Origin of the sequence: Enterobacter cloacae complex sp. IR5418 (assembly GCF_049238105.1) — a bacterium.
GTDB lineage: Bacteria > Pseudomonadota > Gammaproteobacteria > Enterobacterales > Enterobacteriaceae > Enterobacter > Enterobacter hormaechei.
This window is the reverse complement of the sequence record NZ_JBMKHS010000010.1, coordinates 57,057-112,511: the sequence shown is the minus strand read 5'-3', so window position 1 is coordinate 112,511 and position 55,455 is coordinate 57,057. Positions and strand designations below refer to the sequence as shown.

The 55,455-nt window shown below is 55.9% G+C and carries 58 protein-coding genes and 1 pseudogene (2 of these 59 running past the window's edge); 24 read left to right on the top strand and 35 right to left on the bottom strand.

Going from position 1 to position 55,455, the window contains the following annotated elements; genetic code table 11:
- The 5 genes in view from ACOTX7_RS10630 to ACOTX7_RS10610 are tightly spaced (at most 22 nt apart) and all read right to left on the bottom strand, a layout consistent with a single transcriptional unit that may run on beyond the window.
- A protein-coding gene (locus tag ACOTX7_RS10630; RefSeq protein WP_003856081.1) for a DUF4310 family protein crosses the window boundary here: on the bottom strand, window positions 1-73 show its beginning. The gene continues 569 nt to the left of window position 1, outside the view; the window shows 73 of its 642 coding nt (coding positions 1-73); it begins with the start codon at window positions 71-73; its stop codon lies beyond the left edge, outside the window.
- Between the two features lie 13 nt (window positions 74-86).
- Entirely contained in the window at window positions 87-863 is a 777-nt protein-coding gene (locus tag ACOTX7_RS10625) for a DUF4311 domain-containing protein (RefSeq protein WP_006810337.1), read from the bottom strand.
- A 22-nt stretch (window positions 864-885) separates the two neighbouring features.
- On the bottom strand, window positions 886-1,185 hold the full coding sequence (locus ACOTX7_RS10620; RefSeq protein ID WP_006810338.1) for a DUF4312 family protein: 300 nt from the start codon (window positions 1,183-1,185) through the stop codon (window positions 886-888).
- Between the two features lie 2 nt (window positions 1,186-1,187).
- Window positions 1,188-1,550 (bottom strand): SFCGS family glycine-rich protein, encoded by a 363-nt coding sequence (locus ACOTX7_RS10615; RefSeq protein ID WP_006810339.1) that lies wholly within the window; start codon window positions 1,548-1,550, stop codon window positions 1,188-1,190.
- A gap of 10 nt (window positions 1,551-1,560) precedes the next feature.
- Window positions 1,561-1,899: a glycine dehydrogenase gene (locus ACOTX7_RS10610; RefSeq protein ID WP_421626077.1), complete on the bottom strand. Its 339-nt coding sequence runs from the start codon at window positions 1,897-1,899 to the stop codon at window positions 1,561-1,563.
- A 416-nt stretch (window positions 1,900-2,315) separates the two neighbouring features.
- Here ACOTX7_RS10610 and ACOTX7_RS10605 point away from each other — a divergent pair, with 416 nt between their 5' ends.
- Window positions 2,316-2,471: a Hok/Gef family protein gene (locus ACOTX7_RS10605; protein ID WP_045908049.1), complete on the top strand. Its 156-nt coding sequence runs from the start codon at window positions 2,316-2,318 to the stop codon at window positions 2,469-2,471.
- Between the two features lie 70 nt (window positions 2,472-2,541).
- Here ACOTX7_RS10605 and cybC read toward each other — a convergent pair whose 3' ends face one another.
- Entirely contained in the window at window positions 2,542-2,928 is a 387-nt protein-coding gene (gene cybC, locus ACOTX7_RS10600) for a cytochrome b562 (RefSeq protein ID WP_221256830.1), read from the bottom strand.
- Window positions 2,929-2,970: 42 nt separating this feature from the next.
- A complete protein-coding gene (pmbA, locus tag ACOTX7_RS10595; protein WP_221256829.1) occupies window positions 2,971-4,323 on the bottom strand; it encodes a metalloprotease PmbA in 1,353 nt (450 codons plus the stop codon).
- Between the two features lie 95 nt (window positions 4,324-4,418).
- Between pmbA and yjgA the strand changes: the two genes are divergently transcribed.
- On the top strand, window positions 4,419-4,970 hold the full coding sequence (yjgA, locus tag ACOTX7_RS10590; RefSeq protein WP_003856072.1) for a ribosome biogenesis factor YjgA: 552 nt from the start codon (window positions 4,419-4,421) through the stop codon (window positions 4,968-4,970).
- An 86-nt stretch (window positions 4,971-5,056) separates the two neighbouring features.
- Here the strand turns inward: yjgA and mpl are convergent, their stop codons facing one another.
- Window positions 5,057-6,430: a UDP-N-acetylmuramate:L-alanyl-gamma-D-glutamyl-meso-diaminopimelate ligase gene (mpl, locus tag ACOTX7_RS10585; RefSeq protein WP_221256828.1), complete on the bottom strand. Its 1,374-nt coding sequence runs from the start codon at window positions 6,428-6,430 to the stop codon at window positions 5,057-5,059.
- Window positions 6,431-6,609: 179 nt separating this feature from the next.
- Between mpl and fbp the strand changes: the two genes are divergently transcribed.
- Window positions 6,610-7,608 carry a class 1 fructose-bisphosphatase gene (fbp, locus tag ACOTX7_RS10580; protein WP_003856070.1) on the top strand — a complete coding sequence of 333 codons (999 nt, stop codon included), beginning with the start codon at window positions 6,610-6,612 and terminating at the stop codon, window positions 7,606-7,608.
- A gap of 39 nt (window positions 7,609-7,647) precedes the next feature.
- Here fbp and ACOTX7_RS10575 read toward each other — a convergent pair whose 3' ends face one another.
- From ACOTX7_RS10575 to ytfQ, 5 genes are all read right to left on the bottom strand, one after another.
- On the bottom strand, window positions 7,648-9,216 hold the full coding sequence (locus ACOTX7_RS10575; RefSeq protein WP_221256827.1) for a methyl-accepting chemotaxis protein: 1,569 nt from the start codon (window positions 9,214-9,216) through the stop codon (window positions 7,648-7,650).
- Window positions 9,217-9,309: 93 nt separating this feature from the next.
- A complete protein-coding gene (gene yjfF, locus ACOTX7_RS10570; RefSeq protein WP_205924711.1) occupies window positions 9,310-10,311 on the bottom strand; it encodes a galactofuranose ABC transporter, permease protein YjfF in 1,002 nt (333 codons plus the stop codon).
- Window positions 10,298-11,323, bottom strand: coding sequence for a galactofuranose ABC transporter, ATP-binding protein YtfT (gene ytfT, locus ACOTX7_RS10565; RefSeq protein WP_221256826.1), 1,026 nt, complete (start codon window positions 11,321-11,323; stop codon window positions 10,298-10,300). The genes yjfF and ytfT overlap by 14 nt, the downstream gene beginning before the upstream one ends.
- 10 nt (window positions 11,324-11,333) lie before the next feature.
- The gene (gene ytfR / locus ACOTX7_RS10560; RefSeq protein WP_006810345.1) at window positions 11,334-12,836 is read right to left on the bottom strand and encodes a galactofuranose ABC transporter, ATP-binding protein YtfR; all 1,503 of its coding nucleotides are present in this window, start codon (window positions 12,834-12,836) and stop codon (window positions 11,334-11,336) included.
- Window positions 12,837-12,939: 103 nt separating this feature from the next.
- Window positions 12,940-13,896, bottom strand: coding sequence for a galactofuranose ABC transporter substrate-binding protein YtfQ (ytfQ, locus tag ACOTX7_RS10555; protein WP_039272999.1), 957 nt, complete (start codon window positions 13,894-13,896; stop codon window positions 12,940-12,942).
- A gap of 309 nt (window positions 13,897-14,205) precedes the next feature.
- Here ytfQ and ppa point away from each other — a divergent pair, with 309 nt between their 5' ends.
- Window positions 14,206-14,736: an inorganic diphosphatase gene (gene ppa / locus ACOTX7_RS10550; protein WP_006810347.1), complete on the top strand. Its 531-nt coding sequence runs from the start codon at window positions 14,206-14,208 to the stop codon at window positions 14,734-14,736.
- A gap of 60 nt (window positions 14,737-14,796) precedes the next feature.
- Here the strand turns inward: ppa and ACOTX7_RS10545 are convergent, their stop codons facing one another.
- Genes ACOTX7_RS10545 through tamA form a run of 3 tightly spaced genes read right to left on the bottom strand, consistent with a single transcriptional unit; the run spans window position 14,797 to window position 20,650 of the window.
- On the bottom strand, window positions 14,797-15,141 hold the full coding sequence (locus ACOTX7_RS10545) for a gamma-glutamylcyclotransferase family protein (protein ID WP_045307822.1): 345 nt from the start codon (window positions 15,139-15,141) through the stop codon (window positions 14,797-14,799).
- A gap of 2 nt (window positions 15,142-15,143) precedes the next feature.
- A complete protein-coding gene (tamB, locus tag ACOTX7_RS10540) occupies window positions 15,144-18,920 on the bottom strand; it encodes an autotransporter assembly complex protein TamB (RefSeq protein ID WP_221256824.1) in 3,777 nt (1,258 codons plus the stop codon).
- Window positions 18,917-20,650 (bottom strand): autotransporter assembly complex protein TamA, encoded by a 1,734-nt coding sequence (gene tamA / locus ACOTX7_RS10535; protein ID WP_006810350.1) that lies wholly within the window; start codon window positions 20,648-20,650, stop codon window positions 18,917-18,919. Before tamA ends, tamB begins: the two co-directional genes overlap by 4 nt.
- A 224-nt stretch (window positions 20,651-20,874) precedes the next feature.
- Between tamA and msrA the strand changes: the two genes are divergently transcribed.
- Window positions 20,875-21,516: a peptide-methionine (S)-S-oxide reductase MsrA gene (msrA, locus tag ACOTX7_RS10530; protein WP_006810351.1), complete on the top strand. Its 642-nt coding sequence runs from the start codon at window positions 20,875-20,877 to the stop codon at window positions 21,514-21,516.
- Here the strand turns inward: msrA and ACOTX7_RS10525 are convergent, their stop codons facing one another.
- Window positions 21,517-22,575, bottom strand: coding sequence for a LacI family DNA-binding transcriptional regulator (locus tag ACOTX7_RS10525; RefSeq protein ID WP_001117848.1), 1,059 nt, complete (start codon window positions 22,573-22,575; stop codon window positions 21,517-21,519).
- 192 nt (window positions 22,576-22,767) lie between these two features.
- On the opposite strand from ACOTX7_RS10525, the gene ACOTX7_RS10520 reads away from it, so the two are divergent.
- The 6 genes from ACOTX7_RS10520 to ACOTX7_RS10495 all read left to right on the top strand — a co-directional run bounded on the left by ACOTX7_RS10520 (window position 22,768) and on the right by ACOTX7_RS10495 (window position 30,361).
- Entirely contained in the window at window positions 22,768-23,919 is a 1,152-nt protein-coding gene (locus ACOTX7_RS10520; RefSeq protein WP_047354573.1) for a Gfo/Idh/MocA family protein, read from the top strand.
- A gap of 15 nt (window positions 23,920-23,934) precedes the next feature.
- Complete coding sequence (locus ACOTX7_RS10515; RefSeq protein WP_221256823.1) at window positions 23,935-25,113, top strand: Gfo/Idh/MocA family protein; 1,179 nt, start codon at window positions 23,935-23,937, stop codon at window positions 25,111-25,113.
- Between the two features lie 2 nt (window positions 25,114-25,115).
- Window positions 25,116-26,183, top strand: a complete 1,068-nt coding sequence (locus ACOTX7_RS10510) for a Gfo/Idh/MocA family protein (RefSeq protein ID WP_221256822.1) — start codon at window positions 25,116-25,118, stop codon at window positions 26,181-26,183.
- 9 nt (window positions 26,184-26,192) lie between these two features.
- Window positions 26,193-27,215, top strand: a complete 1,023-nt coding sequence (locus ACOTX7_RS10505; RefSeq protein WP_221256821.1) for a Gfo/Idh/MocA family protein — start codon at window positions 26,193-26,195, stop codon at window positions 27,213-27,215.
- Window positions 27,216-27,284: 69 nt separating this feature from the next.
- Window positions 27,285-28,829 (top strand): MFS transporter, encoded by a 1,545-nt coding sequence (locus ACOTX7_RS10500; RefSeq protein ID WP_221256820.1) that lies wholly within the window; start codon window positions 27,285-27,287, stop codon window positions 28,827-28,829.
- Between the two features lie 194 nt (window positions 28,830-29,023).
- On the top strand, window positions 29,024-30,361 hold the full coding sequence (locus ACOTX7_RS10495; RefSeq protein ID WP_006810357.1) for a hemolysin family protein: 1,338 nt from the start codon (window positions 29,024-29,026) through the stop codon (window positions 30,359-30,361).
- 76 nt (window positions 30,362-30,437) lie between these two features.
- Here ACOTX7_RS10495 and ACOTX7_RS10490 read toward each other — a convergent pair whose 3' ends face one another.
- Window positions 30,438-30,644 (bottom strand): DUF1107 domain-containing protein, encoded by a 207-nt coding sequence (locus tag ACOTX7_RS10490; protein WP_003856054.1) that lies wholly within the window; start codon window positions 30,642-30,644, stop codon window positions 30,438-30,440.
- A 324-nt stretch (window positions 30,645-30,968) separates the two neighbouring features.
- Between ACOTX7_RS10490 and ACOTX7_RS10485 the strand changes: the two genes are divergently transcribed.
- The gene (locus tag ACOTX7_RS10485) at window positions 30,969-31,526 is read left to right on the top strand and encodes a YtfJ family protein (RefSeq protein WP_221256819.1); all 558 of its coding nucleotides are present in this window, start codon (window positions 30,969-30,971) and stop codon (window positions 31,524-31,526) included.
- Here the strand turns inward: ACOTX7_RS10485 and cysQ are convergent.
- Window positions 31,520-32,260, bottom strand: coding sequence for a 3'(2'),5'-bisphosphate nucleotidase CysQ (cysQ, locus tag ACOTX7_RS10480; RefSeq protein WP_032673688.1), 741 nt, complete (start codon window positions 32,258-32,260; stop codon window positions 31,520-31,522). The genes ACOTX7_RS10485 and cysQ overlap by 7 nt on opposite strands.
- A 190-nt stretch (window positions 32,261-32,450) precedes the next feature.
- On the opposite strand from cysQ, the gene ACOTX7_RS10475 reads away from it, so the two are divergent.
- Entirely contained in the window at window positions 32,451-34,394 is a 1,944-nt protein-coding gene (locus tag ACOTX7_RS10475; RefSeq protein ID WP_221256818.1) for a bifunctional 2',3'-cyclic-nucleotide 2'-phosphodiesterase/3'-nucleotidase, read from the top strand.
- Between the two features lie 37 nt (window positions 34,395-34,431).
- Here the strand turns inward: ACOTX7_RS10475 and ACOTX7_RS10470 are convergent, their stop codons facing one another.
- Complete coding sequence (locus ACOTX7_RS10470; RefSeq protein ID WP_205922750.1) at window positions 34,432-34,818, bottom strand: winged helix-turn-helix transcriptional regulator; 387 nt, start codon at window positions 34,816-34,818, stop codon at window positions 34,432-34,434.
- 84 nt (window positions 34,819-34,902) lie between these two features.
- Here ACOTX7_RS10470 and ACOTX7_RS10465 point away from each other — a divergent pair, with 84 nt between their 5' ends.
- The 3 genes from ACOTX7_RS10465 (at window position 34,903) to ACOTX7_RS10455 (ending at window position 37,698) form a co-directional block, all read left to right on the top strand.
- A complete protein-coding gene (locus ACOTX7_RS10465; RefSeq protein ID WP_221256817.1) occupies window positions 34,903-35,751 on the top strand; it encodes an SDR family oxidoreductase in 849 nt (282 codons plus the stop codon).
- Window positions 35,752-35,832: 81 nt separating this feature from the next.
- On the top strand, window positions 35,833-36,657 hold the full coding sequence (locus ACOTX7_RS10460) for an AraC family transcriptional regulator (RefSeq protein ID WP_221256816.1): 825 nt from the start codon (window positions 35,833-35,835) through the stop codon (window positions 36,655-36,657).
- A 75-nt stretch (window positions 36,658-36,732) separates the two neighbouring features.
- Window positions 36,733-37,698, top strand: coding sequence for a DMT family transporter (locus ACOTX7_RS10455; RefSeq protein WP_221256815.1), 966 nt, complete (start codon window positions 36,733-36,735; stop codon window positions 37,696-37,698).
- A 79-nt stretch (window positions 37,699-37,777) separates the two neighbouring features.
- Here ACOTX7_RS10455 and ACOTX7_RS10450 read toward each other — a convergent pair.
- A pseudogene (locus tag ACOTX7_RS10450) lies at window positions 37,778-39,426 on the bottom strand (methyl-accepting chemotaxis protein).
- Window positions 39,427-39,671: 245 nt separating this feature from the next.
- Here ACOTX7_RS10450 and ytfE point away from each other — a divergent pair.
- On the top strand, window positions 39,672-40,334 hold the full coding sequence (gene ytfE, locus ACOTX7_RS10445; protein WP_205922745.1) for an iron-sulfur cluster repair protein YtfE: 663 nt from the start codon (window positions 39,672-39,674) through the stop codon (window positions 40,332-40,334).
- Between the two features lie 86 nt (window positions 40,335-40,420).
- Here the strand turns inward: ytfE and cycA are convergent, their stop codons facing one another.
- Window positions 40,421-41,830, bottom strand: a complete 1,410-nt coding sequence (cycA, locus tag ACOTX7_RS10440) for a D-serine/D-alanine/glycine transporter (protein ID WP_006810368.1) — start codon at window positions 41,828-41,830, stop codon at window positions 40,421-40,423.
- 315 nt (window positions 41,831-42,145) lie between these two features.
- Window positions 42,146-42,766: an FKBP-type peptidyl-prolyl cis-trans isomerase gene (gene fklB / locus ACOTX7_RS10435; protein WP_008502892.1), complete on the bottom strand. Its 621-nt coding sequence runs from the start codon at window positions 42,764-42,766 to the stop codon at window positions 42,146-42,148.
- Window positions 42,767-42,997: 231 nt separating this feature from the next.
- On the opposite strand from fklB, the gene ACOTX7_RS10430 reads away from it, so the two are divergent.
- A complete protein-coding gene (locus ACOTX7_RS10430; RefSeq protein WP_032673691.1) occupies window positions 42,998-43,636 on the top strand; it encodes an OapA family protein in 639 nt (212 codons plus the stop codon).
- 46 nt (window positions 43,637-43,682) lie between these two features.
- On the opposite strand, the gene ACOTX7_RS10425 is transcribed toward ACOTX7_RS10430, so the two are convergent.
- The 5 genes from ACOTX7_RS10425 to rpsF all read right to left on the bottom strand — a co-directional run bounded on the left by ACOTX7_RS10425 (window position 43,683) and on the right by rpsF (window position 46,204).
- Window positions 43,683-44,612: a DMT family transporter gene (locus ACOTX7_RS10425; RefSeq protein ID WP_221256814.1), complete on the bottom strand. Its 930-nt coding sequence runs from the start codon at window positions 44,610-44,612 to the stop codon at window positions 43,683-43,685.
- Window positions 44,613-44,764: 152 nt separating this feature from the next.
- Window positions 44,765-45,214, bottom strand: coding sequence for a 50S ribosomal protein L9 (gene rplI / locus ACOTX7_RS10420; RefSeq protein WP_006810372.1), 450 nt, complete (start codon window positions 45,212-45,214; stop codon window positions 44,765-44,767).
- A 41-nt stretch (window positions 45,215-45,255) separates the two neighbouring features.
- On the bottom strand, window positions 45,256-45,483 hold the full coding sequence (rpsR, locus tag ACOTX7_RS10415) for a 30S ribosomal protein S18 (RefSeq protein ID WP_000135199.1): 228 nt from the start codon (window positions 45,481-45,483) through the stop codon (window positions 45,256-45,258).
- 4 nt (window positions 45,484-45,487) lie between these two features.
- A complete protein-coding gene (gene priB / locus ACOTX7_RS10410; protein WP_003856035.1) occupies window positions 45,488-45,802 on the bottom strand; it encodes a primosomal replication protein N in 315 nt (104 codons plus the stop codon).
- 6 nt (window positions 45,803-45,808) lie between these two features.
- A complete protein-coding gene (rpsF, locus tag ACOTX7_RS10405) occupies window positions 45,809-46,204 on the bottom strand; it encodes a 30S ribosomal protein S6 (RefSeq protein ID WP_003856034.1) in 396 nt (131 codons plus the stop codon).
- Between the two features lie 342 nt (window positions 46,205-46,546).
- On the opposite strand from rpsF, the gene yjfY reads away from it, so the two are divergent.
- Window positions 46,547-46,822: a DUF1471 domain-containing protein gene (gene yjfY / locus ACOTX7_RS10400; protein WP_221256813.1), complete on the top strand. Its 276-nt coding sequence runs from the start codon at window positions 46,547-46,549 to the stop codon at window positions 46,820-46,822.
- Window positions 46,823-46,956: 134 nt separating this feature from the next.
- Here yjfY and ACOTX7_RS10395 read toward each other — a convergent pair whose 3' ends face one another.
- From ACOTX7_RS10395 to ulaA, 6 genes are read right to left on the bottom strand one after another with little or no spacing between them, the layout of a single operon-like run.
- The gene (locus ACOTX7_RS10395) at window positions 46,957-47,643 is read right to left on the bottom strand and encodes an L-ribulose-5-phosphate 4-epimerase (RefSeq protein ID WP_213826024.1); all 687 of its coding nucleotides are present in this window, start codon (window positions 47,641-47,643) and stop codon (window positions 46,957-46,959) included.
- Entirely contained in the window at window positions 47,636-48,496 is an 861-nt protein-coding gene (locus tag ACOTX7_RS10390; protein WP_047354556.1) for an L-ribulose-5-phosphate 3-epimerase, read from the bottom strand. The genes ACOTX7_RS10395 and ACOTX7_RS10390 overlap by 8 nt, the downstream gene beginning before the upstream one ends.
- Before the next feature lie 9 nt (window positions 48,497-48,505).
- Window positions 48,506-49,156: a 3-keto-L-gulonate-6-phosphate decarboxylase UlaD gene (gene ulaD, locus ACOTX7_RS10385; protein WP_006810376.1), complete on the bottom strand. Its 651-nt coding sequence runs from the start codon at window positions 49,154-49,156 to the stop codon at window positions 48,506-48,508.
- A 12-nt stretch (window positions 49,157-49,168) separates the two neighbouring features.
- Window positions 49,169-49,636, bottom strand: coding sequence for a PTS ascorbate transporter subunit IIA (gene ulaC / locus ACOTX7_RS10380; protein ID WP_047354554.1), 468 nt, complete (start codon window positions 49,634-49,636; stop codon window positions 49,169-49,171).
- Between the two features lie 9 nt (window positions 49,637-49,645).
- Window positions 49,646-49,951, bottom strand: coding sequence for a PTS ascorbate transporter subunit IIB (ulaB, locus tag ACOTX7_RS10375; protein WP_003856022.1), 306 nt, complete (start codon window positions 49,949-49,951; stop codon window positions 49,646-49,648).
- Window positions 49,952-49,963: 12 nt separating this feature from the next.
- A complete protein-coding gene (ulaA, locus tag ACOTX7_RS10370; protein ID WP_006810378.1) occupies window positions 49,964-51,364 on the bottom strand; it encodes a PTS ascorbate transporter subunit IIC in 1,401 nt (466 codons plus the stop codon).
- A 349-nt stretch (window positions 51,365-51,713) separates the two neighbouring features.
- On the opposite strand from ulaA, the gene ulaG reads away from it, so the two are divergent.
- Both ulaG and ulaR read left to right on the top strand, forming a co-directional pair.
- On the top strand, window positions 51,714-52,778 hold the full coding sequence (gene ulaG, locus ACOTX7_RS10365; RefSeq protein WP_006810379.1) for an L-ascorbate 6-phosphate lactonase: 1,065 nt from the start codon (window positions 51,714-51,716) through the stop codon (window positions 52,776-52,778).
- Window positions 52,779-52,888: 110 nt separating this feature from the next.
- Entirely contained in the window at window positions 52,889-53,644 is a 756-nt protein-coding gene (gene ulaR / locus ACOTX7_RS10360; RefSeq protein ID WP_003856014.1) for an HTH-type transcriptional regulator UlaR, read from the top strand.
- On the opposite strand, the gene yjfP is transcribed toward ulaR, so the two are convergent.
- The gene (gene yjfP, locus ACOTX7_RS10355; protein ID WP_214592198.1) at window positions 53,641-54,363 is read right to left on the bottom strand and encodes an esterase; all 723 of its coding nucleotides are present in this window, start codon (window positions 54,361-54,363) and stop codon (window positions 53,641-53,643) included. The two genes, ulaR and yjfP, sit on opposite strands and share 4 nt — an antisense overlap.
- Before the next feature lie 137 nt (window positions 54,364-54,500).
- Between yjfP and bsmA the strand changes: the two genes are divergently transcribed.
- The 3 genes from bsmA to ACOTX7_RS10340 form a co-directional block, all read left to right on the top strand.
- The gene (gene bsmA / locus ACOTX7_RS10350) at window positions 54,501-54,830 is read left to right on the top strand and encodes a biofilm peroxide resistance protein BsmA (protein ID WP_003856011.1); all 330 of its coding nucleotides are present in this window, start codon (window positions 54,501-54,503) and stop codon (window positions 54,828-54,830) included.
- Between the two features lie 148 nt (window positions 54,831-54,978).
- Complete coding sequence (gene yjfN, locus ACOTX7_RS10345) at window positions 54,979-55,254, top strand: DUF1471 family protease activator YjfN (RefSeq protein WP_006810381.1); 276 nt, start codon at window positions 54,979-54,981, stop codon at window positions 55,252-55,254.
- A gap of 170 nt (window positions 55,255-55,424) precedes the next feature.
- Window positions 55,425-55,455, top strand: partial view of a methyl-accepting chemotaxis protein gene (locus ACOTX7_RS10340; protein ID WP_221813432.1) — the start only. It continues 1,901 nt past the right edge of the window; 31 of the gene's 1,932 nt are visible here — the first part of the coding sequence; it begins with the start codon at window positions 55,425-55,427; its stop codon lies beyond the right edge, outside the window.

Sequence of the window (55,455 nt, the reverse complement as noted above, 5' to 3'; positions counted from 1 at the left end):
CGCCGGAGGAGAGCAGGCCAACGAAGATCGGGAACGACCAGTCGGCATACCAAAAACCTTTATTCTGTTCCATGTAGAGGCTCCTGTTATTTACCGCTGAGCGAGTTGTGGATCATGTCGAGCCAGTTCGGCACGGTCAGATGGAAGGATTCGATCATCTTCATGTCGAAGCCGCGGAAGAAGCCGCTCAGCACGAACAGCAGGACGATGGCCGCCATCATCACTTTGGTGACGTGGTTCCAGCCGCTCTCTTCCACGCCTTTGCCGATCAGGATCCCCAGCACCAGGCCCGGTACGGCGTTACCCATAATCAGCTGTGCCGCGCCGCCAAAGATGGTGGCCCAGAAGCCTGATTTTTTACCCGCGTCGATAGCGGCCAGCCAGAAGATCACCGGCATCACGGTGTTGACCAGCAGGTTCGCGGCAGGCACCAGCACCTTCACGGCGGTGACCTGTAGCGCTGCCGGAACGGAGGAGGCGGTCAGGTTAAGGAAGGTCACGACAATCATGCCGATGATGCCGCAGGCAATCGCCATTTTGCGCGGGTCATGCAGCGTTTCGCCGACGTTACGGTTTTTGATCATCAGTGCAGCTGCACCCCAGTTCGGGATGATGCGGTGGTCAACGTCCTGTGTGAAGGCACCTGCGGCCACGGAAGAGGCCCAGGCGTTAAAGAAGAAACCTAACCCAAAGGAGAAGTGGGACGCCGGATCCCCTTCACAGGAGTTCAGTTCCCCCAACGTACGAAACGCGCCCATACCCTGAGTGGTAGGCGCATGAAACATGCGTGCAGCCCCGGCGCCAACACCGACGCCAACCAGGCCGCCAATGATGAGCGATTTTATTAATATAATTAAGAACATCAGTCTGCCCTTTTATGAATAATCAGCGTTGCGTGACGAAATCCACCTGGTCAAGATTGATGGCGGTCACGTTGACGGTCACATCCAGCTCCACGCTGTAGGTGCGTCTTTCCCGGCGCAGAAAGAAGAACAGAAACGCTTCTTTTCGCACCGCTTCTTGCGCCTGAACAACCTGCACATCCTGTGGCTCAATACGCAGTAAGATATGCGGTGAGGCTTTCATCACCGCGGCCTGAACGTGGTTGAGGGCGTCGGCAAAGGCGCGCGCTTTGGCGTCGCCCTTCCCCTTCACTCTCACCGTGGTTGTGAACTGTTCTTTCATGCTTATGCGCCGTACTTCTTCTGCCACGCCTGTACCAGACGCTCGCCCAACTCTTCTTTATCCATAAAGCCGAAGCCCAGCACGTTGCAGCCTTCATTGATGGCGGTCACGCCCTCATCCACGGAGCGCATGCCGTATTTGGCCTTGTAGCCATATTTGGTTTGGGCGGTGATGGCACCCGCGCCGCCGCTGCCGCAGAAGGAGATGCCGAAGGTGGCGTTTTCTGCTTTCATCACGTCACCGAGCTTCATATCCGCTGCCATACCCGGTACGACAACCGCACGTCCGCCAGCCTTTTCCACACCGGCAGCCACTTTCTGACCTTTGCCCAGGCGATCGCCAATTACGACTGTAATCTGTTCCATGTATTGCTCCTTAAAGGTTGTCTTTCGCGACTTCGAAGTGAACGGAGAGCAGCCAGGCTTCTTCATCAGGAAGGTTGCCAAACTGCACTACCACTTCACGGGCAAGCTGCATTGAATCTGGTGAAATTTCGTCGAACAGTTCTGCTTCAACCTCCGGCAGCGGCTCGCCGGTCACGGACCGGTGCGCCATTGCGCGAACGTGGGAGGTCAGCATCTGCTCCTGTACCGCGTTGGGGATGATGTTGTGCCGGGCCAGCAGGGCGTAGACCTGCTGAAGCATGGTGTTCGCGAGCTGTTCTGTTTGCACCGCCTGTTCCCCAACGTCGTTCATTACCGCTCCGTTAATCACTCGTCTTACCCCGTTAATGGCTCTGGAATAAAACTAACGGCGGGGGGGAAATGTTTGTAGCGAGTTGTTTTCCACTTCAAAGTGGAAAGGCGAGCAGCGGCAGTGATCTGTGCCACATAAATGCGGTGAATCTGGATTAATTGCGACATTTGCGTGATGAATATCACGCTATTACGCGGCACTAAACAGGAAAGCAGAGTGGAAAAGATTACGAGCAGGCTCGTAGAAATGTGACGTGGATAAGGTTTTCTTATGGGGATCCGTTAGAGTGGCGGCGGGTGCTTGAGACTGACCGTCTCAGGCATGGGACGGAAAGTGGAAAGCCCCGCCTGATAAAAAATCAGGGCGGGGGCTCGAAACGACACGTCGGACCGTGGAGTTCGCTACCTCGCCCGCTTAAAAGCAAGGAGGCATCCATGAAACGCCAATCCCCAATTATCCGGGTTTTGATGATTGTTGCTTTGACAATAATCATTTTAACGCTGGTGACGAGGAAAACACTGTGCGAGATCCGTTTTCGTAACGGCTCGCTTGAAGTGACAGCGCGGATGGATTGTCGCTCCGGCCAGTAGGGAGCAACGATGCGGGGGCGCATAATGCGCCTCCGCATACGGGGAGAGGACGTACAGCTCAGGCACCCAATTAACGATACTTTTTGTGATACGTGTTGCGGGTCGTCACAAACTGATCGGCTGCCGCCTGGGCTTCCTTCACTTTGCCTTCGTTGGCCAGCTTCAGCGCACCGTCGATCTGGCCGACCAGCACGTCAAAACCGTGACGGTAGTCTTTCATTTCGGCGCTGTCCGCCGCTTTGCTTTCCAGCTTCGGTGGGGTCGCTTTTTGCGCGTCCAGCGCGGCTTCACGCATCTTCGTGAGTGCGTCTTTCATCTCCGCCGCATTGTCGGTTTTCTGCACCACCTTCAGGTTTTGACTGAGGATGTCCATGTTGTCTTCGAGATCGGCAGCAAACGCAGATGAACCAAGAACCAGCGTTGAAGCCACGACGATCGCTAACAGGTGTTTACGCATTGCTCACTTCCTTTTTTATTATTAATCACGCTTTTACGGGTATTATTGCCCGGCGATTTTCATCTCCGGCAGTAATACAGAACCACACTGAATATTGCTGCGTGTTTCAATATCGTTACCGACCGTAACAATATTGCGCCACATGTCCTTGAGGTTGCCGGCGATGGTGATTTCGCTCACCGGATACTGAATTTCGCCGTTTTCGACCCAGAAGCCCGCCGCACCGCGAGAGTAATCGCCGGTGATACCGCTCACGCCCTGCCCCATCAGCTCGGTGACCACCAGGCCGGTGCCCATCTCTTTCAGCATCTGCTCAAAGTTGAGACCCTGTCCGGCAATGCGCCAGTTGTGGATCCCGCCCGCGTGCCCGGTGCTTTTCAGCCCCAGCTTGCGCGCAGAGTAGTTGGTCAGCAGCCACTGGGTCAGCACGCCATCTTTCACGATATCACGGCGTTTCGTGCGCACGCCTTCGCTGTCGAACGGCGTCGAGGCCAGCCCTTTCAGCAGGTGCGGATGTTCTTCGATGGTCAGCCATTCCGGCAGGATCTGCTTGCCCAGCGAGTCGAGCAGGAAGGTCGATTTACGGTACACCGAACCGCCCGCAATCGCCCCCACCAGATGACCAAACAGGCCCGTCGCCACTTCATTGGCAAAAATGACCGGGGCTTTCATCGTGGAGAGTTTACGCGGCGAAAGGCGTGACAGCGTGCGTTCGGCGCACTCCTTACCCACCCACTCCGGAGACTGCAAATCCCCCAGCGCGCGGCCAATGGTATACGCGTAATCACGCTCCATGTCGCCGTTCTCTTCGGCGATGACGCAGCTGGAAAGCGAGTGACGGGTTGAGCAGTACCCCTGCAACATGCCGTGGGAATTACCGAACACTTTGATGCCGTAGTGGCTGTTAAAGCTGCCGCCTTCGGTATTGGTGATGCGTTTGTCAGCCTGTAAAGAGGCCTGCTCGGCACGCGCGGCCAGCTCAATGGCTTCATCCGGCGTCACTTCCGCCGGGTGGAACAGATCGAGATCCGGCGCGTCAAACGCCAGCAGCTCTTTATCGGCCACGCCAGCGTAAGGATCCGGGGAGGTGTAACGGGCGATATCCAGCGCCGCCTGCACCGTACGGGCGATGGCATCCGGGCTGAGATCGGTAGACGACGCGCTGCCTTTGCGATTCTGGTGATACACCGTGATCCCCAGCGCGCCATCGCTGTTAAATTCTACATTCTCCACTTCGCCATAGCGGGTACTCACGCTAATGCCGGTGGTTTTGCTGACCGCCACTTCGGCGCCATCTGATTTACCTGAAGCGAGCGTCAGCGCGGTGGAGACGGCTTCTTCCAGGATCTTACGCTGCGCTTCAACTTGTGAGGTTACTTTCATCGCAAATGCCATACTGTAAGAGAGAGTTAAGTGAAGTCTAACAGAGAACCGTTTTTCAGTGCGCGTCTTAACTGGTAACATTAGCCTCTTTTTTTAAGGAGCCTGACATGACTAAGCAGCCCGAAGACTGGCTCGACGACGTTCCCGGTGATGACATCGAAGACGAAGATGATGAGATCATCTGGGTCAGTAAAAGTGAAATTAAACGTGACGCCGAAGAGTTAAAACAGCTTGGCGCAGAAATGGTAGAACTGGGTAAAAACGCGCTGGATAAGATCCCGCTTGACCAGGATCTGCGTGATGCCATTGAACTGGCACAGAAAATCAAGAAAGAAGGGCGTCGCCGCCAGCTTCAGCTTATCGGGAAACTGCTGCGTCAGCGCGACGTTGAGCCGATCCGTCAGGCACTGGATAAGCTGAAAAACCGCCACAACCAGCAGGTTGCGTTGTTCCATAAGCTGGAGCAGATCCGCGATCGTTTGATCGAGCAAGGTGATGACGCGGTACCTGAAGTGCTGAACCTGTGGCCGAATGCCGACCGCCAGCAGCTGCGATCGCTTATCCGTAACGCGAAGAAAGAGAAAGAAGGGAATAAGCCGCCGAAGTCTGCGCGTCTGATTTTCCAGTATCTGCGCGAGCTGTCTGAGAACGAAGAGTAATATCTTCCCCTCACCCCGCCCTCTCCCCGGAGGGGCGAGGGAGAAAAAATGTAGGCCCGGTAAGCGCTAGCGCCACCGGGCTTTTTTTACTCTGCGGTCGCGGCTTTCTTCGCCAGACCGTCCAGCAGCTTCTGATGGATCCCACCAAACCCGCCGTTGCTCATCACCAGAATGTGATCGCCTGGCTGTGCGGCTTTCACCACCATATCCGCTAAGACATCTACGTCCGCACTCCAGTGCGCTGGCTGAATGCAGGCATCGGCCACTTCCGCCACCTGCCACGGAATGTGCTGCGGTTGCAGGAGGAAGACTTCGTCGGCACGGCCTAAGGATGGCGCAAGATCGTCTTTGCAGATGCCCATTTTCATGGTGTTCGAACGCGGTTCCAGCACGGCCAGAATACGCGCGGTGCCGCCAACTTTGCCACGCAATGCGGCGAGCGTCGCCAGAATGGCGGTTGGGTGGTGCGCGAAATCATCGTACACCGTCACGCCATTCGCTTCACCGCGCAGCTCCAGACGGCGACGGGCGTTGATAAACGTGCCCAGCGCATTGGCCGCATCCGCAGGCAGTACGCCCACGTGACGCGCCGCGGCGATCGCCATCAGGCCGTTGTGCATGTTGTGCTCGCCCACCAGGCCCCACTTCACCTCGCCCACTTTCTCACCGTCGAGCAGCACTTCCCATTCGGACGCATCCGCGTTGCGCTTTTTCGCCTGCCAGTGCCCCTGCTCGCCCACCAGCTCCTGCTCGCTCCAGCACCCCATCGCCAGAGTCTGTTTCAGGTTGATGTCGTTCTCCGGCAGGATAATGCGCCCCTGACCCGGAACAATGCGCACCAGATGGTGGAACTGTTTCTGAATCGCTTTGAGGTCGTCAAAGATATCCGCGTGATCGAACTCAAGGTTGTTGAGGATCAGCGTGCGTGGGCAGTAATGCACGAACTTGGAGCGCTTGTCGAAGAATGCGCAGTCGTATTCATCCGCTTCAATCACAAAGAACGGGCTGTCGCCCAGACGCGCGGAGACGTCGAAATTCCCCGGCACACCGCCGATCACGAAGCCCGGCTTGTAGCCGCAGGCTTCAAGGATCCAGGTCGCCATACCGGCAGTGGTGGTTTTGCCGTGCGTCCCGGCAACGGCGACAACCCAGCGGTCGCGCAGGACAAAATCATGCAGCCACTGCGGGCCAGACATGTACGGGATATTGCGTTCCAGCACCGCTTCAACGCATGGATTCCCACGGGTCATGGCATTACCAATGATCACCAGATCCGGCTGCGGCTCCAGCTGACTGGCGTCATATCCCTGAATCAGAGAAATTCCCTGCTTCTCCAGCAGCGTGCTCATCGGCGGATACACATTGGCGTCCGAACCTGTCACTTCATGGCCCAGCGAGCGCGCCAGCATTGCCAGTCCGCCCATGAAAGTGCCACAAATCCCCAATATATGAATGCGCATACGTCACTATCCTTCTTCAATGTGGCGCACATTTTACTCACATGTCAGCGGCTGTGAAACGCATTTCAGGTAAATCCGTATTTTGCTGGCGCGATTCACCTCTGCGCTAATATTTGAATGTTTGTTAAGATTGTTGGACATCAACCGCTTTACTCAACATAAGATGCAGGGAAAGTGTTATGAAAACGTTAGGTGAATTTATTGTCGAAAAGCAGCACGAGTTTTCTCATGCTACGGGTGAGCTCACTGCTTTGCTGTCGGCAATAAAGCTGGGCGCTAAGATCATCCACCGCGATATCAACAAGGCCGGTCTGGTCGATATCCTGGGTGCCAGCGGTGCCGAGAACGTTCAGGGTGAGGTTCAGCAGAAACTCGACCTGTTCGCCAATGAAAAACTGAAAGCAGCACTGCGCGCGCGCGACATCGTTGCGGGTATCGCCTCTGAAGAAGAAGATGAGATCGTCGTATTCGAAGGGTGTGAACACGCGAAATACGTTGTTCTGATGGATCCGCTGGACGGCTCCTCCAACATCGACGTTAACGTTTCTGTCGGTACCATTTTCTCCATCTACCGCCGCGTCACGCCGGTCGGCACACCGGTGACGGAAGAGGACTTCCTGCAACCGGGCAGTAAACAGGTTGCCGCCGGTTACGTGGTGTATGGCTCGTCCACCATGCTGGTGTACACCACCGGCTGCGGCGTACACGCCTTTACCTACGATCCGTCCCTGGGCGTATTCTGCCTGTGTCAGGAGCGTATGCGCTTCCCGGAGAAGGGCAACACCTACTCCATCAACGAAGGCAACTACATCAAATTCCCGAACGGCGTGAAGAAGTACATCAAGTTCTGCCAGGAAGAGGATAAAGCCACGCAGCGCCCGTACACCTCGCGCTATATCGGCTCGCTGGTGGCGGATTTCCACCGCAACCTGCTGAAAGGCGGTATTTACCTCTACCCAAGCACCGCCAGCCACCCGGACGGGAAGCTGCGTCTGCTGTATGAGTGCAACCCAATGGCGTTCCTGGCCGAACAGGCTGGCGGCAAGGCGAGCGACGGTAAAGAGCGCATTCTGGATATCGTGCCGGAAAGCCTGCACCAGCGCCGTTCGTTCTTCGTTGGCAACCGCCATATGGTGGATGACGTTGAGCGCATGATCCGCGAATTCCCGGACGCGTAACGGACAAACAGGGGAGCCATCAGGCTCCCCTTTTTTTGGTCATGCCGTTTGCGCCGTCAGTTTGAAGGAGGCCATGGCTTCCATCAGCTCGCGCGACTGCTCCTCCAGGGAACGTGTTGCCGCAGAGGATTGCTGCACCAGCGCCGCGTTTTGCTGCGCGGTTTCATCCATCTGATTGACGGCGATATTCACCTGCTCAATACCGCGGCTCTGCTCCTGAGACGCCGTCGCAATTTCACGCATCAGTTTGGTCATCCGCAGCACTTCGGTGGCGATCTCGTCCATCGTCTCACCGGCCTGCTGTGCCAGCTCGCTACCCTCGTTGACGTGAGTTTGTGAATCGCTGATAAGCGAGCGGATCTCTTTCGCCGCGTCGGCACTGCGGCTGGCGAGATTACGCACCTCACCCGCCACGACCGCAAAACCCCGCCCCTGCTCACCCGCCCGCGCCGCTTCAACGGAGGCGTTCAGCGCCAGAATATTGGTCTGGAACGCAATGCCGTCGATGACGCTCAGGATGTCGGCGATGCGCGCCGAACTGCCGGAAATGTCGCGCATCTTCTCGATGACGTAGCAGACCATTTCGCTGCCGTGATCGGCGGTATCAGAGACCGACTTCGCCAGCTGGTGCGCCTGCTCGGCGTTATCGGCGTTAAGTTTCACCGTGGCGGTGATCTCTTCCATGCTGGCGGCCGTCTGCTCAAGCGACGTGGCGGTGGATTCCGTGCGCTGGGCCAGGTTCATATTCCCGGCTGTCAGTTCGCGGCTGCCGGTATCAATCTGCGAGCTGGCGTCACGCACCCGCAGAACCGAGTCCATCAGCGACTGGCGCATCCCTTCGATGGCCGCGTTCAGGCGATTAAATTCCTGGCTCGCTGGCGCGTTCAGGGTGTGGGTTAAATCGCCAGCCGCCACGTGCTCCAGCTGGGCGATCGAGGCTGAAAGCGGCTTGAGCAGCATATGGCGCAGCACCAGCCAGGCCAGCACGATAATGCCAGCCGTCAGCAGCGCCGCGACGATAATCAGGATCAGCACGCGGATTTTACTCGCCTGCACGGCGCTCACCTCCGCTTTGCCGCGCGCCTCGCTCCATGCCTGGAACGCCTGCATCGCGTTATCAAACTGCTTCGCCACCGGGACCAGCTTGTTTTCCAGCAAATCGTAATAGCTGTCCGCGCTTTGCTCGTTCAGGGCTTTCAGCATCGGGCTGATACCCTGCTGGTTGTACACCGCCAGGCTCGCGGCGACGTTATCCAGCAGCTTTTGTCCCTGCTCATCCGCCACGCCACTGCCGATCACGCCCTTCAGCGTTTTCTGTGCCAGCGCCATTTCCTGATTAATGGTTTTGACCGCCCTGGCCGCATCGTCCAGAAGGCCGACCTCCATCATGCGGACGGCCTGACCCGCTTCGTTACGCGCGCGCAGGATCAGCGTATAGCCGGAATTCAGCTGCACCATCTGTTCACCCTGAAGGTGATTGATGCGCTGGAGAGAAGCGGAACTTTGTGTAAGGGCATAAATGCCGATGCCGCTGACAATCAGCAGCAGAAGGGTCATAACGGCCAGTAAAGAGAGCAAGCAGGTACGAATCGATAGCGTTTTCAGCATGATGTTATTTCCGGTAGCGAGATATTTCTGGGCATAAAAAAAGAGTATCGGCCGCTACCGGAAAATGTTTAGAGTTTAAGCAATTTCAGCATGTTATCGCTCTGTTACAGATGTATTCACACGGGTAACAGGCGAGCTTTGACGGTTCTCCCAGAGCACCGTCAGGCCGCGCTGGAGGGCGATAAAAATAAACAGCAGAATGCCGATGGCGATTTTGGTCCACCAGGAGCTGAGCGTGCCGTCGAAGTTGATATAGGTCTGAATCAGCCCCTGGATCGCCACGCCAAACAGCGTGCCGAGCACCGTCCCCACCCCGCCGCTGAGCAACGTACCGCCAATCACCACCGAGGCAATGGCGTCCAGCTCAACGCCCACTCCCGCCAGGGCATAGCCTGCCTGGGTGTAAACCGAGAACACAATCCCCGCGAGCGTGGCCAGCCCGGTCGAAAGCATATAGATGCGGATGGTCGTGCTGCGCGTGGAAATTCCCATCAGGTTCGCGGACGTGGCGCTGCCGCCAATGGCATAAACCTGATTACCAAACCGGGTACGGTGGGCGAGGAAGATCCCAATCACCACCACGCCCAGCATCAGCAGCCCCATTGCGCTCAGGCGTCCCCCGCCGGGGATTTTCCACGCCAGGCTGGAGAGCGTGTCGTAGATCGGATGGTTAATCGGAATCGACTCCTCCGACACCAGATAGCTCACGCCGCGCAGGAAAAACATTCCCGCGAGGGTAATGATAAACGCCGGTATTTTCAGCGCGTCGATCAAAAGCCCCATAAAGGCGCCGAACGCACAGCCCATCGCCAGCACCAGCGGGAACGCCAGCAGCGGCGAAATACCCCAGTAGCCAATCGCTTTGGCAAGGAACACGCCGGTAAAGGCGATCACCGAGCCAACGGAGAGATCGATCCCGCCGGAGAGGATCACAAACGTCATACCGACGGCGATAATCCCGAGAAACGCGTTGTCGGTCAGAATATTGCAAATCACTCGCGTGGAGGCGAAGCCCGGGAACTGGGTCAGACAGTAGAGGTAACCCAGCACGAACACGCCCAGCGTGATCATTAACGGCAAATTACGTTTTATCATGACCGCGGAACCCCTTAATGAGAGTGATAAAGCGCGGCGACTGCACGATAAGTACGATAAGCACCACGACCGCTTTGACGACCTGATTAAGCTCCGGCTGGAACCCGGAGAGCAAAATACCGGTATTCATACCCTGAATAATCAACGCCCCCACCACCGAGAGCAGCAGATTAAAACGTCCGCCCATCAGCGACCCACCGCCGATAACCACCGCGAGGATCGCATCCAGCTCCAGCCAGAGTCCGGCATTGTTGGCATCCGCCCCGCGAATATCGGCGGCCACGATCACCCCGGCAATTGCGGCACAGACGCCGCTCAGCACGTAAGTCAGCATCACCATCAGCCGCGTATTCACCCCGGCGTTTTTCGCGGCCCGAATGTTAATCCCCACCGCTTCGATGAACATCCCGAGCGCCGTTTTGCGGGTGAAAAGCCAGAACATCACCAGCGTCACCAGCGCGACGATCACCGGCGTCGGGAAGAACAGAAAATTACCGCTGCCGATCCACGCCAGGCTCGGGGAGGTAAAGGTGACGATTTGACCGGAGGTAATAAGCTGCGCCACACCGCGCCCGGCCACCATCAAAATCAACGTCGCAACAAACGGCTGGATCTTGAGCACCGCGACCAGAATGCCGTTCCACAGTCCGGCTAATACGCCGGATCCCAGCGCGGCGAGCAGGACCACCGGCAGGCTGTGTCCGGCAACGGTCATTGAGGCGGCGGTGGCCCCCGCAATCGCCATGACCGCACCGACGGAGAGGTCGATCCCGCCGGTGGCAATCACCAGCGTCATACCAATCGCCAGCAGCGCCACGGGCGCGGCACGGTTTAAGATGTCGATCGGGCTGCCAAACAGGCGGCCATCCTGAACGATGATCTGGAAGAAATGCGGAGCCACCAGGCTATCCACCAGCAGCACCAGCAGCAGCGCCACGATTTGCGGCGTGCCGGTCGGCCAGCTGAAGCGGCGCTTCGCTTCGCCAGTTTGCGAAAGAGAACGGGACATCACATTTGACTCCTTACGCCGCGATGGCATTCATGATCGCCGGAACCGACAGTTTATCCAGCGGGATCTCTGCCACCTGTTTGCGATCGCGCATGATGATGACGCGATCGGCATAGCCAACCAGCTCCTCCAGCTCAGACGAGATCACCAGCAGCGCCAGCCCGTCCGCACAGAGCGTTTCGATAAGCCGGATGATTTCGGCGTGCGCGCCCACGTCGATGCCGCGCGTCGGCTCGTCGAGGATCAGGAACTGCGGTTTGGTGAGCAGCCATCGAGAGAGCAACACCTTCTGCTGGTTACCGCCCGAGAGGAACTCAATGGGCTGTTCCGCGCTCGGGGTACGGATACCGAGCTGGCGGATGAAGCGCTCGGCAATCGCGTTCTGCTCTTTACGCGGGATCGGACGCAGCCAGCCGCGCTGGGCCTGTAGCGCCAGGATGATGTTTTCCCGCACCGAGGCGGCGGCAATAATACCGTCCGTTTTCCTGTCCTCCGGGCAGAAGCCCACGCCGAGGCACGACGCCTGATGCGGTGAACGTAGCGTTTGTGGTTTGCCTTTGATCAGCGCCGTTCCGCTGTCGGCAGGTTTGATCCCGAAGATCACTTCGGCGGTTTCGGTGCGCCCCGAGCCTAACAGCCCCGCCAGACCCACAATTTCACCGGGGCGTACCTCCAGGTTAAACGGCGCGATGATCCCTTTTTTGCCGTAATCGTGAAACGCAGCGATCGGTTTTTCGCTCAGCAGCGTGCGGCCCGCGCGCTGGAGCGCGTTGGTCTCCAGCTCGCGGCCCAGCATCATTTTCACCAGCTCGATCTGCGGCAGCTCGCGGGTTTCCCGGCAGCCGACAAAGCTGCCATTGCGCAGCACCGTAATGCGATCGCTCACCTCGTAAACCTGATCGAGGAAATGCGTCACGAAAATCAGGCTGACGCCCTGATTACGCAGCTGGCGCATCAGGGTAAAAAGCATTTCCACTTCCTGGGTATCGAGGCTGGCGGTGGGTTCATCGAGGATCAACACTTTCGCAGAGAGATCGATAGCCCGGCAGATGGCAACAATCTGCTGCATCGCCACGGAAAAGCGGTTCAGCGGTTCGCGCACGTCAAGAGAGAAGCCATACGATTCCATCAGCTTTGTGGCGCGCGCTTCCATCTCTTTGCGGCGCAACAGGCCAAAGCGTCGTGGCTCGCGGCCAATAAACAGGTTATCCGCTACCGACATGTTTGGCAGCAGGTTCACTTCCTGGTAGACCGTCCCGATCCCCAGTTGCTGGGCATGCGCGGTGTTCTTAGGCGAAATGGCGTGACCTTCCAGCCAGATAGCGCCGCGATCGGCGTGATAGACCCCGGTCAGGGTTTTAATCAGCGTCGACTTCCCCGCCCCGTTTTCGCCGAGCAACGCCATGATCTCCCCCCGCCGCAGGCTGAAATCAACGTTATCCAGCGCCTTAACGCCAGGGAAAAATTTACTCAGGCCCTCTGTGCGGAGGATTTCCTGGTGTTGTTCGGTAGTCATGGTTTCCCCCTGCATCAAGCCGGATGACGCTACGCTTACCCGGCCTACAAAAGAGCGTATCGTAGGCCGGGTAAGCGCAGCGCCACCCGGCAATTTCACTTGATCAGTAACCCATATTTTTCTTCTTCTCTAACTCTTCTTTCGCCGTGTCCGGCAGGTAGAGCGTGGATTTGGTAACGGTCACTTTCTCAGGCATCGTGCCGTCTTTCTTGAATTTCTCCAGCGCATCGAATGCCGGACCAGCCATGTTCGGCGTCAGCTCCACGCTGGCGTTCGCTTCACCGTCAATCATCGCTTTGTAGATGTCCGGTACGCCGTCGATCGAGCCGGTGAGGATATCTTTGCCCGGCTTCAGGCCCGCTTCTTTGATGGCCTGGATGGCGCCGATTACCATGTCGTCGTTGTGGGCGTAAACCATGCAGATGTTTTTGCCGTTATTTTCAGCCTTGATGAAGCTTTCCATGACCTCTTTACCCTTGCTGCGGGTGAAGTCGCCGGACTGAGAACGAATGATCTTAATGTTTGGTGCTTTGGCGATGGCCTCCGCGAAACCTTTCTTACGGTCGATAGCCACGCTTGCGCCGACGGTGCCCTGCAACTCCACGACGTTACACGGCTTGCCATCCACCTGTTTCACCAGCCAGTCACCAATCAGTTTGCCTTCCAGGACGTTATCGGCGGTGACGGTGGTCATATAGAGAGATTTGTCTTTAACATCGATGGAACGGTCGAGCAGGAAGACAGGAATTTCAGCATCTTTGGCTTCCTTCAGCACCGGCTCCCAGCCCGTGGCGACAACCGGGGCAATAAAGATGGCATCCACGCCCTGAGCGATAAACGAGCGCACCGCTTTAATCTGGTTCTCTTGCTTTTGCTGACCATCGGCGATTTTCAGCGTAATACCGCGCTTTTCAGCCTCACTTTTCGCCACATTCGTTTCAGCGGCGCGCCAGCCGGATTCAGATCCGACCTGCGAAAATCCAACGGTTAAGGGGGCGGCCATCGCCATAGACGACATGGCTGCCGAAACTGCTGTAACAAGAAGTAAGCGCTTCCACATATGAACGTCCTCGTAGGGTAGGTTATTGTTGGTTAAAAGATGTTCCGCGGATGAACTATAGCCGATGGAATATGTTACGGATTGCGTTACATCACACTTCAGAAAAGTGAATAAAACGTTAATCACAAGTTTGTAATCGCTTTCATTTCAACATTTAAAATGCGGCTAGGTTTATGGATTATCCTGTCATGGAAACGGTCTGAAAAGTGAAGGTGCGAGGGAGAGAAGACGAAAACAGGCGGAGACTTTCAGCGCCAGTTGGCTATAATACCTGCCACTTGTTTACCATCCATTTTAAAGGACACCGACATGAGCTTACTCAACGTCCCTGCGGGTAAAGAACTGCCAGAAGACATCTACGTTGTGATCGAAATCCCGGCCAACGCAGATCCAATCAAATACGAAATCGACAAAGACACCGGTGCGCTGTTCGTTGACCGTTTCATGTCTACTGCCATGTTCTATCCGTGCAACTACGGCTACATCAACCACACTCTGTCTCTGGACGGTGACCCGGTTGACGTACTGGTCCCAACGCCATACCCATTGCAGCCAGGCTCCGTTATTCGCTGCCGTCCTGTTGGCGTGCTGAAAATGACTGACGAAGCGGGTGAAGATGCGAAACTGGTTGCCGTACCGCACACCAAGCTGAGCAAAGAATACGATCACATTAAAGATGTGAACGACCTGCCAGAGCTGCTGAAAGCGCAGATCGCCCACTTCTTCGAGCACTACAAAGACCTCGAAAAAGGCAAATGGGTTAAAGTTGAAGGCTGGGATAACGCAGAAGCTGCGAAAGCAGAAATCATCGCGTCTTTCGAGCGTGCTGCTAAGAAGTAATTCTTACTGCTGATACCAGGCACAATAAACAACGCCACCTTACGGTGGCGTTGTCGTTTTTCAGAACTGGTCTCTGTCTAACCAGTTACCGCTTTCAATCAGCGTTAACCCGTCAACCGAACGTTGGTACACGTACATCCATGCACTACCGTAAGGCGTCTGGATCAACTGGCGAGCGTATTCACCGCCCCTGGTGCGCAGGGCATCAAGTTCGGCCAGCGTAGCATTATCAATACGATAAACCTCACCCTGTACCGTTCCGTTCCCCGGAACCGCGCCTGGATAGTGGCCCAGACTGTACAACTGGTAGTTTTCGATTGTGTAATTTCCCAGCAACTGGGCGTTGGTCATCCAGTGGCTGTTGCCTTGCTTGGTTCGTAAACTGCCGTAAACAAATATTCGCATTGCTAAAACTCAAACTGATAGAGCAGATCAAGTGCCTGGTCTACGCCGGACACTGCTTCCAGATATAGCTTAGGCATCAGGCGGTAACGTAACGTGAGTGTAGCCAGTGAGTCAAAGATCCCCACGCCATATTTTACCTGTAGACCCGGCAGTACATAGCCGCTGACCACTACCTGCGAAGAGTCACCCACGCCCTGAGTGTCCAGCGCCAGATTGCTTACGCCAAACGTCTCGCCGATTTTACCCACAACCTGACCACTTTGTGCAACCCCCAGACCGACTAACATCGATGTCATTGCCGCACCATCGCCCTGTTGACTATCCAGACCCTGCCCGCGCAGCAGGTAAGAGAGCGCTTCCTGTTGCGACATGGCCGGGTCAGAGAAGATCTCTGCCTTAGGTTCGTCGGCGGAGCCCGTCACGCGCACGCCTGCAATCACATCATCTTCGGTGGCTTCTGGGTTGCGGATCGCTTCGATATTGAGCACCGGCTGATCCGGTGGACCGGAGAACAGCAGTTCGCCTTTACGCACAATCAAATCCTGACCGTAGGCATGGAAGCGCCCTTCAGGAATATTGATTTGTCCATTCAGACCAAGCCCCTGTTGATCCTGCGCCACTTTCAGGTCACCCGTCAGTCTCGCCTTCAGCCCAAACGCGTCCAAACGCACGTTATTCCCCACGTGCACGATAAGATTACTATTGATCGGTATGCCAGCGCTCTTCTGTTCAACAGGTTTCAGATTTTCATTGAGCATAACTTCGTCACTGGAGACGCCCACCGCGCTTTCCGGCACCTCGTGAACCACGATGCGCGCCCACGGTACGTCGACGCGACCGTCCAGGGTGAAGAGACTCGGCGTTGCTTCAAAGACCACGTCCGGCGACACGTCCAGCCGCACCATCGGCGGTACCGTGATACGCACCCGGCTGCCCTTGGCCGCAATGCGGGCGCGCCAGTTGTCGAGCTGGCTCCAGTCCGCATCACCGCTCAGGTTGATTTGTCCCTGCTGCGTCAATACTGAGCCACTGAGGGTTGAGCTTTGACCGTTAAAGTTCATCGCCAGCTGGCTGGGCTGCATATCGAACGGCATAAAGTTGCCGTCGATGTCCACGCCGTTTAACCGCATCTGGCCAAACAGCTGCGGGCTTTGCGCATCCCCCGCCAGACGCAGGTTGGCGCTGAGCATCCCCGCCGCCTTTTCTCCCCGCGAGAAGATCGGATTCACCATCGCCAGGTTGAAGTTGCGGATATTGACGTTACCGCCGAGATTGCGTCGGCCTTGCGGATCGGTAATTTGCACCTGTCCGTCAAACTGACCGTTGTTGGTCAGGCGGATCAGCCACCCGAGTTCTGCGCGATTGTTACGCAGGTCAGCGTTCAGATTCAGGGTATCGAACGCCACCGGCAGCGGCGCGTCATTGACCTCCTGCGTCACCTTCACGTTACGCCCGGAGAGGGTAACGCTGCCCTGCGGCAGACCCTCTTTGGTGGTGTCCCACGCAACGTCCGCTTTACCGCTAAAGACGCCGCTGGCCTGGGTGGTTTCCGGCATAAACGGTTTCAGCATCGCCAGGTCGAAACGGTTGAGGTTGATCTGCGCACGTCCTTCCGCACCCGCATCAATGGTCTGCGGCACGCACAGCTCAGCATTCGGGTTAGTCCAGCAGTGTGGCCCAATGCTGATCTTTTGCTCTGCGTTGCGGTAGTCCAGCGCGACAGACCGCGACAGCACCAGCGGCCCGACCGGCGTGCTAAAGCGAGTGTTATCCAGAACGCCTTTCCAGCGCGTCGCCTGGCGGTCAAAACTGCCCGTCAGGTGAAGCTGACCGGAGACCGGCTCACCCTGTACCCGTAGCTGGAGATCGTGCTGCTTTTCGTTCCCTTTTGCCGCCAGCGTGACCAGACTGATGTTCACGTCCGGCTGAGAGATACGCTCCACTCGCAGATCCAGGTTTCCGCCGATCTGATCGGTGGATTTCACGTCTCCCTCGACACGCACGCGGGCAATGGAAAGTTCCTGCCAGCGCAGATTATTGGCGGTGATGTCCGCCAGCAACTGCGGCGCCTCCACCGTACCGCGAACCTTCACTAACCCTTTCGCCGTACCGCCCAGACCCGGCAGGGCGTTATCGAGATTCGGCGCGTCGATGGTGGCATCCAGATTGAGGTCTTTCACGCCCAGCTCGCCTTTGATATCCGCCGTGTTGCGACCCAGCGCCACGTGCAGGCCCGGGATCACCCACTGGAGATAGCTGTTGCCCTTAAGCGAGCCTTCTACGTTGACTTTGTTCTGCTTCACGTTGCCGGTGAGCTTGAGTTCCGGCACGTCCATCTGCCAGGTGCCCCCGTACAGGCTACCGCGGGTTTTGATCAGGCCATCCAGTTTTGACGGCCACTCCGGCACCTCTTTAGCGGTGTTGATCCCGGTCAGCTTCAGCTCGCCGCGCCAGCTGATCGCCTGCTGCCAGTCGAGCAGCGCGGTCAGCTCGGTTTTCCCTTCCAGCGCCGCCACGGTCAGCTTGTCGAGGTTAACCTGCAACTCGTTACCCTTCGCATCCAGGGTAATATCGGCAGGCGGTACATCCTGCCCCTTCACTGCCGTGCGGAACGACAGCGTGTAGTCGGTCATTTTGCCACTCAGCTTCAGCTTCAGATCGTCAGCCTGGAACTGCTTTTCGCCGGTGAACGGCCAGTAAAGCTGCTTGCTGACAACCTCAAGGTTGAGCGGTAGACCAGCCTCTGCCAGCTGGGTTTGCCCGCGCAGTACCATATCCACCGGGCCGGAAAGGTTCACGCCGAACTCAAGTTTCTCGCGTAGCGCGCCGCCGACTTTCACCTTGACCTTTTCGCCCTTCAGCGGATCGATGTTCAGGGCGCTGTTCAGCGTAATATCCACCGGCCAGTTGTCGCGCAGCAGCGCATTGCCGGAGGCATTCACCGACCCCTGATTGGTGTCGATATCCAGCGCGTCGAGCTTCATGTTGCCGTCGATACTGCTGACTTTAAGCAGCATGTTGAAGACCGTCAGATCGGTATCGCCGGTCAGACGCAGCTGTTCACCCTTAAACTCTTCAATATTGAGGTTCAGCGGCAGATGCACGTCGGTCATCTCCGGCAGAACCGGTTTCGAGAAGAGATCTTTCAGCGTTTCGCCCAGCGGTTTTTCTTCCGGCTGCGGGTTCTGGATCTTCGGCTCGACGATCTCCTCCTGCGCCACGTCGGCCACCTTCGGCAGCGCAATCAGCAGCCCTTGCAGGGAGGTAGGGGTCAGGGTGAGGTTTTTCTCCTGCCAGCGCAGGCCGGAGGTGAAATCCATCACGGATACCGTCGTGTCGTCGATTTTGATATTGACGTTATCCAGCGCTACCCGGTAGAGCGCAATCGGGTACGGCGTCGAAAGATTCAGCGGACCGCTATCCTCTTCTTCGACAGGCTCAGACTTCGGCATTTTTTTGGAATCTATCGCCACGTTAACGTCTTTTAACGACAGATCGTTTACGCACAGCTTGCTGTCCCGCAGGCAGCCGAGCTTCACCGCCAGATGAAACTCACCCGCGTTTACCGCCACGCCGGGCTGTTCATAACGGATATTTTTCAGGCGCAGATCGCGCCAGCCGCCCGTCACCTGGCCGATTTCCAGCCCCGGCACCCAGCGGTTCGCGGCGTTAAACAGCAGATGCAGGCCCGTGGTGGTGCCCACCAGAAACGCCACCGTACCGAGCAGCAGTACGATAAAAATCAGTACTCCGAGGCTTATCTTCTTCCATAAACTCATAATTCAGGCCCCAGACCGATGTAAAACTGTAAACCGTGTTCGTCTTTGTCGCCCACCGGAACGGCGAAATCGAGCTTGATTGGCCCGACCGGTGACTGCCAGCGCACGCCCACACCCGCGCCGGTTTTGAAATCGCTGCGGCGGATATCGTTCACAGCCTCACCCCCGTCAACGAACATGGCGCCCCACCATTTGCCGCTGACGTTGTACTGGTACTCCAGCGAGCCGGTCGCCAGTTTGGAGGCCCCGGTCAACTGGCCTTTGTCGTTTTCAGGTGAGATCGATTTGTACTTATACCCGCGAATGCTGCGGTCGCCCCCGGCGAAGAAGCGCAGATCCGGCGGGACGCGTTCGAAGTCACCGGTTTCGATCCAGCCGAGGTTGCCGCGAACCACAAAGCGGTGTTTGTCATAGAGGGTGCGGATCCAGACGTTTTGCGCCTGCACCACAGAGAAATCCACGTCTGAGCCCCAGGCGGAGTTGGAATAATCGATGGAGTAGCGCTGGGAATCGCCCCAGGTCGGCATCAGGCCACCGCGCGAGCGGGTACGGCTGATCATCACGCCCGGATAAAGCAGCATGGTGGTGTTGGTGACGTTTGCCTGGGTAAAGTGATCGAGACTCCAGCGCAGGTTGATCGCGCGCTGCCAGCCGCTGGAGAGATCCCAGTAACGTGACACGGCAAGCGTGGTGGAGTCTGACTCGGTATCGTTCAGGTCGGTGCGCTTGAAGCCGCCCTGAACCAGGTAATACTGCTCAAGCGGATTTTTCAGCAGCGGCATTTTATAGCTGAAGTCGAGCTGCTGTTCCGGAGCCGAGATGCTGGCGCTGGTGGTCAGGCTGTGGCCGTAGGAGTTCATCCATGGTTTTTTCCACGAGGCTTTCACGCGCGGGCCAACGTCCGTCGAGTAGCCCACACCGGTCTCAATCGTATTCTCGGTGCGCGGAGAGACCACGCCATGCAGCGGCAATACTTTGGTTTTACGGGATTTTTCAAATTCAGGGGCAACAATCACCGAGTTAAACCAGCCGGTGGCCGATAAACGACGGTTGAGTTCGCCCAGGTCGCTGGACTGGTAGTAGTCGCCTTTCTTAAACGGCACCAGGTTTTGCAGATACTCGTCACGGATTTGCGATCCTTCGAAGGTTACATCGCCAAACCGGTAGCGCTCGCCGCTGTCGTAATCGATATCCCAGAATGCCTGACGTCGCTCAAGCGCAACGCCCAGCTGGCTTTTGTTGAACTGGCTGTCGAAGTAGCCTTTGCGCAGCGAAACGCTGGTTAATGATTTTTTAAAGCGATCGTAATCCCCGTGATTGAGCACGGTGCCTACTTTCGGGCGAGTGCTGAGCAGATCCAGGTAATCACGATCCGTGCGCGCACCGCCGCGCAGTACCACGTTCGTACCACCAATCAGGACGGGTTCGCCCGGCGAGACGCGGGCAATCAACACCTGACGTCCTTTCGCCGGGGGCGGGCGTAAATCGAAATCAATGGTGGGTTCGTAGTACCCCAACGCCTTTAAGCCTTCGCGGATGGCGTCATCCACGCGCGCGCGAAAACGCCGATCCGGCGTGACCTCATCGCTCTGGATGGTGGAAAGCTGCGCTCGCACGTTTTTTTCCAGCGCCCCGGATAACCCCTCAACCTGCAAACGGACATTCGCCGCGCTGGCAATCCCGCTGGTCAGCATTAAACTGACTAAACATAACTGGCGGATCTTTGTCACGTTTTCTCCTGAATATCCCTGTTTCCACCCTGGAAGCAAATGCAGTGCCGCTCCGCGGCAAAATACGGCCTGAAAGCCAAAAACCCAAATTACGGGTTGAAAAAGGGTGCAACACCCAAATATTTCTTATGATTAAATCTAGACTCATTCATCGCATTTATTGTGTTCAATTAAACGCTTCGTGACAACCTTAACCGAAACAACGCTACCCGGGAGGCCCCACCGTGAGTTTATTCGATAAAAAGCATCTGGTATCACAAGCCGATGCATTACCGGGACGCAACACCCCTATGCCAGTGGCAACCTTACACGCCGTAAACAACCATTCCATGACAAACGTTCCTGATGGCATGGAGATCGCCCTGTTTGCCATGGGCTGCTTCTGGGGCGTAGAACGCCTGTTCTGGCAACTGCCGGGCGTGTACAGCACCGCTGCGGGCTACACCGGAGGATATACGCCTAACCCAACCTACCGCGAAGTCTGTTCCGGCGAGACCGGTCACGCCGAAGCGGTGCGTGTGGTGTATGACCCGAGCGTCATCAGCTATGAACAGCTGCTCCAGGTATTCTGGGAAAACCATGACCCGGCGCAGGGCATGCGTCAGGGTAACGATCACGGCACCCAATACCGCTCGGCCATCTATCCGCTCACCCCGGAGCAGGAGGCCGCGGCCCACGCCAGCCTGACGCGTTTCCAGGAAGCGATGCAGGCCGCCGGTGATAAACGTCAGGTCACGACGGAGATCGCGACCGCGAAACCGTTCTACTATGCTGAAGACGACCACCAGCAGTACCTGCATAAAAATCCGTACGGTTACTGCGGGATTGGCGGCATCGGCGTTTGCCTGCCTCCTCAGCAGGCCTGATTACTCCAGCAGCGCCACGCGAGCCGCGTGGCGCGTGGCATTACTCACCGAACCGTAATCAATGACCTTCCCCTGCAACAGCAGGTTAAAAACCGGCGCCTGAGGCCGGTTGAGCCGTGTTTGCAGCAAATGCACCGCTTCTATGCCCAACTCCCGGCACGGCACCGTGATCCCCGTGATGGGCTTTTCAAGCCGGTTTGCTAAATTCCACGCAAAATCAGTGGTGATGATGGAGATATCCTCCGGCACGCGCAGCCCATGCCGCTGTAACGCCTTCAGCACACCCTCGGTCATGCTGGTGCTGTTGGGAAAAATGACCTCTGGCCATTGCGCTCTGTCGTGACGTAACAGCCACTCATCCAGTTCGCGCTCAGCCTCTTCAGCGGTAAACCACTCCGTGACCAGTAAATCCCGCTGTGGCTCAAACGCCACGTGAAAATGCCGGTACGCCTCTTTAATGCCGTCCAGCCGGGCATAGAGCGTGTCCCGGCGCAGGCAGGTAATGGTCAGCACCCGGCGATGGCCCTGTTCGAAGAGATACTGCATTGTGGTAAAGCCAATCGCGCGGTGATCGGGTGAAACCGAATCCAGCACCCGGTCCCGGTCCACGGAATTAATTAATACACAGGGTTTATTCAGGGTGCTGGCCAGCTTAAATATGGTTGAATCATCCGTACCAATGATAATTATTGCGTTTATATTTTTATGGCTGGCCTTTTCCATAAATAATTTTACATCCGCATTCTGTTCCTCCAGTCCGCAATAACTGATCCAGACATTATGGCGCGCGCTGGCTTCAGCGATGCCTTTGGTCACTTCCAGATAAAAAATATCCCCACGTCCCTGAAACGTTCTCTCAGGCGCAAATACAGCGATTCCGTTAATTAACAGCCGCCCGCTTGCCATCGATTCCAGCACGCCAAGCTCGCGTGCGGTGCGGACAATGGCCTCCCGGGCCTTGTCGCTGGTATAAGACTTGCCGCTCAACACCCTGGACACCGTGCTCACGGAATAGCCCGTCAGGGACGCGATCTCCTCCATTTTTAACTTGCCCGGCATAGTGTGACCTCGCTCTCAATCAGTTTTTGCAAATATTTGCAGAAACAGCGCATTGATTTTAAAACCAAATTTCAAAATGGTTGGAGTTTACTTATTGACCTTGCGAGTATTCTCACAAAAACACATTGTCGCTACGGCTCGCCTTTCCTATTTTTCGCTCATCACGCTTTCTGACTGAAATTAAGGTGAGACATGGAGAAGGTACGTTTTGGCATTATTGGTATAGGTAATATCGGTACGGTCCACGCGCGCTATTTACTGGCCGGGACCGTCAGCGATGCCTGCCTTACGGCAGTGTGCGATAACGCGACGGAAAAGCATCCGGCGATTCGTCAGCTGGTGGGCGGCATTCCGCTGTTCAGCGATGCGCAGGAGATGCTCCAGAGCGGGCTTATCGATGCGGTGATTGTCGCCACGCCGCATTACGACCACCCTCGCCTGTCGATGCTGGCAATGCGCAACGGCATCCATACCCTGTGTGAGAAGCCAGCTGGCGTCTATACCGCGCAGGTGCAGGAGATGAACGCCTGCGCCCGGGAATGCGACGTGGTGTTCGGCATCATGTATAACCAACGGCCCAATCCGCTGTATCAGAAAGTGAAAGATCTGATCGACAGCGGCGAGCTGGGCGAGATCCGCCGCTCAAGCTGGATCATCACCAACTGGTATCGCTCGCAGAGTTACTACAATTCCGGCGGCTGGCGCGCGACCTGGAAAGGGGAAGGCGGCGGCGTGCTGCTCAATCAGGATCCGCATCAGCTCGATCTCTGGCAGTGGCTGGTGGGCATGCCGGTTCGGCTGCGCGCGTTTTGCCAGTTCGGGAAGCATCGCGACATTGAAGTGGAAGACGAGGTCACCGCCTATGCGGAGTACGCCAACGGCGCAACCGGTGTGTTTATCACCACCGTCGCCGAAACGCCGGGCACCAACCGTCTGGAGATCGTGGGCGATCGCGGCAAAGTCGTCGTTGAAGAAGGGAAGCTGCGCTACTGGCGGCTGCGCGAATCGGAAACCGAGTTTAACGCCCGCTGGCAGAATGGCTTCGGTGAGCCGGAATGCTGGGAGGTGTCTGTCCCTGTTGCCCCGGAATACAGCGAGCACCACGTCATCACCGCCAACTTCTGCGCCGCCGTGCTGCGCGGCGAGCCGCTGATTGCGCCGGGTCTGGAAGGCATTCGCGGTTTAACCCTCTCTAACGCCATGCACCTCTCCACCTGGACTGACGACTGGGTTGAGCTACCGCTGAACGAAAAGCAGTACCTGCGCCTGCTTCAGCAGCGCATCAGCACCTCTGTAGATAAAGGGGCCACCAGCATCACGCTGGATGCCGCGGGCACCTGGTAACACCGGAGAAGATCGATGTTAAATGTCGCTATTGTGGGAACGGGAAATATCTCCCATAACCATATTCAGGGTTATTTGCAGTTTGGACAGCGCTGCCGGATCGTTGCGCTGGTTGATATCTACCCGGAGAAAGCGGAAGAGAAAAAAGCGCGTTATGGCCTGACGGACGCCCGCGTGTACGCCAGCCACCAGCAGATGCTGGCGGACGCGCTTTCCATCGATATCGTTGACGTCTGCACCCCACCCTATGTTCATGCGGAGATCAGCATTGACGCGCTTCATGCTGGCTGTCATGTGCTGTGCGAAAAACCGATGGCCGCCTCGCTGGAGGAGTGTGATGCGATGATCGCCGCCCAGCAGGCCAGCGGAAAAACGCTCTCCATTATTGCCCAGAACCGTTTTACCGATGCCTTCTGGCGCTTAAAAGCGGCGCTGGATTCCGGCCTCGCCGGAAAAATTTGTCATGCGCAGGTGGATTCCTTCTGGTGGCGCGGACACTGCTACTACGACCTGTGGTGGCGCGGCACGTGGGAAAAGGAAGGGGGCGGCTGCACGCTGAACCACGCGGTGCACCATATCGACGCCATTCAGTGGATGCTCGGCTTTCCGTCTGAGGTGGTGGCGATGATGACCAACGTGGCGCATGACAATGCCGAAGTGGAAGATCTGAGCGCGGCAATCTTCAGATACCCCAGCGGCGCGCTTACGCAGCTTACCGCCTCGGTGGTGCACCACGGGGAAGATCAGAAAATCATTATCCAGGGTGATAAAGCCCGAATCTCCGCCCCGTGGCAGGCTTATGCCAGCGTGAGTGCTGACAACGGCTTCCCGCAGGAGACCCACGATCTTGAGCGAGAAGCTCAGCTTAATGCCGTTTTCCAGGCGACACCCAGGCTCGAATGGACCCTGCACACCGGGCAGATTAACGACCTGCTCCAGAGCATAGAGCGCGGCGCGGCCCCGCTGGTGGACGGCGTGCAGGGCAAGCGCTCGCTGGAGCTGATTACCGCGATGTATAAATCCGCCATTACCCGTAGCGTCGTCTCCCTGCCCATTGGCCGCGACGATCCGTTTTACCGTACCGGCGGGACGAACGCCCTCGCCCCCCGTTTTTATGAAAAATCCGCAAGCGTCGCCAACTTCAGCGAAGTCGGCGCTATCCCTCTGGGTAAAGATCTGGATCGAGGACTGTAACCATGAACAAAAATGACGGAATGAACTACGCGCCGGTGGGCAAACCGCAGCCGGTGGTGCAGGCGGGTGAATTTGTATTTGCCGCCGCCGCGCTCGACCACGGCCATATCTATGGAATGTGTAATGGCCTGATTGAAGCAGGCGCCACGCTGAAGTGGGTTTACGATCCCGACCCGGCGAAAGTGGAGACGTTTGTTCAGCAGTACCCGCAGGTGAAGGTGGCTGATTCTCTGGACGTTATTCTCGCCGATGACGAGGTGCGCCTGGTGGCGGGGGCGGCTATCCCCTCCAGACGCTGCGCCCTGGGGCTGAAGGCGATGGCGGCAGGCAAAGACTACTTCACGGACAAAGCGCCACTCACCACCCTTGAACAGCTAGCCGACGCCAAAGCGATGGTAGAGAAAACCGGGAAAAAGTACGCGGTCTACTACAGCGAGCGTCTGCACGTGGAAAGTGCGGTCTTTGCCGGGCAACTGGTGCAGCAGGGTGCCATTGGTCGCGTGGTGCAGACCCTGGGTATGGGGCCGCACCGGGAAGGGACGGGACGTCCGGAGTGGTTTTACGATCGTCGCGACTTCGGCGGCATCCTGTGCGATATCGGCAGCCACCAGATCGAGCAGTTCCTGTTTTATACCAGCAACCGCGACGCCACCGTGGTCGCCAGCCAGGTGCGCAACGTTAACCACCCGCAGTATCCCGCATTCGAAGATTTTGGCGACGCGATGCTCAAAGGAGAAAACGGCGCCAGCGGCTATTTCCGCTGCGACTGGTTCACTCCTGACGGGCTTTCCACCTGGGGCGATGGTCGTCTGACGCTACTTGGTACGGACGGGTATATCGAGATCCGTAAATACGTCGATCTCACCCGGGGGGAGCAGGATGTCGTCTACCTCGTCAATAACGAGGGCGAGTTCCGCTATCCGGTGGCCGGGCAGGTTGGGTTCCCCTACTTTGGCGAACTGATCCTCGACTGCCTGCACCGCACCGAAAATGCTATGACGCAGGCGCATGCTTTCAAAGCGGCCGAACTGTGCGTGAAGGCACAAATGCTCGCAAACGCAGCGGACTAAGGGGGCGTCATGAACATCCTGAACACGGCGATTATCGGCGCCGGGGCTATTCACGGTTGCCATGTGAACGCCCTGAGGCAAATCCCGAATGTGGCGCTGCGCGCGCTGGTCGATATCGATAGCGTCAACGGACTTAAGCTGGCGATGAACTATCAGTGCCGCTTTTATCAGGATTACCGGGAAATGCTGCTGGATGACAGCATCGACGTGGTGCATATCTGCACGCCCCACTTCGAGCATAAAAACATGATTCTGGCGGCGCTGGCCGCCGGGAAGCATGTGTTTTGCGAGAAACCGGTGAGTATGAACAGCAGCGAGCTTGCCGATATCACCACTGCCGCGGCGCAGGCGTCCGGCAGGCTCGGCGTTTGCTACCAGAACCGGTACAACCCCAGCAGCCTGCGCATTCATAAAGAGCTGGCGCAGGGCAGTCTGGGCAAGATGCTGAGTATCAAAGCGGTCCTGACCTGGTCCCGCGCGGGGGCGTACTACACGGAAAGCCCGTGGCGGGGACAGCTGGCTACGGAAGGCGGAAGTTTGCTGATCAACCAGGCGATCCATACCCTCGATCTGATGCAGTGGTTCGCGGGTGGCGTCACGCGGCTGAAGGGGGTGGTCGACAGCGGTGAACTGGCCGACGTGACGGAAGGGGAAGACAGCGCGATGGCGACGCTGCACTTCACCAACGGCGCCCGCGGCCTGTTTTATGCCAGCAACTGCAACACCATGGATTCCCCCCTCTGGCTGGAGATCCACTGCGAGCGCGGCTCGCTGCTGCTCAACGACAACACGCTCTGGCGCATAACGCCAGGCGAACGGTTTCGCCTTGAAAGCGATGCCTCTCCCGATGGCACGGCAAAAAGTTACTGGGGATTAGGACACCAGCAGGCGATCCGCCGTTTTTATCACGCTATTCATCACCCGGAGAGTACGGATTTTACCGATATTCGTACCGCTGGAAAATCACTCAAGCTTGTGGAGGCTTTTTATCGGTCATCTCAGTTAAGACAATGGATAGATATTAATAATTAGAACATCACGTGTAGTCCAGCAGTGCAATAAAAATACAACCTCTACATCTACCCTACACTGGATATTATTATGGTTAAACCAACTGAACGCAGAGTGGGTTATGGCGTGGCGCTTGGCTACGGCATAACCGACCTCTTTGGCGGAGGCGCTTTCGCCATTATCGGCACCTGGCTGTTATTTTTTTACACCACCTATTGCGGATTATCCGTCGTGGAAGCCGGCTCTATATTTGCCATTGCCCGCGTTATTGACGCGGTATTAAGCCCGATAATGGGCTATGTCACCGATAATTTTGGTGATACCTGGCTTGGGCGTAAATTTGGCCGTCGTCGCTTCTTCTTATTACTTAGCTCTCCCTTAATGTTCCTGTATGCCCTGCTGTGGCTGACGGATATGGGTTACTGGTATTACCTGGGCACCTATCTCTCCATCGAACTGCTTTCAGCGATGGTGCTGGTGCCGTGGGAAACCCTCGCCGCTGAGATGACCAACCGGTATGAAGAACGCAGCCGCCTGTCCGGGGTGCGAATGATCTGCTCGCAGCTGGGCGGTTTTCTGGCGGTGTCGGTGCCGGGCGTGATTATGCAATTTACCGGCAAAGATAATTCATTTACCTACACGCTGACCGGGCTGATATTTTCCTGCGTCTTTTGCATAGCGGTGTTTATTACCTGGTACACCACCTGGGAAGCGAAAGATGTGCATCAGGAGTATGACTTCAAAGTTGATAATCAGCGTGGCAGCGGGCTGGGTAATCACCTGAAATATCTGGTGCTGGATCTCTTCTCCTCGTTCCGCATTCGCGCGTTCCGCCTGCATATCATTATTTATATCTTTTCGTTCACCGCGATGGACGTATTTGGTTCAGTATTTACCTATTACGTTGTTTATTGCCTGAGTCAGGATGCGGCGGCGGTCTCTGGCTGGTTGAGTATTGCGGCGTTTGCCTCCGTGCCGGGTACGTACGGATTTATGCTGCTACTCAACAGGCTGAACATGACCCCTTCCGCCGCGTTGCGCTTTTCCTATAGCTGTATTTTCCTGGTGCTGGCCTTCCTGTTTACGGTTTATCTCACCAAAACCGAGGTGCCGACGCTGCTCTTTTCCGCCGTCTTTATTCTGTTGGGTGCGGCCCGCTCTGGCCTTTATTACATTCCGTGGAATATTTATAGCTTTATTCCGGATATTGACGAGATCGTCACGCAGCAGCGCCGTGAAGGTATTTTTGCTGGCGTAATGGTGCTGACCCGCAAAAGCACCGTTGCCATTGCGATCATGATTATCGGCCTGGTGTTGCAGGAGTCCGGTTTTGTGAAAGGCAGTGGTGCACAGCCGGAAAGCGCGCTGGGAGCGATAATTGGCCTGATGATTTTCGCCACCGCCGCGCTGCTGGCCGTGAGCTTCTTCGCAACCTACAGATTTAAGCTGACCCGAGAAACGCACAAGGTTCTGCTTAAGGAGATCGCGCGTCGGAAGCTCGGTGGCGATTATCGCGACTGCGATGCCGACACCCGCGTGGTCATCAAACAGCTAACAGGCTATGAGTACGATCAGGTCTGGGGCGGCGATGCCACACGCCTGGCCGTGGGCGCAAACTTATCCACCGTGAAATAGCCCTTCTCGCCGGATCCGCCCTGTGCTGGTCCGGCTTTTTTTGTTGAAAACGTGACCTCTGGCAGATTTACACGCCTTTACGCTATACTACCGCTGAAATCATCGGCTCAACGCTACGAGCCGACGTTCAATGTGTCTTCACACGAATGGTATCAACTCCCCTTCTGAGGATCTGGCGAGAAGCCGGATAAACTATGTTAAACAGTATTTTAGTAATACTTTGTCTCATTGCCGTCAGTGCATTTTTCTCGATATCGGAGATCTCGCTGGCTGCCTCCCGTAAAATCAAACTGAAGCTGCTTGCCGACGAGGGCAACATCAACGCATCACGTATCCTGAAAATGCAGGAAAACCCCGGCATGTTCTTTACCGTGGTGCAGATTGGCCTGAACGCGGTCGCCATTCTTGGCGGTATCGTGGGCGATGCAGCGTTTTCTCCGGCGTTTTATAGCCTCTTTGTTAAGTACATGTCCGTGGAGCTGGCCGAGCAGTTGAGCTTTATTCTCTCCTTCTCCCTGGTGACCGGCTTGTTCATTTTATTCGCGGACCTGACCCCGAAACGCATCGGTATGATTGCGCCAGAAGCTGTGGCTTTGCGTATCATCAACCCGATGCGCTTCTGTCTGTACGTCTTCCGTCCGCTGGTGTGGTTCTTTAACGGCCTGGCGAACGTGATTTTCCGCATCTTCAAGCTGCCCATGGTGCGTAAAGACGACATCACCTCCGACGATATTTATGCGGTGGTGGAAGCCGGGGCGCTGGCAGGGGTGCTGCGCAAGCAGGAGCACGAGCTGATTGAGAACGTTTTCGAACTGGAATCCCGTACCGTGCCGTCTTCCATGACCGGCCGTGAAAACATCATCTGGTTCGATCTGCATGAAGACGAGCAGAGCCTGAAGACCAAAGTGGCGCAGCATCCGCACTCCAAGTTCCTGGTTTGTAACGAAGATATCGACCATATCATCGGCTATGTGGACTCCAAAGACCTGCTGAACCGCGTACTGGCAAACCAGAGCCTGGCGCTGAACAGCGGCGTGCAGATCCGCAACACCCTGATTGTGCCGGACACCCTGACGCTCTCCGAAGCGCTGGAAAGTTTCAAAACCGCCGGGGAAGACTTCGCGGTGATCATGAACGAATATGCGCTGGTGGTGGGCATTATCACCCTTAACGACGTTATGACGACGCTGATGGGCGACCTGGTCGGCCAGGGGCTGGAAGAGCAAATTGTGCAGCGTGATGAGAACTCATGGCTGATCGATGGCGGTACGCCGATTGAAGACGTCATGCGCGTACTCGACATCGACGAGTTCCCGCAGTCCGGCAACTACGAGACCATCGGCGGCTTTATGATGTTTATGCTGCGTAAAATCCCGAAACGTACCGACTCGGTGAAGTTCTCCGGCTTCAAGTTTGAAGTGGTGGATATTGATAACTACCGCATCGACCAGCTGCTGGTCACGCGTATTGATAGCAAACCGACCGTGCTGGTGCCGAAACTGCCGGATGCGGAAGAGAAGGTGTCGGCGTAATCTTTTATATGTCCCACAAACATCAACGGCTCCCATCGGGAGCCGTCTTTTTAACTACTACTGCATAGCACGTTGGTTAAGCCATCTCAGTTTGCAGACGCATAACCTGACGGTTGACTTCGGACATCACAGACAAGTGCTGTTTGTCCTTCACTTTCGGGATAAGGATTTTGCCCTTATCGAACTCAAAAGCGCCAACATCCTTGATGTACAACCGTCCACGGAACAGGATCTTCACGTACTTCGCCACCTGAAGCGGGTTGTAGCGTTGGAAAATTTTCATTCTTGTATCTCCTGCGAATCATACGCTCTTGCGGTGCCACAATCGGCCCGACTGTCCTGAGCGCAAATTTTGATGCCCAATGACTATAGACCAGAACCTCGTACTTACCCAGTGTGCATAAGTTTATTTACCGTATGATTACAATTATTCAGAATAATCTTTGCAAAGCGTGATACAGCGCAGTATATGCCGTCGTTTTTGCATGGATATGTGCGTTCGCCCGCAAACTGGCATCGGGATTGCGGGAAAAGCCTATTGATCGCACTTATGATTAAAAGCGTATGACCAAGTGGTCGGATCACCTGCTAACAATAAGGAAACACCATGACCCTACGTAACCTCCTGGTAGCAGCTTGCCTGTTGCTGCCGATGATGGCTTCCGCACACAACATTGAAAAAGGACAGCGTGTCCCGCCGGTCGGGATTGCTGACCGGGGAGAATTGATTCTCGACAATGATAAGTTTAGCTACAAAGCCTGGAATAGCGCGCAGCTTGCGGGCAAAGTGAGAGTTGTACAACATATTGCCGGACGTACATCCGCGAAAGAGAAAAACGCCACCCTCGTGGAAGCGATCAAAGCCGCAAAATTCCCGCACGATCGCTACCAGACCACCACCATCGTGAACACCGACGACGCGATTCCCGGCTCCGGGATGTTTGTGCGCTCAAGCCTTGAGAGCAATAAGAAGCTCTATCCGTGGTCGCAGTTTATTGTCGACAGCGACGGCGTGACGCGTAAGGCATGGCAGCTGGAAGAAGAGAGTTCTGCGATTGTCGTGCTGGACAAAAACGGTCGCGTGCAGTGGGTTAAAGATGGCGCGCTGACGCAGGATGAGGTGCAGCAGGTAGTTGCCCTGCTGCATAAGCTGCTGAATCAGTAAAGTGACACCCGGAAACCCGGATTCAGGAAAGACTCGCGCGGGGTATAGTCCAGTGGCTTACCCTGCCAGTCATGCACATGCGCGCCTGCCGCTGCGGCGACAGCGTGACCTGCGGCGGTATCCCAGACGTTAGTCGGCCCGAAACGGGGGTACAGCTGCGCCTGCCCTTCCGCCACCAGGCAGAACTTCAGCGACGACCCAATCGACGTCGTCTGGTGTTCGCCCAGCTGTTGCAGGTACTCCTCCAGCTCGCTGTCGCTGTGCGAGCGGCTGATCACCACCAGCGGAGGACGGGCATCGCGCACCTGGATCTGCTTACGCACGCCGCACTCTTCCTTCCAGGCTTTACCTTCCGCCGCGCTGTACATCACCTTCATCACCGGGGCGTAAACCACGCCCAGCACCGCTTTTCCTTTTTCAATCAGGGCGATGTTGACGGTGAATTCACCGTTACGCTTGATAAACTCTTTCGTGCCGTCCAGCGGGTCGACCAGCCAGTAACGCTGCCAGTGCTGACGCTCGTCCCAGCTCTGGGGCGCTTCTTCAGAAAGGACCGGAATATCCGGCGTCAGGGCCTGCAAACCTTTCAGGATCACCGTATGCGCCGCGATATCCGCCGCCGTCACCGGGGAGTCGTCCGCTTTGCTGACAACGTCCATCGGTGTGGCGCCATCGTACACTTGCATAATGGCATCACCCGCATCCCGTGCGAGCTGACAAATTTTATCTAACATTCTCCACCTCTTCGTTAACGCAGTGGGCATAACTTATTGTTTTAGTTATATCGTAATGTGAACAATTCCGCTATCTGTGAAGCAATTCTGGTTTCAGCGCCTTTTTTTCTGGCAGCATTCACACTTCTGTAAGCAACAAATACTACATACATACTCTTTGGTGGCTTGGATCGAAAAAAGGACTCCTCAGATGATTAAGTTTAGCGCAACGCTCCTGGCAACGCTGATTGCGGCAAGCGTTCAGGCGGCGACGGTGGATCTCCGTATTCTGGAAACCACCGATCTGCACAGCAACATAATGGACTTCGATTACTACAAAGATACTCCTACGGAAAAATTCGGACTGGTACGCACGGCAAGTTTGATCAACGCCGCCCGCGGTGAAGTGAAAAACAGCGTGCTGGTCGATAACGGGGACTTAATTCAGGGCAGCCCGCTTGGCGACTACATGGCGGCGAAGGGGCTGAAAAAAGGCGAGATCCACCCTGTCTATAAAGCGATGAACACCCTTGATTATGCGGTTGGCAACCTGGGCAATCACGAGTTTAACTACGGCCTGAAATACCTGCACGACGCGCTGGCAGGGGCAAAATTCCCGTACGTTAACGCCAACATCATCGACGTTAAGACGCAAAAGCCGCTCTTTACCCCTTACCTGATTAAAGAGACCGAAGTTGTCGACCAGGACGGTAAAAAACAGACACTGAAAATCGGTTACATCGGCTTTGTGCCACCGCAGATCATGACGTGGGATAAAGCCAACCTCGACGGCAAAGTCACCGTCAACGACATTACCGAAACCGCGCGCAAATACGTGCCGGAGATGCGGGCGAAAGGCGCGGATGTGGTGGTCGTCGTGGCGCACTCTGGCCTCTCGGCCGACCCGTATCAGGTGATGGCGGAGAACTCCGTGTACTATCTCAGCCAGGTGCCGGGCGTGGATGCGATCCTGTTTGGTCACGCTCATGCCGTCTTCCCGGGCAAAGATTTCGCCAGTATCAAAGGCGCGGACATCGAAAAAGGAACGCTCAACGGTGTGCCATCGGTGATGCCGGGCATGTGGGGCGACCACCTTGGCGTGGTGGATCTGGTGCTGAATAACGACAGCGGAAGCTGGAAAGTCACGCAGTCGAAAGCGGAAGCGCGTCCGATTTACGACGCAGCGGCTAAAAAATCGCTGGCCGCAGAAGATAAAAAGCTGGTCGACGTCCTGAAGCATGACCACGACGCGACGCGTGAATTTGTCAGCAAGCCGATCGGTAAATCCGCTGATAACATGTACAGCTTCCTCGCGCTGGTACAGGATGACCCGACCGTGCAGGTGGTCAACATGGCGCAGAAAGCCTATGCCGAACACTTTGTGCAGGGCGATCCGGATCTGGCAAAACTGCCGGTCCTGTCTGCCGCGGCACCATTCAAAGTGGGCGGACGTAAGAACGACCCGGCAAGCTATGTTGAAGTCGAAAAGGGCCAGCTGACCTTCCGTAATGCCGCCGATCTCTATCTCTATCCCAACACCCTCGTGGTGGTGAAAGCCACCGGGAAAGAGGTGAAGGAGTGGCTGGAGTGCTCCGCCGGGCAGTTTAACCAGATCGATCCGCACAGCAGTAAACCGCAGTCCCTGATTAACTGGGACGGTTTCCGCACCTACAACTTCGACGTGATCGACGGCGTGGAATATCAGATTGATGTGACGCAGCCTGCAAAATATGACGGCGAATGTCAGGCCATTAATCCGCAGGCGGAGCGCATCAAAAACCTGACCTTCAACGGCAAGGCAATTGACCCGAATGCCACCTTCCTGGTCGTGACCAACAACTACCGCGCCTACGGCGGTAAGTTCGCCGGTACGGGTGACAGCCACATCGCCTTTGCCTCGCCGGACGAGAACCGCTCGGTGCTGGCGGCGTGGATCAGCGCAGAGTCGAAAAAGGCTGGCGAAATTCATCCGGCGGTGGATAACAACTGGCGTCTTGCGCCGATCCACAGCGACACGACGCTGGATCTTCGTTTCGAAACCTCACCTTCCGATAAAGCAGCCGCGTTTATCAAAGATAAGGCGCAGTATCCGATGAAGAAGGTTGCGACGGATGATATCGGGTTCGCGATTTATCAGGTCGATTTGAGCAAGTAGCGGTGATTGTGCCGGGTGGCCTTCGCTTACCCGGCTTTTACGCCGCGCGCTCATCCCGAATCGCCATCACCTTCGGCGTATTCACCTCAATCCAGTCGGCCAGCGCGGCCACCTTTTCGCTCACCTCCAGCCCCATCGGCGTCAGGCTATACTCCACATGCGGCGGCACGACCGGATACGAGACGCGATCGACAAAGCCGTCCTGCTCGAGGGCCTGAAGCGACTGAGACAGCATCTTTTCGCTCACCCCGCCCATTTTATGACGCAACGCGCTAAAACGGTGCGTTCCTTCACGCAGAGCCAGCAGGATCAGCACGCCCCAGCGGCTGGTAACGTGTTTCAGCACCTCCCGTGACGGGCACTGTTCCGCAAAGAGGTTGCCATCGCGCATTTGCTCGCTGAGCGTCGGTATCGTTGTTTTCATACTTACCTTTTTGTATGTACTTACCAAAAGTTAGTGATGGTGATAGTGTGCCATAACACCAGACAAACACGAAGGAGATTCATCATGATCGCGATTACCGGCGCTACTGGCCAGCTTGGCCAACACGTTATTGAAGAGCTGCTGAAAACCGTTCCGGCCAGCCAGATCGTGGCTATTGCGCGCAACCCGGCGAAAGCCGAAGCGTTGAGTCAACAGGGGGTCGCAGTGCGTCAGGCCGATTACACCGATGAAGCTGCATTTACCACCGCGCTGAACGGCGTGGATAAACTGCTGCTCATCTCCTCCAGCGAAGTAGGCCAGCGCGCCGCACAGCACCAGAACGTGATTAACGCCGCCAAAGCCGCCGGGGTGAAATTCATCGCCTACACCAGCCTGCTGCATGCGGACAGATCCCCGCTGGGTCTGCACGTTGAGCATGTCGAAACCGAAAATGCCCTGGCAGAATCCGGCCTGCCTTACGCCCTGCTGCGCAACGGCTGGTACACCGAAAATTACCTGGCAAGCGCGCCGCCTGCGCTCGAACATGGCGTATTTATGGGTGCCGCAGGCGAAGGCAAAATTGCCTCTGCGACCCGGGCGGATTACGCGGCGGCGGCAGCGAAAGTGATTTCTGAAGAGGGTCATGCCGGCAAGGTGTATGAACTGGCGGGTGACAATGCCTGGACGCTGAGCGAACTGGCGGCGGAGCTGAGCAAGCAGAGCGGTAAGCCGGTAACGTATCAGAACCTCAGCGAAGCCGATTTCGCCGCTGCGCTGAAGGGCGTTGGTCTGCCTGCCGGGCTGGCGGAGATGCTGGCGGACTCCGACACCGGCGCGTCCAAAGGCGGCCTGTTCGACGACAGCCGTACCCTGAGCAAACTGATCGGCCGCCCAACCACATCACTGGCGGAAAGCGTCAAAGCCATCCTGTAGTTGTTAAAAATTGGTTATTTTTTGTGGCATCCCCTCGGGTCATCTCTGATAATGAAGCGATGACCCACAAGGAGGCTCACCGTGCAAGGCGTACCGGAACAGTTCACTGATGAGAGAGACAGCGCGCGCTTTCGCCATCTGGCGCAGCTGCCGGGCCTGGAGCTTTATCACGCCCATATCTCTGACTACGCCTTTGAGCCTCACACTCACGAAGCCTTCGGTATCGGCACCATCGAAACCGGTGCCGAACGCTTCCGCTATCGCGGTACCCAGCATCTTGCCGCGGAAAAATCCGTCGTGACCATGAACCCGGACGAGATCCACACCGGGGAATCCGCCACCGAAGGCGGCTGGCGCTACCGGATGGTCTACATCGAACCCGACCTGCTGGAAGAGGTCACCGGTCTGCGTCACTGGTGGTTTAATGACGTTACGCGCCACGACCCACTGCGCTCACAGCAGATTGGACAGCTTATTTACGGCCTGTGGCACACGAACGATCCGCTGGCGCAGAAGGGGTTGTTACTGGATTTGATTCAGACTTTTCAGCCGCTGGCCCACCACGCACCGGTGATGCAGGAGGCCGCAAACCGCTTCGAACGCGTTCGCGACTATCTGCACGACAACTACATGCGCGCCCTGACGCTGGACGAGCTGGCTAACGTCGTCTCGCTCAGCCCGTACCATTTCCAGCGCCAGTTCAAAGCCCATTTTCACGTTACGCCGCACCAGATGCTGATGGCCATCCGCCTGTGGCGCGCCAAAGCGTTCCTCACCCACGGCATGCCCGCCGCCGAGGTAGCCGCCGCGACCGGGCTGACCGATCAGTCGCATTTGACCCGCGCCTTTACTCGCCGCTACGGCATTACACCCGTGCGTTACCAGAAGCAGGTTATGCCGCGTTAATGCGCAACCTCATACAATACGCGCGCATTTTGTCCTCCTACACTGAGCGCAAAGTGAATCAGGATGGATGGAAAAATGATTAGCGGCGTGTTGTATGCCCTGCTTGCGGGTTTGATGTGGGGGCTGATTTTCGTTGGCCCACTGATTGTGCCGGAGTATCCGGCAATATTGCAGTCGACCGGGCGTTATCTGGCGCTGGGGCTGATCGCCGTGCCGCTGGCCTGGCTGGGGCGCGCGCGTCTGCGTCAGCTGGGTCGACAGGACTGGCTCACCGCGCTGCCGCTGACCATGATGGGTAATCTCATCTATTACGTTTGTCTGGCAAGCGCCATTCAGCGCACCGGTGCGCCGGTGTCGACCATGATTATTGGCACGCTGCCGGTGGTCATTCCGGTTTTCGCGAACCTGCTTTACAGCCAGCGTGACGGCAAACTGGCGTGGTCAAAAATGGTGCCCGCGCTGGCCTGCATCGCCGTGGGACTGGTGTGCGTGAATATTGCCGAGCTTCGCCACGGCCTGGAAGATTTCAGCTTATGGCGTTACGGTTCGGGGATCGTTTTAGCCTTCATCTCGGTGGTATGCTGGGCCTGGTATGCCCTGCGCAACGCACGCTGGCTGCGGGAAAACCCGGATAAACATCCGATGATGTGGGCGACGGCGCAGGCGCTGGTCACACTCCCTGTCTCGTTGCTGGGCTATGTGGGCGCGTGTGTCTGGCTGGGTAACCAGCAACCGGACTTTGCCCTGCCCTTTGGACCGCGCCCGTGGCTGTTCGTCGGGTTAATGGTCGCCATTGCCGTGCTCTGTTCGTGGGTTGGCGCGCTGTGCTGGAACATTGCCAGCCAGAAGCTGCCAACGGTGATCTTAGGGCCGCTGATTGTCTTTGAAACGCTGGCCGGGCTGCTCTATACCTTCCTGATGCGTCAGAGCATGCCGCCGCTGTTAACGGCCTGCGGGATCGCATTGCTGGTCGTTGGGGTGGTGATTGCGGTGAGAGGGAAGCCGGAAAAACCGAGGGTCATTCCGGCGTCGGAGATGTGAGCATTGCCCAGCGGCGCTGCGCTTGCAGGGCCTACAAAACCGTAGGCCCGGTAAGGCGTAGCCGCCACCGGGCAAGTCCTTAAAACGTTTCCCAGTTCGCTTCAGACGCCGCCGCTACGGGCTGCGCTTTAGGTACACAGGTCTTTACCGGCGCGGCTTTCACCGCCTGATTACGGGTAATTTTAAACACCGCTACCGCTTCGTTCAGGCGTGCAGCCTGATCTTCCAGCGCCGCCGCTGCCGCCGCAGACTCTTCTACCAGCGAGGCGTTCTGCTGGGTGACGCGATCCATCTCCGCCACCGCCTGACCCACCTGGTCGATACCGCGACTCTGCTCGTCGGACGCAGACGCAATTTCACCCATGATATCGGTCACTCGCGTAACCGCATTGACGATCTCCGCCATCGTCGCACCCGCTTCATTTACCAGCTGAGAACCCGCGTTAACGCGCTCGCCGGAATCATCGATCAGCGCTTTGATCTCTTTCGCCGCCTGCGCGCTGCGCTGGGCAAGGGTACGCACCTCGCCCGCCACAACCGCGAAGCCACGGCCCTGTTCGCCCGCACGCGCCGCTTCCACCGCCGCGTTCAGCGCCAGAATGTTGGTCTGGAAGGCAATGCCGTCGTCACGTTGGTAATTTGTGCGATTTTGCTGGAACTGGTGGCAATCTCGTCCATGGTGCGCACCACGCCCTCGACTACGTTTCCACCCTTCTTCGCGGTAGAGGAAGCGTCCAGTGCCAGACGGGAAGCCTGACGCGCGTTATCGGCGTTTTGCTTCACGGTGGCGGTTAGCTGTTCCATGCTGGCTGCCGTCTCTTCCAGCGACGCGGCCTGCTGCTCGGTGCGGGAAGAGAGATCGTTGCTACCCGCCGAGATTTCACCCGCGCCGGTGTAGATGGTGTCTGCGCCTTCACGCACCACGCCCACCGTGTTAGCCAGCGCGGTCTGCATCTCCTGAACGTTGCGCGCCAGGATTGCCATTTCATTTTTGCCCTCAGCCTGAATCGGCTGGGTTAAATCCCCTGCGGCAATGGCGCGGATATGGTTGATCACCTCTTCCAGCGGCAGCAGCAGCACGCGACGCATCGCAATCCAGCTGGAAATAATTACCGCGATCACCAGCAGCATCACCGTAGAGAGGATCCACAGAATGCGTTTGTAGTCGCTTTCATTGTCCTGGATCCCTTTCGCGGTCAGCGCGGCCTGCGCCTCACGCCACTCGCGATAGACCTTCTGCATCGCAGTCTGTTTCTGTTCGGCATTTTGTTTGAACATCTCTTCCAGATTGCCCTGACCCAGCAGAACGTTCATTTGCGTCAGCGTGGCGGAGTAGATGCGGTATTGCTCTTCCAGACGATCGGCCAGGTGCTCGTCCATACCCGGCGTTTCCGGCAGCGCGTAGTATTTATCGTAATGGGTCTGGGCATCGGCCAGCAGGTTTTTCGCGGTATTGACCAGCTCGTTCAACTACCCGCCGTTAATCTGCGACGCCATGCTGCTTTGCAGGCGCAGCATGCCGCGGTTGAGGGTGACGCGCGCCTGATTCAGGCTGATCCAGGCGTCGGTGAACTCCGCCACGTTCTGGCTGGAAAGCTGCGAAACGGTGAAGTTCTCTTTATCGTTATTGAGCGCATTAATGAAAATGCCGGCGGAGATCAGTTGCATGATGCCGAGCACAAGCAGCACCGAAATCATAAGAGTAATGACTTTTATACGTTTAAACATGCGTTGCCTTTTTTATATACAGGTATTGTCTGACCTGTATCTATCGGCACGCCCGGCAGGTTGTTTACTGTTTCTCCACCTTTAAAAACTTTCGAAAGCCCTTTTCTGTATTCAATCAGCAAGTTAAAAGTAGACTTTTTTTGTGATCGCCTTCTCATTTTTACCCTTGCCTCTAAAGGGTTATAGTATCCGCTTAAAGATGCATTTAAAATGCATCTTATATTCCTGATGATGAGGTAACTGCTATGGCCTTCCGCGACCAACCCTTAGGCGAGCTGGCGCTCTCCATCCCTCGCGCTTCTGCGCTGTTCCGTAAATACGATATGGATTACTGCTGCGGCGGTAAGCAAACGCTGGCGCGCGCTGCGTCGCGAAAAGAGTTGAATGTAGAGGTTATCGAAGCAGAACTGGCTCAGCTGGCTGAACAGCCTGTCGATAAAGACTGGCGCACCGCGCCGCTGGCTGAAATCATCGACCACATCATTGTGCGTTACCACGACCGTCACCGCGAACAGCTACCGGAGCTGATTTTGCAGGCGACCAAAGTGGAACGCGTTCACGCCGATAAACCTTCCGTACCGCGCGGGCTGGCGAAATACCTGACCATGCTGCACGAAGAACTTTCCAGCCACATGATGAAAGAGGAGCAGATCCTCTTCCCGATGATCAAACAGGGTATGGGCAGCCAGGCCATGGGGCCTATCAGCGTGATGGAAAGCGAACATGATGACGCTGGCGAACTGCTGGAAGTGATCAAACACACCACCAACAACGTCACACCGCCGCCAGAGGCGTGCACCACCTGGAAAGCGATGTACAACGGCATTAATGAGATGATTGACGACCTGATGGAACACATCAGCCTTGAGAATAACGTTCTGTTCCCGCGTGCATTGGCTGATAAATAAAAAAGCCCGGTGGCGCTAGCGCTTACCGGGCCTACAAGGTCCACGAACGTAGGCCGGGTAAGCGTCAGCGCCACCCGGCAACATGCTTAACGCATGCCTGCCATACGTTTCTTACCGATAAACATCCAGCCCAGCCCCAGCGCGATAAACCACAGCGGGGTGACAATCAGCGCCTGTCGGGTATCGTCTTCCAGCGTCAGGAGCACCAGCACGAAGACGAAGAACGCCATGCACACCCAGCACATCAGCTTGCCCAGCGGCATCTTGTAGATCGACTTCTCATGCAGGTGTGGACGCTGTTTGCGGTACACCAGGTATGAGCAGAGGATGATGGTCCAGACGAACATAAACAGGATCGCCGACACCGTGGTGATCATGGTGAATGCGCCGATGACGCTCGGGTTGACGTAAAGCATCACTACGCCGCCCAGCAGGCAGATGCAGGAGAAGGTCAGCCCTTTCGCTGGTACAGCGCGTTTAGACAGTTTGGCAAACGCGCTCGGGGCAACGCCCTCCTGTGCCAGACCGAACAGCATACGGCTGGTTGAGAACACGCCGCTGTTCGCGGAAGAGGCCGCAGAGGTCAGCACCACGAAGTTAATCAGGCTCGCCGCCGCAGGCAGCCCCACCAGTACGAACAGCTCAACGAACGGACTCTTAGTTGGCACAACCGAACTCCACGGCGTCACGGACATGATGATTATCAGCGCAAAGACGTAGAACATGATGATACGCAGCGGAATGGAGTTGATGGCGCGCGGCAGGGATTTCTCCGGATCTTTGGTTTCCGCCGCCGTGGTGCCCACCAGCTCAATCCCCACAAATGCAAACACCGCAATCTGGAAACCGGCAAAGAAACCGCTGATACCTTTCGGGAACCAGCCGCCGTCATTCCACAGATGGGCAAACGAAGCCTGAACGCCGGTCGGCGACTGGAAGTGCGTCAGCACCATCACCAGCCCGACGACAATCAGTGCGACGATGGCGACGATTTTGATCATGGCGAACCAGAACTCCATCTCACCGAACATTTTAACGGTGGCGAGGTTAAGGCTCAGCAGCAGAACAATCACCGCCAGCGAGGCCACCCAGTCCGACAGACCGGGGAACCAGAATTGAGCGTAGGCCGTAATAGCGACAACATCCGCCATGCCGGTAACCACCCAGCAGAACCAGTAGGTCCAGCCGGTAAAATAGCCCGCCCACGGACCGAGCAGGTCTGACGCGAAGTCACTGAAGGATTTGTATTCGAGATTCGAGAGCAGCAATTCACCCATTGCTCGCATCACGAAAAAGAGCATAAAACCGATGATCATGTAAACGAAGATGATCGACGGGCCGGCAAGACTGATGGTTTTGCCCGATCCCATAAATAGCCCGGTGCCGATGGCTCCCCCAATGGCAATAAGCTGTATATGACGGTTTGTGAGATTACGCCGTAGCGACTGTTCAGACGTCGCCTCTTCCGCGGCGGCGACTTTGACCTGATCTACCATGTTATATTTTCCTGTTTATGCCTGTCTGTGTTGTTAAGGCTCTTCTGGCCTTTAAATACGCCAAATAAATGACGGACCCTGTGTAAGGGCATATCGATAGTAGGTAAGAATCGGCGGGATGAATACTATGATTTGAATATTATGTTAATAATATGTTGAAAGTGAGTGTCATATCACTCATACAGCGCGAAACAGCTCACAAAAATACACGTAACAGTTTCGTTTGCAATACAAAATGTTGATTCCGTCGTAACTCTAGGTTTTATCACTCTTTTCCTCTCCCCGGACCGGAGAGAGGAAAATAAGAAAATCCGATTACAGAATTTCCAGCAGCTCGACTTCAAACACCAGGGTGCTGAATGGCGGAATGGACGCACCAGCGCCACGCTCGCCGTAGGCCAGGTTATGCGGGATAGTCAGTTCCCATTTGGAACCTACTGGCATCAGAGTCAGGGCTTCGATCCAACCCGCGATTACGCCGTTGACCGGGAATTCAGCCGGTTCGCCACGCGCAACGGAGCTGTCGAACACGGTACCGTCGATCAGCTTACCGGTGTAGTGCACGCGAACGTGGTCGGTACGCGCCGGAATTGCGCCATCACCCTGATTGATTACGCGGAACTGCAAGCCGGACTCGGTGCTGTTCACGCCTTCACGCTCACGGTTCTCTTCCAGATATTTCACGCCTTCTGCCGCCATCTCTTCGAAACGCGCGCGACGTACTGCGTCAGCACGTTCATGGATTTCACGCAGCGCACGGTGCACAACGTCAACCGGCACAGCAGGCTGCTTGCCTTCCAGCGCATCAGCGATACCCGCCACCAGCGCTTCCGGTAACAGACCCTCCAGGCCGGATTCGCTCAGTTGCTGTCCTACCTGCAAGCCGATGCCGTAGCTTGCCTGCGCTTCGATAGTGTCAAAAGTCGGGGTGGTCATGGGGTTTCCTTCCATCACATTTAAAGTAGCGGGCAGCATATCAGCCATGCCCTTATGGGTAAAACTTTGTCTGAAGTAAAGGTGACAAACTGCGACGAAACGGAAACAATAGTAGCCGTCAGGATTTTCCCAAATATATGTCACGAAAGCTGGCTTTGTTACGCCCATCAGGCAGTTAGCAAACTACACTTCTCAGGACAGGATAAAAAGACGCGGAGCAGGAGGAGAGCCATGCCCGGGCGATTTGAACTGAAACCTACCCTGGCGAAAATCTGGCATGCGCCGGATAACTTTCGCATCATGGACCCGCTGCCGCCTTTGCACCGCAGAGGCATTATCATCGGCGCGCTGCTGATCGTCATCGGCTTCCTGCTTCCTTCCGGCAGTGACAACGTTGATACCGCGCCGGTCAGCCGGAATGCTGAGCTGGATATCCAGTCGCAAAGCCAGCCGCAGCCTGATTCACAGCCGATGCAGACGCAGCTGGTCACGCCATCTAACGATCCGGGCCAGGTTGCGCCGGTTGAACCTGAACCCGTTCAGGAAGATCAGGAGCAGGCCGCCGCCCCTTCAGCGCCACAGGCGCAACAGCCCACCGGCATTGAGCAGCAGTGGCGTTCGTATCGCGTAGAGCCGGGGAAAACCCTTGCCCAACTGTTCCGCGATCACAATCTGCCCGCCACGGATGTGTATGCCATGGCGCAGGTCGAAGGGGCAGGCAAACCGCTGAGCAATCTGCAAAATGGTCAGATGGTGCAAATCCGCCAGAATGCGAGCGGCGTGGTAACCGGGCTGACGATTGACACGGGGAATGGCCAGCAGGTGCTGTTTACCCGTCAGCCGGACGGCAGTTTTATCAGAGCACGTTAATGGCCCAGGCCGGGTCAGGCGAAGCCGCCACCCGGCACTGTTGTTCTCAGGCACGCCGTTTATTCACCCACCAGATCCCCGAGCAGACCAGCACCAGCGCAATCGCGTATTTGATGTCCAGAATGTTTTCGCCGAGGAAGATGGCGGAGAGCACCGTCCCTGCTACAGGTATGACAAAGTTGAACGGGGCAATCATACTCACGCGGTTTACTTTCAGCAGCGCGCTCCACAGGGCGAACGCCACGGATGAGAGCAGCGTCAGATACCCCAGCACGGCGACGGCCTTCATGCTGTGCACTTCCAGCGTCCCGCCCGTGGCATAGCCGCCCGCCACCAGTACCGCCCCGCCTATCCCCAGTTGCCAGCCCGTCATCACCGTCGGGTCCACGGTCTGGGAAATGCGTTTCCCGTAAAGCGTGGCGGCAGAGAGTACAAAGGCCGCCAGCACCACAAATCCGTCTCCTTGCCAGACAAACTGGAAATCACTTAATCCGCTGTGGAAGTTCACCAGCATCACCCCGGCAAAGCCGAGAACACAGCCCAGCGTTTTGTTATAGCTGAGCTTGTCATTATGGTAGATAAAGTGCGCCAGCAGCACGCTGAAGAAGGTGCCGGTGGCATTCATGATGGAGCCGTTCACCCCGGTCGTGTAGGCCAGGCCGATATAAAAGAAGGTGTACTGGATGGTGGTCTGGGTCAGCCCGAGGATCGTGAGCTGGCCATACTGCGTTGGCGTGAGCCTGCCAATCGATTTTCGTTGGGCAAGGGCAAAAAGCAGCAGCAACGCACCGGCAAACAGAAAACGGTATCCGGCAAAAACGACTTTGGAGGGGATATCGTCGGTCGCGATCTGAAAGAGTTCGTAGCCACTTTTAATGGCCGGGTATGAGCTTCCCCAAAGCAGACAGCAGAGCGTGGCGCAGGCATAGGCCACATGTCGACGGGCAAAGACGGGCGTGGGCAGAGCGGTATCCATGACGACTCTCATAAATAAAATTGCGTTTCAATTTATTATCAGAGAATGCGTGAGGAATAGCGACCTTACAAGCACAAAAGATGATGCAGGGTCACGCTAAAAAGCAAAACGCCGGCACAAGGCCGGCGCTTCGACGTGAGCAGAGTAAAAAATTACTCAGCTACTACGTTAACAACCAGTTTAGCGAACACTTCGCTGTGAACCTGGAAGTCAACTTCGTGCTCACCAGTGGTACGCAGAACGCCGTTCGGCATGCGAACTTCGCTCTTAGCCACTTTAACGCCTGCCGCAGTAACTGCATCAGCGATATCGCGGGTACCGATGGAACCGAACAGTTTACCTTCGTCGCCAGCTTTAGACGCGATAGTAACGGTGCCCAGTGCGTTGATTGCTTCAGCGCGAGCGTTAGCAGCCGCCAGAACGTCAGCCAGTTTGGCTTCCAGTTCAGCACGACGTGCTTCGAAAAACTCTACGTTTTTCTTAGTAGCTGGAACAGCTTTACCCTGTGGAACCAGGAAGTTACGAGCGTAACCCGCTTTAACGTTTACCTGATCACCCAGGCTGCCCAGGTTTGCTACTTTATCAAGCAGAATAACTTGCATTACCTTATCCTCTTAAAGTCGTATTAATGGACCGTGCCCGATTACTGATGACGATCAGTGTACGGCAGCAGAGACAGGTAGCGAGCGCGTTTGATAGCGCGAGCCAGCTGACGCTGATATTTTGCACGAGTACCGGTGATACGGCTTGGGACAATCTTACCGCTTTCGGTGATGTAGTTTTTCAGCGTTGCGATATCTTTATAGTCGATCTCTTGAACGCCTTCCGCGGTGAAACGGCAGAACTTGCGACGACGGAAATAACGTGCCATATGGCTAGTCTCCAGAATCTATCAAATCAATCTGCTCGGCATGCAGAACCATTTTGCTCAGGCCGTTCTTTGCCTTGTGGCAAGAGATGAACCCCTGAACGATTACTGCGCTACCGACCGTTAAACTGTGAGTAATGGCCTGGTTTTCGTGTCCGCTAATAATAACGGGCATTTGGCACCACGCCTGCCGGTGAAACCCGGCTTCCTCTTGCACAGAACGATGCTCAAGCACGAACTGGCAATGCGGAATTCCTGATGGGCTGACCTTTCGAAGGGGGGTCCTGCACACGGTGCCGGACAACACCAGACGGTTGGTCATCAGAAATTACTCTTCAGAATCCCCAGCATCAGAATCATCTGCGGTTTCGTTTGCGAAATCATCGCGACGCTCACGGCGCTCGTCTTTCGCTTTAACCATCGGAGATGCTTCGGTCACTGCGTGTTTGGTACGCATAACCATGCTGCGGATAACGGCATCGTTGAAGCGGAAGGTAGTTTCCAGCTCATCGATCACTTCCTGCGGAGCTTCAACGTTCATCAGAACGTAGTGAGCTTTGTGCAGTTTGTTGATCGGGTAAGCCAGCTGACGGCGGCCCCAGTCTTCCAGACGGTGGATCGTGCCTTCTGCACCAGTGATGGCAGCAGAGTAACGCTCGATCATACCCGGAACCTGTTCGCTCTGGTCAGGGTGGACCATAAAAACGATTTCGTAATGACGCATCGAATTGCTCCTTACGGATTATTCAGCCTCCTGTCTGGGTCAGCCGAGGCCCGGGGAGGCAAGGAACGTGTTAAAGGTCGGCTGAAAAATTGACGCGTCATAATACTTGCGCGCCCCTGGAAACTCAAGCCGATCGCACAAATAATTCGCACAAAGGGTAAAGCTGTTCTAAGTGGGTGATTTAAAATCGCTCGTATCTGAAGCGCTGTTTTTTTGAACAACACCATCAGAAATGGTCACCCATCGCAATCAGAGTAGCGATTACACTTTAATCAGAACCCCGAGAAACAGAGAAGGAGAGCATTACCCCGTATCACAGCACGCAGTCGTGGAGCGCAAATCATGAAAAGAATCGCAACCGCCATTTTGGCTGCGCTTTTGCTCAGTGCAAACGCGATGGCAGCCATCAAGATAGACAGCCGACAGGCCAGAAACATGGATGATGTGCAGAGCTTAGGCGTTATTTACATCAATCATAACTTCGCCACTGAAAGTGAAGCAGATCAGGCGCTTAATGAAGAAACCGATGCACAGGGCGCGAAATATTATCACGTCATACTGACACGCGAGCCCGGGAGCAATGGCAATATGCACGTCAGTGCAGATATTTACCAGTAACGCTTATCGCCAGCACCAGGAAAGCCAAATAAAATCAAATTAATATATAAATAGCCCCCCTGCCCGGGGGCTTTTTTATGAATGGCTCCGGAATACCACCGGTTACAACTGTTTCGGTATTCCAGAGCACTTATTCACTTCTGCCCGTAATAAGCATTCGGGCCGTGCTTACGCATGAAATGCTTGTTCATCAGGTAATCATCGATGCCCTGAAGCTGTGGGTTAATGCCGCGCGCAATCCACGCCATTCGAGCCACCTCTTCCATGACCACCGCGTTATGCACGGCGTCATGCGCATCTTTACCCCAGGAGAACGGCCCGTGCTGATACACCACAATACCCGGTGTATGCAGTGGTTCCGTCTCACCCAGCGTTTCGATAATGACTCTGCCGGTGTTAAGTTCGTACTCGCCTTCGACCTCAGCCTGCGTTAACGCTCGCGTGCAGGGAATATCGCCAAAGAAGTAATCCGCATGCGTCGTGCCCAGCGCCGGGATTGCCAGCCCTGCCTGTGCCCAGGCGGTGGCGTGCGTGGAGTGGGTATGCACGACCCCGCCCAGGGACGGGTAACGCTGGTACAGCGCCAGATGGGTTGCCGTATCTGAAGAAGGACGCCATTTGCCTTCAACAACGTGTCCTTCAAGATCAACCACCACCATATCGTCCACGTTCATGGAGTCATAGGCCACGCCGCTCGGCTTAATCACCACCAGCCCCTGCTCGCGATCGATGGCGCTTACGTTGCCCCAGGTAAACGTCACCAGACCATAGCGCGGGAGATCCATATTGGCCTCAAAGACCTGCTGTTTCAGCTTAAGCATGTTCCGCCTCCATCAGGCCTGCCCGTGCCATGCGCTCGCGCACCCAGTCTCGTGCTTTCGCCACTTCTGCCGCCGGGTCGTCCGCGGTTTCACTCCACATCTCAATCAGGTAAGGCCCGCAATAACCTGTCTGTTTGAGCGTCTGGAAACACCGTTCGAAATCCACCACCCCGGTGCCGAACGGAACGTTTTTAAACACGCCGGGACGGGTATCTTTGACGTGTACCGCCACGATATGCCCGATGCCCGCCTGTAGCTCCATCTGTACGTCGTTATCCCATGCCGACAGGTTGCCGATATCCGGATAAAGCTGGAACCACGGGTTGTTCAGATAGTGCGCGTAGCCCAGCGCCTTGCTGATGGAGTTCATCAACGGATAATCCATGATCTCCATCGCCAGCGTCACCTGCGCACGGCTTGCCATCTCAACGCTCTCTTTCAGGCCGTCACGAAAACGACGACGCGTTTCATCGTTGGCTTCCTGGTAGTAAACATCATACCCGGCGAGCTGGATCACGCGGATGCCGACATCCTGTGCAAAGCGAATGGCTTTACGCATGATCTCCAGCCCTTCGGCGCGTACGGCGTCATCTTCGCTGCCAAGCGGAAAACGACGGTGAGCGCTCAGGCACATGGATGGCACGCGCACGCCGGTTTCGGCAATGGCGCTCACCAGCGCCAGACGCTGTTCGCGACTCCAGTCCAGGCGAGAAAGCCGCTCGTCCGTCTCATCCACCGACATTTCGACAAAATCGAAACCCAGCTGCTTCGCCAGCTGTAACCGCTCCAGCCAGCACTCCCCCGCAGGGAGTGCCTTTTCATAGATGCCAAGCGGGACCTGTTTTGACAACATACCCGCTCCTTAGCCCCAAAGCTGAGCGATTGAGCGTTTGAACTGACGCGCCGCTTCCACCGGAGATTCCGCGTCGCGAATGCTGCGGCCAGCAATAAAGACGTGGATTGGAATACCCTTGAACAGCGGCAGATCTTCCAGCGCCAGGCCACCGGTGACGGTCACTTTGAAGCCCATATCCGCCAGGCGTTTAATCGCGCTGATATCGGCTTCGCCCCACGCCACGCCTGCGGCCTGCGCATCACGGCTGCGGTGATACACCACCTGCTGGATACCCGCGTCGCGCCACTCCTGCGCCTGCTCCCAGGTCCAGAAACCGGTCAGTTCAATCTGCACGTCGCCGTTGAACTCTTTCGCCACGTCCAGCGCGCCTTTGGCGGTGTTGATATCCGCACAGCAGATCACGGTGACCCAGTCGGCGTTGGCTTCAAAGCACATGCGGGAAAGGATTTTGCCCGCGTCGGCGATTTTGGCATCCGCCAGCACGATTTTATGCGGATAGAGCGCCTTCAGGTCACGAACCGCACGAACGCCTTCGCCCACGCACAGAATGGTACCGACTTCGATGATGTCCACCTCTTCCGCAATCAGACGTGTGGTTTCGTAAGCGTGAGACAGAGTCTGGTTATCCAGCGCGACCTGCAACATTGGTAATGACATTTTCAATTCCTCTTAAACGGCCGCCGCAGTGGCGTTATCAATTAAATCCAGCACGTCCTGCGCGGTACGGCAGGCGCGTAAACGGTCAAAGTTGGCTTCGTCCTCAAACAGATTGACGATCTGCATGATCCCCACTTCCTGGTGGGTGTTGGCATCAACTGCCGCCATGGTGATCAGAATGTCGACCGGGTCGTTATCTTCGTGGTTGAACACCAGTGGAGTTTTCAGCGTCACCAGCGCAAAACCGGTTTTCTTGACGCCCTCTTCCGGGCGGCCATGCGGCATGGCCAGGCCCGGGGCAATCACAAAATAGGGTCCAAACTGCGCCACGCCATCCAGGATGGCCTGGTAATAACGCGGCTCGACAACGTCCGCCTTAACCAGCAGGTCCACGCTCAGCTTCACCGCTTCCTGCCAGGTGCTGGCTTCAGCCTGTAAAAGGATGGAGTTATTCTCTGCCAGCGAATCACGTAGTTTCATGTGGTGTCCTCACTTCACGTCTTGTGGGAAGTGTTCTTTGATCACTTCCAGCAGTTTTGGCCCGAAATCCGCAGGCGACAGCATGTTGCGTACGCCTACTACGTATTTGTTGCCCGAGACGCTAATCTCACCGGCAATGTGCGTTGAGGCGATGATGATGTCCGCGCCGTTCAGTTCACTTTTGTATTCACCCACTGCGCAGCTGTTCACCGTGTGGTCAATGTTTGACTGGGTTAAAAACTGGTCCACTTTCATTTTCATGATCATGGAGCTTCCTTGCCCATTGCCACACACAGCCAGGATACGTACGGTCATAATCGAAACTCCTTAGTGAGCAGAAACTTCTGCTGTTTGTTTTTCCGCATCTTCTTCAGCTCGCAGCGAACGGCCAGCGAAGAACATATAAGTCAGTGCAATCAGGATGATGACGGCCATAAAGACCAGCCCGACGGATGCAAAGCCCTGCATCATCGGCGGCGCCAGGATTGACCAGTCCGCCATGCCCATCCAGGCGCTCATGCCGGTGAGCTTGACCGCCCACACGCACCCGAAGATTTCAACCATGCCCATCACCAGGCAGATCTTGAGCGCCGCGCGCCATCCGCCGAAGTGGTTAGCAAACACGCCGATAGTGGCGTTGGAGAAGAACATCGGGATAAAGCCAGGAATAATCAGGATTGAGGAGCCGCAGCCCACCAGGATGCCGACCGCAATCAGCTGGCCGATGGTGCCCCACATAAAGCCCCAGACGACGGCGTTTGGCGCAAAGCTATAGATAGCCGCACAGTCAATCGCCAGCACCGCGCCAGGGATCAGACGCTGGGAGATGCCGTTGAAGGCCTCGGACAGTTCGGCGACAAACATACGCACGCCCTGGGTGATGATGAAAATCGCTACCGCGAAGGAGAAACCGGTTTGCAGGATATAGACCGTCCAGTGGGTTTTACCCGCCATCGCCTGCACCACGTCGATGCCAAAGGAGAGCAGGATGGCACCGAAGAAGATAGTCATCACAATCGCCGTGGAGACGATGTTGTCGTGGAAGATATTCAGCCAGCCAGGCAATTTGAGGTCTTCAACGCTCTCCTCTTTTTTACCCAGGTACGGCGCAACTTTATAAGCAATCCAGGAGGCGAACTGCTGCTGGTGACCGATGGAGAAGCCGCAGCCGTCAGTGACGTCCTGCGTTGGCTTATACATCATGTTGGAAGTGATGCCCCAGTAAAGCGAGACCAGCACTGCCGTGCAGATGACCGTGGTCCACATTGGGTAGCCGAAGATATAGAGAGAAACCGCAATCAGCCCCGCCTGCTGGAACATGATGTGCCCGGTGAGCATGATGGTGCGAATACCGGTGATGCGGCGCAGGAGCACGTAAATGATGTTCAGCGCCAGCGCGAGCAGTACCGCATACCCAACCCAGCTGTACGCATCCCCCATGCGATCGATGGTGGCCATCATAGACGCGTAAGTGTCAGAGATGGCGCCGTTAATGCCGTACACCTCGGACATTTTGGCTACGACCGGCTTAAACGTGCTGGTCAGAATGCCAGACCCCGCCTGCAACAACATAAAACCAATGATGGTTTTGATGGTGCCTTTGATAATCACGCTGACGCTTTTGCGCAGCAGGATGTACCCCAGGCACGTCACGATACCCAGCAACAGCGGGGCGTTGGTCATTACCTGATTAAAGAAAACGGTAAAGACGTTGTAGAGGATCTCCATAACTCTCTCCAGAAAATGAGAACACGAGGGGCAATCCCTGTGTGGTTGGTGCCCTCACTCTATTAATCACAAATAATCACCACAAGATTGCATTTGATTATTTGTGACGCATCACGCAATTTATTTCCACGCTGTTAGTAATGATTTTCACTACCGTTCCAGTCCTATAAATAAATTCTTAATATTCATATAATTAACTATAGATAGCGGTTATCTTAACAACGTCATGACGTTTTTTCTGTGATGTGACGAGGGGAAATCTCCGTAAGATAGCCATTGCAAATCGGTTCAAAGAGTGACAGCATTAATCACAGCATGATTACTTTTGATTAAAACCAGGAGTCAAACGATGAGTAAAGTGAAAACCATCACCCGTGAATCATGGATTCTGAGTACCTTTCCGGAGTGGGGCAGCTGGCTGAACGAAGAGATCGAGCAGGAACAGGTTGCTCCTGGCACATTTGCGATGTGGTGGCTGGGCTGCACCGGCATCTGGCTGAAATCAGAAGGCGGCGCCAACATTTGCGTTGATTTCTGGTGCGGCACCGGCAAACAGAGCCACGGTAATCCGCTGATGAAAAAAGGCCACCAGATGCAGCGTATGGCTGGCGTGGAAAAACTTCAGCCGAACCTGCGCACCACGCCTTTTGTGCTTGATCCTTTTGCCATTCGCCAGATCGACGCCGTTCTCTCTACCCACGATCACAACGATCATATCGACGTGAACGTGGCGGCAGCGGTCATGCAAAACTGTGCGGACGACGTACCGTTTATCGGGCCGCAGACCTGCGTGGATTTGTGGATTGGCTGGGGCGTGCCAAAAGAGCGCTGCATCGTGATGAAGCCAGGCGACGTGGTGAAAATCAAAGACATCGAAATTCATGCGCTGGATGCCTTTGACCGTACCGCGCTGATCACCCTGCCAGCCGACCAGAAAGCCGCAGGCGTGCTGCCAGACGGCATGGACGAGCGCGCGGTGAACTACCTGTTCAAAACGCCTGGCGGTTCCCTGTATCACAGCGGCGACTCCCACTACTCCAACTACTACGCGAAGCACGGTAACGAGCACCAGATTGACGTGGCGCTGGGATCCTACGGTGAAAACCCGCGCGGGATCACCGACAAAATGACCAGCGCGGACATGCTGCGCATGGCCGAGGCGTTGAACACCAAAGTGGTGATCCCGTTCCACCACGATATCTGGTCAAACTTCCAGGCCGACCCGCAAGAGATTCGCGTCCTGTGGGAGATGAAAAAAGACCGCCTCAAGTATGGCTTCAAGCCGTTCATCTGGCAGGTTGGCGGCAAGTTCACCTGGCCGCTGGATAAAGACAATCTTGAGTACCACTACCCGCGTGGTTTCGATGATTGCTTCACGATTGAACCAGACCTGCCGTTCAAGTCCTTCCTCTGATTCCGAGGCTCCATCGCCAGACCCTGCGTCTGGCGATGTCATTTTTATTTTAGTAATTTCACGCTATTTCAAATATCATCTTTTCAAATCAATTCTTATCGGAATAGCTCATGACGGAAGCGCAACGGCATCAAATTTTACTGGAACTCCTGGCGCAAACAGGGTTTATCACCGTCGAGAAAGTGATCGAACGTTTAGGGATCTCCCCCGCCACCGCGCGGCGGGACATCAACAAGCTGGATGAGAGCGGTAAACTTAAAAAAGTCCGCAACGGCGCAGAGGCCATCAGCCAGCAGCGCCCACGCTGGACGCCGATGAACATCCACCAGGCGCAGAATCACGATGAAAAGGTGCGGATTGCCAGAGCGGCATCACAGCTGGTCAATCCTGGAGAAAGCGTGGTGATTAACTGCGGTTCGACGGCATTCTTACTGGGCCGCGAGATGTGCGGCAAGCCGGTGCAAATCATCACCAACTATTTGCCGCTGGCCAACTATCTCATTGACCAGGAACATGAAAGCGTAGTGATCATGGGCGGCCAGTACAACAAGAGCCAGTCCATCACCCTGAGCCCGCAGGACAGTGAAAACAGCCTCTACGCCGGGCACTGGATGTTTACCAGCGGCAAAGGCCTGACGGCAGATGGCCTGTATAAAACCGATATGCTTACCGCAATGGCAGAGCAGAATATGCTTAACGTGGTGGGCAAGCTGGTGGTGCTGGTCGACAGCAGCAAGGTCGGTGAACGCGCTGGCATGCTTTTCAGCCGCGCCGAGCAAATCAGCATGGTGATCACCGGCAAAAACGCCAACCCCGAGATCCTCAGCAAGCTGGAGGATCAGGGTGTCACGGTACTGCGCGTTTAAAGGTGTTGACGGAAGAATTCCACGGTTGATTCCAGCGCTGCCGGCGTAATACGGTGCCGGACGCCAGCTCCCCACAGGCAGGTCAGATTGCTGTCCAGCCCTTCACGCTGTAGCGCCTGTTGCAGACGGAACGTTTCGCCGGGCGGTACAACGTCGTCGGCGTCGCCATGCCACAGCAGCAGCGGACGGTCGGCCAGTTGCGCAAGCGCATGGCTGACGTCCCATTCAGACAACAGGGCCTCAATCTCCTGAGGGGCCTGCGGCGGGAACAGCGTCTTTGCCAGTGACGTAAAGTAGCCCGATCCCATCAGGCAAGCCACGGACGTCACCTCCGGATGCCTGGCCATGATCCCCAGCGCCGTCATTCCGCCCATTGATGCCCCTGCAACCGCCAGCCGTTTCCCCTCCACCAGCCCGGCCTGTAAGAGCGTGTCACGCAGCCCGGCAAACTCCGTCAGATTGCCGTGCAGCGTTTGCCAGAACAGCCCCAGCCGCGCCTGCTCATCGCCCGTAAAGCGTGCCCCATGATTCGGCGCATCCGGCATAACCACCCGGAAACCGGCCTGCGCCAGCGCGACGGCAAAATAGCTGTAGACCAGCTTCGAGGAGAGAAAGCCATGATAGAAAACTACCGTGGGCAGCGGCTGTTCACCTTTACCAGCCGGGAAAGCATGGATGATCTCATGCTCACTCAGCTGGCGAGTTTCAATTTCAATCATTATCGATCCTGTGCTGATGAATGATTCATAATGTTGAGAGCTGGATTACGGTTTCACGATATTTTCATTCGAAATCTACGTCCCAGATAACACTTCGGGAACATTCCCCCAAAACTAAATTCGCAGACAACTACACTATGGCTATCAGGAAAAGAGACAGGTTTATGCGCAGGCTTACCGCTTTATTGCTGGTCTCGCTGCTCAGCGGATGTTCCGTATTGCAGGGTACGCCAGAACCGGCGCCGCCGGTTACCGATCATCCTCAGGAAATTCGTCGTAATCAGACAGAAGGATTACAACGCCTGGGTACCGTATCCGCGATGGTTCGTGGTTCACCGGATGATGCAGAAGACGCAATTGAAGCACAGGCCGTTGCCGCAAAAGCAGATTATTACGTCATCACGATGATTGATGAAACCATTATTACGGGACAGTGGTACGCGCAGGGCATTTTGTACCGGAAATAATCATCATCATTTGAATGACCTTTACACTGCTTTGCGTCCGTAGACATTTTCCTGTCCACAATAAACTCCATGCCAGCGACAATGGAAATGAGTTTATTCGCGAAGGATTGCCCGGCGGATACCGGAGACACGTGAAAAGGAGCTGACGATGAAACGAACCCTTGCTTTAACGACGCTAATGCTTTCAGCGGGCCTGCTGAGCACCACGGCGCAATCGGCCGAATTTGCCAGCGCGGATTGCGTCACGGGCCTGAACGAGATTGGTCAGATCTCCGTCAATAATATCACGGGGAGTCCGCAAGACGTTGAACGTGTCGTCGCCCTGAAGGCCGATGAACAGGGCGCATCCTGGTATCGCATCGTCCAGATGCAGGAAGATCACCATGTAAATCACTGGCGTGTGCAGGCCATTCTGTATGCATAATTCCTTCTGATAAAAGCCACTTGATTTTAGTGGCTTTTCACTTTTGCAAATTTTTTATCCCCCACAAAACCAAATAAAAACAAAAGCGTTACATTCAGTTACATTAAACAGATAAACGTTCTCTCCGCTCTGCCGTTGAACAGCCATCACTTTTCAATAATGAGCAATTTATGATCACCTTTTTCCGCCGGGCAGGTCTGG

Bases quoted from the DNA above. Each gene is read 5' to 3' on its own strand.
- cysQ (WP_032673688.1), bottom strand. From the start codon at position 32,260: ATGTTAGATAAAATTTGTCAGCTCGCACGGGATGCGGGTGATGCCATT.
- cybC (WP_221256830.1), bottom strand. From the start codon at position 2,928: ATGCGTAAACACCTGTTAGCGATCGTCGTGGCTTCAACGCTGGTTCTT.
- ACOTX7_RS10470 (WP_205922750.1), bottom strand. From the start codon at position 34,818: ATGAAAACAACGATACCGACGCTCAGCGAGCAAATGCGCGATGGCAAC.
- ulaC (WP_047354554.1), bottom strand. From the start codon at position 49,636: ATGAAACTACGTGATTCGCTGGCAGAGAATAACTCCATCCTTTTACAG.
- ppa (WP_006810347.1), top strand. From the start codon at position 14,206: ATGAGCTTACTCAACGTCCCTGCGGGTAAAGAACTGCCAGAAGACATC.
- mpl (WP_221256828.1), bottom strand. From the start codon at position 6,430: ATGCGCATTCATATATTGGGGATTTGTGGCACTTTCATGGGCGGACTG.
- ACOTX7_RS10620 (WP_006810338.1), bottom strand. From the start codon at position 1,185: ATGAAAGAACAGTTCACAACCACGGTGAGAGTGAAGGGGAAGGGCGAC.
- bsmA (WP_003856011.1), top strand. From the start codon at position 54,501: ATGGCTATCAGGAAAAGAGACAGGTTTATGCGCAGGCTTACCGCTTTA.
- tamB (WP_221256824.1), bottom strand. From the start codon at position 18,920: ATGAGTTTATGGAAGAAGATAAGCCTCGGAGTACTGATTTTTATCGTA.
- ACOTX7_RS10525 (WP_001117848.1), bottom strand. From the start codon at position 22,575: ATGCCGGGCAAGTTAAAAATGGAGGAGATCGCGTCCCTGACGGGCTAT.
- yjfY (WP_221256813.1), top strand. From the start codon at position 46,547: ATGAAAAGAATCGCAACCGCCATTTTGGCTGCGCTTTTGCTCAGTGCA.
- ytfQ (WP_039272999.1), bottom strand. From the start codon at position 13,896: ATGTGGAAGCGCTTACTTCTTGTTACAGCAGTTTCGGCAGCCATGTCG.
- cycA (WP_006810368.1), bottom strand. From the start codon at position 41,830: ATGGTAGATCAGGTCAAAGTCGCCGCCGCGGAAGAGGCGACGTCTGAA.
- yjgA (WP_003856072.1), top strand. From the start codon at position 4,419: ATGACTAAGCAGCCCGAAGACTGGCTCGACGACGTTCCCGGTGATGAC.
- ACOTX7_RS10455 (WP_221256815.1), top strand. From the start codon at position 36,733: ATGATTAGCGGCGTGTTGTATGCCCTGCTTGCGGGTTTGATGTGGGGG.
- ytfR (WP_006810345.1), bottom strand. From the start codon at position 12,836: ATGACTACCGAACAACACCAGGAAATCCTCCGCACAGAGGGCCTGAGT.
- fbp (WP_003856070.1), top strand. From the start codon at position 6,610: ATGAAAACGTTAGGTGAATTTATTGTCGAAAAGCAGCACGAGTTTTCT.
- ACOTX7_RS10490 (WP_003856054.1), bottom strand. From the start codon at position 30,644: ATGAAAATTTTCCAACGCTACAACCCGCTTCAGGTGGCGAAGTACGTG.
- ACOTX7_RS10425 (WP_221256814.1), bottom strand. From the start codon at position 44,612: ATGGATACCGCTCTGCCCACGCCCGTCTTTGCCCGTCGACATGTGGCC.
- ACOTX7_RS10505 (WP_221256821.1), top strand. From the start codon at position 26,193: ATGAACATCCTGAACACGGCGATTATCGGCGCCGGGGCTATTCACGGT.
- ACOTX7_RS10625 (WP_006810337.1), bottom strand. From the start codon at position 863: ATGTTCTTAATTATATTAATAAAATCGCTCATCATTGGCGGCCTGGTT.
- ulaR (WP_003856014.1), top strand. From the start codon at position 52,889: ATGACGGAAGCGCAACGGCATCAAATTTTACTGGAACTCCTGGCGCAA.
- ulaA (WP_006810378.1), bottom strand. From the start codon at position 51,364: ATGGAGATCCTCTACAACGTCTTTACCGTTTTCTTTAATCAGGTAATG.
- ACOTX7_RS10520 (WP_047354573.1), top strand. From the start codon at position 22,768: ATGGAGAAGGTACGTTTTGGCATTATTGGTATAGGTAATATCGGTACG.
- ACOTX7_RS10390 (WP_047354556.1), bottom strand. From the start codon at position 48,496: ATGTTGTCAAAACAGGTCCCGCTTGGCATCTATGAAAAGGCACTCCCT.
- ulaB (WP_003856022.1), bottom strand. From the start codon at position 49,951: ATGACCGTACGTATCCTGGCTGTGTGTGGCAATGGGCAAGGAAGCTCC.
- ACOTX7_RS10510 (WP_221256822.1), top strand. From the start codon at position 25,116: ATGAACAAAAATGACGGAATGAACTACGCGCCGGTGGGCAAACCGCAG.
- ACOTX7_RS10500 (WP_221256820.1), top strand. From the start codon at position 27,285: ATGGTTAAACCAACTGAACGCAGAGTGGGTTATGGCGTGGCGCTTGGC.
- fklB (WP_008502892.1), bottom strand. From the start codon at position 42,766: ATGACCACCCCGACTTTTGACACTATCGAAGCGCAGGCAAGCTACGGC.
- rplI (WP_006810372.1), bottom strand. From the start codon at position 45,214: ATGCAAGTTATTCTGCTTGATAAAGTAGCAAACCTGGGCAGCCTGGGT.
- ACOTX7_RS10430 (WP_032673691.1), top strand. From the start codon at position 42,998: ATGCCCGGGCGATTTGAACTGAAACCTACCCTGGCGAAAATCTGGCAT.
- ulaD (WP_006810376.1), bottom strand. From the start codon at position 49,156: ATGTCATTACCAATGTTGCAGGTCGCGCTGGATAACCAGACTCTGTCT.
- rpsR (WP_000135199.1), bottom strand. From the start codon at position 45,483: ATGGCACGTTATTTCCGTCGTCGCAAGTTCTGCCGTTTCACCGCGGAA.
- yjfN (WP_006810381.1), top strand. From the start codon at position 54,979: ATGAAACGAACCCTTGCTTTAACGACGCTAATGCTTTCAGCGGGCCTG.
- ACOTX7_RS10575 (WP_221256827.1), bottom strand. From the start codon at position 9,216: ATGCTGAAAACGCTATCGATTCGTACCTGCTTGCTCTCTTTACTGGCC.
- ACOTX7_RS10605 (WP_045908049.1), top strand. From the start codon at position 2,316: ATGAAACGCCAATCCCCAATTATCCGGGTTTTGATGATTGTTGCTTTG.
- yjfP (WP_214592198.1), bottom strand. From the start codon at position 54,363: ATGATTGAAATTGAAACTCGCCAGCTGAGTGAGCATGAGATCATCCAT.
- ACOTX7_RS10465 (WP_221256817.1), top strand. From the start codon at position 34,903: ATGATCGCGATTACCGGCGCTACTGGCCAGCTTGGCCAACACGTTATT.
- ACOTX7_RS10475 (WP_221256818.1), top strand. From the start codon at position 32,451: ATGATTAAGTTTAGCGCAACGCTCCTGGCAACGCTGATTGCGGCAAGC.
- rpsF (WP_003856034.1), bottom strand. From the start codon at position 46,204: ATGCGTCATTACGAAATCGTTTTTATGGTCCACCCTGACCAGAGCGAA.
- ACOTX7_RS10395 (WP_213826024.1), bottom strand. From the start codon at position 47,643: ATGCTTAAGCTGAAACAGCAGGTCTTTGAGGCCAATATGGATCTCCCG.
- ulaG (WP_006810379.1), top strand. From the start codon at position 51,714: ATGAGTAAAGTGAAAACCATCACCCGTGAATCATGGATTCTGAGTACC.
- ACOTX7_RS10545 (WP_045307822.1), bottom strand. From the start codon at position 15,141: ATGCGAATATTTGTTTACGGCAGTTTACGAACCAAGCAAGGCAACAGC.
- ACOTX7_RS10615 (WP_006810339.1), bottom strand. From the start codon at position 1,550: ATGGAACAGATTACAGTCGTAATTGGCGATCGCCTGGGCAAAGGTCAG.
- ytfE (WP_205922745.1), top strand. From the start codon at position 39,672: ATGGCCTTCCGCGACCAACCCTTAGGCGAGCTGGCGCTCTCCATCCCT.
- priB (WP_003856035.1), bottom strand. From the start codon at position 45,802: ATGACCAACCGTCTGGTGTTGTCCGGCACCGTGTGCAGGACCCCCCTT.
- ACOTX7_RS10495 (WP_006810357.1), top strand. From the start codon at position 29,024: ATGTTAAACAGTATTTTAGTAATACTTTGTCTCATTGCCGTCAGTGCA.
- ACOTX7_RS10515 (WP_221256823.1), top strand. From the start codon at position 23,935: ATGTTAAATGTCGCTATTGTGGGAACGGGAAATATCTCCCATAACCAT.
- pmbA (WP_221256829.1), bottom strand. From the start codon at position 4,323: ATGGCATTTGCGATGAAAGTAACCTCACAAGTTGAAGCGCAGCGTAAG.
- ACOTX7_RS10485 (WP_221256819.1), top strand. From the start codon at position 30,969: ATGACCCTACGTAACCTCCTGGTAGCAGCTTGCCTGTTGCTGCCGATG.
- yjfF (WP_205924711.1), bottom strand. From the start codon at position 10,311: ATGATAAAACGTAATTTGCCGTTAATGATCACGCTGGGCGTGTTCGTG.